Origin of the sequence: Pseudomonas sp. RIT411 (assembly GCF_003057735.2) — a bacterium.
GTDB classification, from domain to species: Bacteria; Pseudomonadota; Gammaproteobacteria; order Pseudomonadales; family Pseudomonadaceae; genus Chryseomonas; species Chryseomonas oryzihabitans.
This window is the reverse complement of record NZ_QBIZ02000017.1, coordinates 55,200-111,005: the sequence shown is the minus strand read 5'-3', so window position 1 is coordinate 111,005 and position 55,806 is coordinate 55,200. Positions and strand designations below refer to the sequence as shown.

The window sequence follows — 55,806 nt, the reverse complement described above, 5'->3', positions numbered from 1 at the left end:
CCACCACCATGGTCATGCCGTCCTCGGCCAGCTCCTTCATCACCTGCAGCACCTCGCCGACGGTTTCCGGGTCGAGGGCGCTGGTGGGTTCGTCGAACAGCATGGCCTGGGGCTTCATGGCCAGGGCGCGGGCGATGGCCACGCGCTGCTGCTGGCCGCCGGAGAGTTGCGCCGGATAGTGGTCGGCCTTGTCGGACAGCCGCACCCGGGCGAGCAGGGCGCGGGCCTGCTCCACGGCGGCGGTGCGCGCCACGCCGAGCACCTGGATCGGGGCCTCGATGATGTTTTCCAGCACCGTCATGTGCGGGAACAGATTGAACCTCTGGAACACCATGCCGATGTCGCGGCGGCGGCGGGCGATGTTGCGCTCGGAGTCCCTGACCCTCGATCCGTCGGGACGCTCGCGAAAGCCCATCAGCTCGCCGTTGACGCGGATGGTGCCGCCCTGGATGTCCTCCAGATGGTTGAGGCAGCGGATGAAGGTGGTCTTGCCGGAGCCGGAGGCGCCGATCAGCACCACCACCTCGCCGCGGCGCACCTCCAGGCTCACGCCCTTGAGAATGTCCAGCTCGCCGAAGGCCTTGTGCACCTCCAGCGCCTGGATCACGGGTTCTTGCGTGGTCGTCATGGCTAGCGTCCCCGTAGCTTGAAGCCCTGCAGGCTGAACAGCCGGCCGGTGGCGGTGGGTCTGTGACCGTCGGCCTTGCCGAAGCGCCGCTCCAGCCAGGCCTGGAAGAAGCCCCAGAGGGTGGTCAGGACCAGGAAGTAGATGGCCACCACCAGGTACAGCTCGAAGACGCGAAAGGTCGCCGAGGTGATCATCTGGGTGCTGAGCAGCAGCTCCTGCACCCCGATGACGCTGACCAGGGTGGTGTTCTTGAGCATCACGTTGAACTCGTTGCCGAGCGGCGGAATGATCACCCGCAGCGCCTGGGGCAGCACGATGCGCCGCATCAGCTTGGCCGGCGTCATGCCCAGGGAGCGCGCCGCCTCGTACTGGCCGCGATCCACCGCACCGATGCCGGCGCGGATGATCTCGGCCATGTAGGCGCCTTCATTGAGACCCAGGGCGATGATGGCCGCCTGGATGTTGCCCGGGATCACCAGGAAACCCAGGTCCAGGTCCTCGAAGCGGAAGATGCCGCCGGCCGCCAGGGCCGTGTAGAGGAAGACGATCTGCACCAGCAGCGGCGTGCCGCGCATCAGCCAGACATAGAAGCGCACCGGGTATTGCAGCGCCCGGTAGCGCGACAGCCGTGCCAGCGCCGCCAGCAGGCCGAGCGCGCAACCCAGCAGCATGGCGCCGACGGCGATGACGCAGGTCAGCCCGAGGCCGTAGAGGTAGACGTCGCTCGGGTGCAGCAGGTACTGCCAGAACACATCCCAGCTGAAGTTCATCTTGACCGTCCCTTAATCGAGCTTGTCGCCTTCCAGGTGCCACTTGGCCATGAGGGCGGCGTAGCTGCCATCGGCCTTCATGTCGGCGAGGATCTGGGTGAGGGCGGCGCTGAGCTGGCTGTCGTCCTTGCGCACGCCGATCCCGGTGAGGATGCGGGCGAAGGCCGGCACGCCGGTCTCGAATTGGCCGGGCGCCACGCCCTGGTAGTAGGCGGCGGTTTCCACGGTCGTGCCGTAGGCGTCGGTCTGGCCCAGGCGCAGGGCCTGGAAGGCGTCGGTGTCGCTGTTGTAGGCCACCAGCTTCATGGGCGCCTTGCCGGCCTTCTTCAGTTCTTCGTTGTGGGCGTCGAGCAGGGTGCGAATGGTGGAGCCGTTGAGCACCGCCACCTTCTTGCCGGTGAGGTCATCCAGGGTATGGATGCCGGCCTTGTTGCCGGCCGGCACCACCACCGCCTGGCTGGAGTACATGTAGTTGACGATGTCGATCACCTGGCGGCGCTCGGGCTTGTCGAACAGCTGGTCGATCAGCAGGTCGCACTGACCGGCCAGCAGCGCCGGGATCAGGCCCGAGAAGGGCACCACGCGCCAGTCGACCTTCTTGTCGCCGAGGCGCTTGGCGATCTCGGCGCCGAGGTCGACGGTGAGGCCCTTAGGCTTCTGGGCTTCGTCGAAGAAGCCGATCGGCGGGGTATCGAGGGCGCCGCAATAGGTGATCTTGGACGCCTTGGCCAGGCGCTCGGGGATCTGGGGGGCGGCCTGGGTGAAGCCGGCAGCGAGGGTCAGGGCGAGCAGACTGCAGGAAAGCCGGTGGCGGGTCATGGTCTTCTCCGGAAGGACGGGGGTGGCAGGGCGGATGGCTCAGCGCGGGGGCGCACTTCGGGTCTGGTCGCCCGATCGTTCGATAAAGGTCAGCAGGTCGGGCACCGTGCCCTCGATGTGCTCGCGCAACACCCGCTCGGCCTCGGCGGCATCGCCGGCGCGCAGGGCGGCGAGGATGGGCGCGTGTTCGTCGCGGGCCGACTGGGGCCGGTCGGCGTGCAGCCAGAGCTGCATGTGCGGCTCGATCAGGGCATAGAGGCCGTTGATCTGGCGCAGCAGCCGCGGCCGGCCGGCCAGGCTGCACAGGTATTCGTGGAAGGCGCGGTGCTGGGCGACCCAGGCGCCGGGTTCCTGCTCGTCGTCCAGGTCTTCCAGCAGCCGCTCCAGGCGCGTCATCTCGCGGGGGCCGACATGGGGCGTGGCCAGGCGGATGGCCAGGCCTTCGAGGGCGCTGCGCATCTCGAACACTTCGCGCATGTCGTCCAGGTCCAGGCCGCTGACCACCGCGCCGCGATGCGGCCGGAGGATCACCAGGCCTTCGGCGGCGAGGCGCTGGAAGGCGCTGCGCACCGGCATGCGACTCATGCCCAGGGTGGTGGCGATGTCCTCGGCGATCAGGCGTTCGCCATTGCGATAGTGCCCGGCGCAGATGGCCTGCAGCAGATGGCGATAGGCCTCTTCTTCGGCGCTCAGGGCGGTGGAGCGGGACAGAGCGGAGAGCGGCATGGGCTGGCTTCCTGGATTTTTGTATCCAATCTGCCAAGGCAAGGCCCATGCCAGGGAACCAAATGCTTGCCAGCGCTGGGCCGCGGGTCAGGGCGGTCCGGCGCCGGCGTTACCTTTTGCACCAGCCTGGGTCGCAGTTGCCGCCGCCTTGCTACCCCAGGACCCGAAACGGGGCGGCGTCAGTCCAGCAACTGGCCATCGGCGGCGAAGAAGGGATAGGGCCCGGGATAGTTGCCCAGCGGCAGATGGTGGGTCACCAGCGCCTCGTCCGCCCAGCGATGCAGCAGCAGGCCCGGCGGCTCCAGGCGGAAGCGCGAGGGCGCCGCCTCGCGCAGGTCCAGGTCGACCTGGTGCGACACGCCGGGGCAGACGCAGGCCAGGGTGCCGCCGAAGCGGCGCTGGATCAGCCGGTGCAGGTGACCGCAGAGCAGGCGTTCCACCTGGGGATGGCGGCGGATCACCGCTTCCAGTTCGGCACCGCCGGCCAGGCCGATGCGATCCATATGGCCGATGCCGACCGGGAACGGCGGGTGATGCAGGAGCACCAGGGTCGGCTGTTCGGGTGCCTGGGCGAGCTGGTCGTCGAGCCAGGCCAGTTGCCTGGCGTCGAGACGCCCCCCGTGCTCGCCCGGGATATGGGTATCCAGGCCGATCAGCCGCAGCGGGCCGCAGTCCTGCTGCCAGTCCAGGGTGCCCTGGGCCGGCAGATAGGGGTGATCGGCGAAGGCGGCGCGCAGGGCGGCGCGGTCGTCGTGATTGCCGGGGATGACGAAGAAGGGCATGGCCAGCTCGGCCAGCACCTCGCGCAGGGTGGCGTATTCCTCGGGGGTGCCGAAGTCCACCAGGTCCCCGGTGATGACCAGGGCATCCGGGCGCGGTTGCAGGGCGTTGAGGCGGTCCACCGCCAGGCGCAGGGCGCCGAGGGTATCGACCACCCCGTAGGACAGCCGGCCGCCGGCCTTGATGTGCAGGTCGCTGAGCTGGGCCAGCAGGAAGGGCGCGTGCATTAGGGTCTCCAGTCAGGAAGCCAGGGTGAAGAGGGCGTCGGGGCGCACGTTCAGGTGCAGCAGGTCGCCCGGTTGCGCCTGCAGGGGCTGGGCGGTGTCCACCAGCAGCGGCTGGCCGGTGCCCACCTCCACCAGCAGCCGCGAATGGGCGCCCTGGAAGAATTGCCCGACCAGGATGCCGGTGAGGTGCGCGGGCGTCGCACTCGGCTCCAGGTGTTCCGGGCGACAGAACAGGGTGCTGGCCGCGCCGGTCCAGGGTAGTCGCCCGCCGGCGACCGCCACCTCGGCGTCGCTCTGGCCGCGCACCTCGAAGCGGTTGAGCTGGCCGACGAAACCGGCGACGAAGCGACTGGCCGGGCGCTGGTAGATCTGCGTCGGGGTGCCGATCTGGGCGATGCGGCCTTCGCCCATCACCACGATGCGATCGCCCAGGGCCAGGGCTTCCTGCTGGTCGTGGGTGACGTAGACGGCGGTAGTGCCGAGTTCGCGCAGCAGCGCGCCGATGTCGGCCCGCAACTGCTCGCGCAGCTGGGCGTCCAGCGCCGCCAGGGGTTCGTCGAACAGCAGCACCCGGGGGCGCGGCGCCAGGGCCCGGGCCAGGGCCACGCGCTGGCGCTGGCCGCCGGACAGCTGCTGGATGCGCCGCTCGGCCAGGGGCTCGAGGTGCATCATGGCCAGCAGCTCGGCGACCCGGGCATCGCGCTCGGCGCGCGGCAGGCCACGGATCTTCAGGCCGTAGGCGATGTTGCCGGCCACGTCCAGGTTGGGAAACAGGGCGTAGTTCTGGAACACCATGCCGACGTCGCGCCGCTCGATGGGTAAGCCGGTGACGTCGCGGTCGTCGAACAGGACCTGGCCACCGGCATCGGGCTGCTCCAGGCCGGCGATCAGGCGCAGGGTGGTGGTCTTGCCACAGCCGGACGGGCCGAGAAACACCAGGGTCTCGCCCGGGTGGATGTCGAGGTCCAGGGGCTGCAGCACCTGGCGGCCTCCGGCAAAGGTCTTGGCGCAGTGGCGCAGGCGGACGGCGGTACCTTGGGTCATCGCAGGGCTCCACGGGACAGGCGGGCGCTGAGGGCCTGGAGGGCGACCAGCAGCGGCACGATCAGCAATAGGAAGATCAGGGTGTAGGCGGAGCCCACCTCCAGCCGCGCCGAGGCGTAGCTGTCGGCCAGGCCCACCGGCAGGGTCTTGGTCAGGGGCGTGTGCAGCATCCAGGTGAGGTTGAATTCACCCAGCGAGAGGGTGATCACCATGAGGCTGCCGGCCAGGATGCCGGCGCGGGCATTGGGCACCACCACGCCGAAGAAGCGCCGCCAGGGACCGGCGCCGAGGCTGGCTGCGGCTTCCTCCAGCAGCGGCAGCTGGCTGCGTCTGAGCACCGCCATCACCGGGCGGATGAGGAAGGGCAGGGTGAACAGCAGGTGGCCCACCAGGATGATCGCCGGGCTGCGGCGAAAGCCGCCCAGGTGACCGTAGGTCAGCAGCAGCGCCAGCGCCGAGGCGAAGCCGGGCATGGCCACCGGCAACACCAGCAATTCCTCGAAGGCGCGGGCGAAGCGGTTGTCCAGACGCACCAGTGCATAGGCCGCCGGGACGCCGAGTACGACTGCGAGCACCGCCGTGCCCAGCGCCAGTTGCAGCGACAGCCAGACGGTGGGGGCATAGGCCTGCCAGACCTGCAGCACCCAGTCGAGGGTGAGGCCGCTGGCGAGGCCCTGGAAGTAGTTGCGGGTGAGGCCGGCCAGTACCGAGAGCAGCACCGGCACCAGCAGGAAGGCCGCCACCAGCAGGGTGAACAGCAATTGCAGCCAGAAGCGCAGGGGTCGATTCATCGCAGGTCTCCCTGGACGCCGCCGAGGCGCCGCGCCAGCAGCAGGACCAGCCAGGTGACGAGGCCGAGCACCACCGAGAGCGCCGCGGCCACGCCGAAGTTGGCGAAGTTGGTGAAGGTGTCGTAGATGGCGATGGGCGTCACCGCCAGCCGCGTGCCGAGGGTGAAGGCGGTGCCGAAGGCGCCCATCGCGGTGGCGAAGCACAGGGCGCCGCTGGACAGCAGCGCCGGGGTCAGGCCCGGGATCAGCACATCGCGCACCATGGCGAAGAGCCCAGCGCCCAGGGAGCGGGCGGCTTCTTCCAGGCTGGTGTCGAGGGTCTCGCAAGCGGCCATCACCGTGAGGATCACGCGCGGGATGGAGAAATAGAGATAGCCGAGAAACAGCCCGAACAGCGAATAGGCGAACACCCAGGGCTCGCCGACCAGGCTGCGGCCGAGACCGGCGAACAGCCCCTGGCGGCCGCCCAGCAGGATGATCAGGAAGCCCACCACCACGCCCGGAAAGGCCAGCGGAAAGGTCAGCAGGGCCACCAGCAGGCTGCGCCCGACGAAGGCATGCCGCGCCAGGAAGCAGCCGGCGATGCCGGCCACCAGCAGGGTGGCCAGGGTGGTGACGGCGGCCAGGGCCACCGTCTGGGCGAGTCCGGACAGATAGCCGGCGCTGGTCAGCACCTGCCAGTAGCCGGAGCGGCCGGCAGCGTCCGGATGGGCGCCGAGTACCAGCAGCTGCGCCAGCGGCAGCAGCCAGAAGGCCAGCAGAAAGGCGCTCGCCGGTGCCAGGGCGACGAGCACCGGCCAGGGCAGCCGGCGCGGCACCCGGCGGCGCCCGAGGGAGACGGCGAGGCCCTGCATCTCAGCGCACCTCGGCCTGATAACGCTTGGCGAAGGCTTCCTGGACCGCTGCCATGTGACCGTAGTCGACGGTGCCGGCGCGGGCATAGTCGGCGTCGGGCAGGAAGCGCGCCTTCACCTCGGCCGGCAACGGCACGTCCCGCACCGGGCGCAGATAGGCCTGGGCCCAGAGCGCCTGGCCCTTGTCCGAGAGCACGTAGTCCAGCACCTTCTCGCCATTGGCGCGATGCGGCGCGCCCTTCACCAGGCTCATGGTGTAGGGCACCGTCAGGCTGCCTTCCTGGGGAATGACGAAGGCCACCGGGGCGTTGTCCTTGTAGCGGGCGCGGTAGGCGTTGAAGTCGTAGTCGACCAGGATCGGGATCTCGCCGGAGAGCAGGCGGGCATAGGCGGTCTGCTTGGGCACGATGGGATCGTTGGCGGCCAGCTTCTTGAAGAAGGCCATGGCCGGGCCGAAGTCGTCGAGGTTGCCGCCCAGGGCCTGGTTGAGCGCCACCGCGGTGACGTAACCGACGAAGGCGCTGGACGGATCCAGGTAGCCCACCAGGCCGCGGTACTCGGGCTTGAGCAGATCGGCCCAGCGCTGCGGCACCGGCTTGCCGCCCAGGGCCTGGGTATTGACCATGAAGCCGAGCGTGCCGGAATGGATGGCGGTCCATTCACCCTTGGGGTCCTTGAGGCCGGCCGGGACCTGGTCCCAGTGCTTGGGCTGGTAGGGCTGCAGCACCCCGGCCTTGTCGGCCTGGATGCCGAAGGTCACCCCGTAGTAGACGACGTCGGCCACCGGGGCTTCGCGTTCGGCCACCAGCTGGGCCAGCGACTGGCCGGAATTCTTGTTGTCCTGGGGGACTTCGATGCCGGTGTCGGCGGCAATGGCCTTGAGCTGGGCACCCCAGTCGGCCCACTCCAGCGGGCAGTTGTAGCAGATGGCGGTTTCGGCGGCCTGGGCGCTGGCCAGACCGCAGGCCAGGACCACGCCGGCCAGGAGGCGACGCACGGGGAAGAGTGATTTCATCGGTAGGGCTCCTTCAAGGGGCCGGCACTGGTGCCGGGACGGACGAGGCAGGGCAGACACTGCTGGTGGGTGGCACTGCCGGCGATCAGCGCCAGCAATTCGGTGACGAGCACGGCGCCCAGGCTCTGCAAGGGCTGCATGACGCTGCACAGGCTGGGTTCGAGGCGGGCGCCCATGGCGATGCCGTCGAAGCCCACCACCGAGAGGTCGGCGGGCACGGGCACCCCGTGGCGCTGCAGTTCGGCGATGACGCTGATGGCCAGCAGATCGTTGGTGCAGAGCAGGGCGGTCGGGGCGTGGCGCTCCAGCAGCGGCGCCAGCTCCGCCCAGTCGGCGTCGGTGTGGCTGGCCAGTTCCAGGCGCGGCAGCGTCGGCAGGCCGGCGGTGGCCATGGCCTGGCAATAGCCGGCGAACCGGCGCTCGCTGCGATCCGATTGCTGGGCCGGCCCCGAGACCAGGGCGATGCGGCTGTGTCCCAGGCCGAGCAGGTGCTCGGTGGCCATGGCCATGCCCTGGCGGTTGTCCACCGCCACCGCCGCATAGGGGCGCTGGGGTTCGTGATAGGCGAGGATGAAGGGCGTCTGCTCCTGGCTCAGCTCGGCCAGCACCCCGCTGCGGTCGGCATCGGCCACCGTCAGCACCAGACCGGCGACGCGCTGGCGCAGCAGTTCCTCCACCACCGCCGCCTCGCGCTCGGGCTGGTAGTCGGTGGTGGCGATCACCAGCGAATAGCCCTGGCTGCGCGCGGTGCGCTCCATGGCCTGCAGCTGTTCGGCGAACACCGGGTTGAGCAGGCTCGGCACCACCACGCCGATCAGCCGGGTGCTCTGCTGGCGCAGCTGGCGGCCCAGCAGGTTGGGGCGGAAATTGAGACTGCGCGCGGCGTCCAGCACCCGCTGCCGGGTGCTCTCGCGCACCTGCTCGGGCGTGGCGAAGGCACGTGCCGCGGTGGCCCGGGAGACTCCCGCCTGTTGCGCTACCTGTTTCAGATCGGTCATGCCGGCCTCGTTTGAGATCGATCTCATTGGGGGCAGACAATGCCGGCGGCAGATGTCGGGACGATGACAGCGAGATGAAGCTTCTGCTCTGGCCCTGCGCGCCGGTAGGTCCTCCGGCGCGCAGGGCAGCAGGCGAGGGCGGGATATACCTTGGTATAGCCAAACGTCCATCGTTTCGATGGCTGGGACGGGATGGCGCGCCTAGATTAGCCCGGTGTCCGAACCCTGCGCGGCAGGGCCGGCCGCTCTCCCAAGGCCCCCATTCAAAGAGGTACGCCATGAAGACCCTTCCTGGCCTCTACACCCCCGCCGTGGCGCCGCGCTCGCTGCGGCAACGTCCCACCTCCCTGTGGGCCGATGCCCTCTGCCTCGTCCTCGGGCTGATCGCCCTGGCGCTGATCTGGCATGGCGTCGCCGAGATGCGCGCGCCCCTGGCCGTGCTCGACGCCGATCCCATGACCCTCGACCTGGCGCGACTGCCCGAGTACGCCCTGCGCACCACCCTGCGCATGTTCATCGCCCTGGGCGCCTCGCTGCTGTTCACCTTTGTCTTCGCCACCCTGGCGGCCAAGAGTCGCAAGGCGGAGCTGCTGATCCTGCCGGCCATCGACATCCTGCAGTCGGTGCCCATCCTCGGCTTCCTGACCTTTACCGTGAGTTTCTTCCTGGGTCTCTTTCCCGGTCGCCAGCTGGGCGCCGAGTGCGCGGCCATCTTCGCCATCTTCACCAGCCAGGCCTGGAACATGGCGTTCGGCTTCTACCAGTCGCTGCGCACCGTGCCCGAGGACCTGCAGCAGGTGAGTCGCCAGTTCGGGCTGTCGCCCTGGCGCCGGTTCTTTCGCCTCGAGCTGCCGTTCGCCATCCCCGGCCTGGTGTGGAACACCATGATGTCCATGTCCGGCGGCTGGTTCTTCGTGGTGGCCTCGGAAGCCATCACCGTGGGCGACAACACCATCAACCTGCCCGGTATCGGCTCCTGGCTGGCGCTGGCCATCGCCCGGCAGGACATCGCCGCCATCGGCTGGGCGGTGCTGGCCATGGGCCTGGTGATCCTGGTCTACGACCAGCTGTTCTTCCGCCCGGTGGTGGCCTGGGCCGATCGCTTCCGCGTCGAGCAGACCGCCAGCCAGCAGGTGCCGCGCTCCTGGGTCTACGACCTGGTCCGGCGTGCGCGCCTGGGGCGCATGCTGGGCGGCTTCGGCAGCTTCTGCACCCAGCTCGCCACCCCGCGGATCCGCCGCGCCTGGCCGCACTGGCACCTGGCGCCGCAGGGCCGCGCCTGGCTGCAGCGCGGGCTGGACGTGCTCTGGTACGGCGCGCTGCTGGTGGTGCTGCCCTATGGCGTCTATGCGCTGTACCGCTTCATCGCCGCCGACGTCTACTGGGTGGAAGCGGTCGCGGTGCTCGGCCTGGGGCTGCTGACCATGGCCCGGGTGCTGCTGCTGATCGCCGTCGCCAGCCTGATCTGGGTGCCCATCGGCGTCTGGATCGGCCTGCGTCCCGGCTGGTCGCAGCGCCTGCAGGCGGTGGCCCAGTTCCTCGCCGCCTTTCCGGCCAACGTGCTGTTCCCGGTGGCGGTGGTGGGCATCGTCAGCTTCCACCTCAATCCGGACATCTGGCTGTCGCCGCTGATGGTGCTGGGCACCCAGTGGTACATCCTGTTCAACGTCATCGCCGGCGCCAGCGTGCTGCCCAACGACCTGCGCGAAGCGGCCCGGCTGTTCGGTCTCAAGCGCTGGCAGTGGTGGCGGCAGCTGGCCCTGCCGGCGATCTTTCCCTACTACGTCACCGGCGCCCTGACCGCCGCGGGCGGCTCCTGGAACGCCAGCATCGTCGCCGAGGTGGTGAGCTGGGGCAATGAACGCCTGCAGGCCCATGGCCTGGGCGCCTACATCGCGCAGATGACCACCGCCGGCGATTTCCCCCGGGTCGCCCTGGGCATCGTGGTGATGTCGATCTTCGTACTCGGATTCAACCGGCTGCTGTGGCGGCCCCTGTATGCCTACGCCGAGCGGCGCCTACGGCTCGACTAAGAGCCTGTTCAAAGGCTGCTGCGCGTCGGCCGAACTGCGTTGGAAATGGCTTCGGAATGCTCATTTACCACTCGTAAACTCCGCTTCCTCAGCCATTTCCGCCTTGTCTGTCTCTAGCTCGCTAGCCTTTAAACAGGCTCCAGAGGAGAAATGCCATGAACCTGACCGCGCTGAATGCCCGTCCCCTGATCGATGTCCAGAACGTCCGCCAGCTCTATGGCAATGCCGGCGGCCCGGCCCGGGTCGTGCTGGACGAAGTCTCCCTGACCCTGCACGAAAACGAGATCGTCGGCCTGCTGGGGCGCTCCGGCTCGGGCAAGTCGACCCTGCTCAGATCCATCGCCGGCCTGCTCACCCCCAGCGGCGGCACCGTCGACTTCCCGCCCAAGGACGACGGCCAGCGTGCCCGGGTCAGCATGGTGTTCCAGAGCTTCGCGCTGTTTCCCTGGCTGACCGTGCTGCAGAACGTCGAGATCGGCCTGGAAGCCCTGCACGTGCCGCTGGACGAGCGCCGTCGTCGCGCCCTGGCCGCCATCGACCTGATCGGCCTGGACGGCTTCGAGAGCGCCTATCCCAAGGAGCTCTCCGGCGGCATGCGCCAGCGCGTCGGCCTGGCCCGTGCCCTGGTGGTGCACCCGGACGTGCTGCTGATGGACGAACCTTTCTCGGCGCTGGACGTGCTCACCGCCGAGACCCTGCGCACCGACCTGCTCGACCTCTGGGTCGAGGGGCGCATGCCGATCCGTTCGATCCTCATGGTCACCCACAACATCGCCGAGGCGGTGCTGCTCTGCGATCGGGTACTGATCTTTTCCAGCAATCCCGGGCGCGTCGCCAGCGAGATCCGCATCGACCTGCCGCAGCCGCGCAATCGCCACGATCCGGCCTTTCGCGAACTGGTGGAGGAGATCTATGTGCGCATGACTGGCGAGGCCACCCCGGCACCCCACGACGCAGGGGTTCCCGGCAATGGCCTGGGCATGCGGCTGCCGACGGTCTCGACGAACGCCCTGGCCGGCCTGCTGGAGGCGGTCCAGGCCGCGCCCTACGACGGTCGCGCCGACCTGCCGGAGCTGGCCGGCGGGTTGGGCTATGCGCTGGACGAACTCTTTCCCCTGGCCGAGGTGCTGCAACTGCTGCGCCTGGCGGTCCTCGAAGGCGGCGATCTGCGCCTGCTGCCGGCCGGGCGCGCCTACGTCGAGGCGGGGGTGGACGTGCGCAAGCAGCTGTTCGCCCGCCAGTTGCTCAACTTCGTGCCGCTGGTGGCCCATATCCGCCGGGTGCTGGACGATCGCCAGGGCCACACGGCGCCGGCGCGGCGCTTCCGCGACGAACTGGAGGACTTCATGGACGAAGCCGACGCCGCCCGCACCCTCGGCAGCGCCATCCAGTGGGGGCGCTATGGTGAGCTCTTCGCCTATGATCAAGCGGCCGATATGTTCAGCCTGGAAAATCCGGGCTAAGAGCGACCACGAACGAGAAACTGGCCATGGATCGACGACCCTTCGCCACCACCACCCACTGGCTGCGGCTAGGGGGCCTCTGCGCCCTGGCGCTGGGCATCGCCCTGCTGGACACCCTCACCGACCGGGAGATCGCCATCGGCGTCTTCCAGGTGGTGGTGGTGCTCCTGGCGGCCGGCTTCCTGTCGGCGCGCGGGGTCACGGTCACCGCCCTGGGCTGCACGCTGCTGGTGCTCTGCAGCTATGTCGCCACCCGTAGCGGCGACCAGGAGGCGGGGCTGGTCAACTGCATCATCAGCCTGCTGGCCATCGTCGCGGTCGCCGCTCTGTCGCTGCGCCTGGAGGCCGCCAAGCGCGCCGCCGATGCGGCCCGGACGCGTCTGGTCCAGGCCGGGCGCCTGAGCCAGCTGGGTGAACTGGCCGCGTCCATCGCCCACGAGGTGAATCAGCCGCTCACCGCCATCGCCGCCAGTGGCAACGCCTGCCAGCGCTGGTTGAGCAATCAGCCGCCGCAGGTGGAGCGCGCCGTGCAGGCCGCGCAACGGGTCATCGACGACGCCCACCGCGCCAGCGCAGTGATCGCCCGGGTGCGCAGTCTGGTGCGCCAGGCGCAGGTGGCCAAGGATTGGCTCAACGTCGCCGATACCGTGGAGAAGGTGCTGGATTTCGTCCGCGCCGAATTGAGCCAGCGCCAGGTCGCCGTGGAGGTGCGCCTGCAGGAGGGCCTGCCGCCGCTGCTGGCCGACGAAAGCCAGCTGCAGCAGGTCATCCTCAATCTGCTGCTCAATGCCCTGGACGCCCTCGAAGGGATACCGCCCGAGCAGCGGCGGGTGGTCATCCAGGTGGGGCAGGACACCGCCGGCGCCATCCGCCTCGGCGTCGAAGACAGCGGTCGTGGCTTGACGCCCGTGGCGCGCGAGCAGATGTTCGAGGCTTTCTACACCACCAAGGCACAGGGCATGGGCCTGGGCCTGGCGCTGAGTCGCTCCATCGTCGAAGCCCACGGCGGGCGGATCTGGGCCACCTCGTTGCCGGAGGGCGGCACCGGGGTCTACTGCAGCCTGCCCAAGGATCCACAACCATGACCTCAGCGAGCATGACCGACCAAACCCAGCCCACCCTGGTCCACCTGGTGGACGACGACGCCTCGGTGCGCGCCGCCGTGGAAGACCTGCTGGCGTCCGTGGGGCTCGATACCCGCAGCTATGTCTCGGCCGCCGACTTTCTCGAGCGGGCCCGGCTGGAGGCGCCGGGCTGCCTGGTGCTGGACGTGCGCATGCCCGGCATGAACGGCCTGGATCTGCAGCAGGAGTTGCAGCGGCGTGGCCTGGCGCTGCCGATCATCTTCATCACCGGCCATGGCGACATCCCCATGTCGGTCCGGGCGATGAAGCAGGGCGCCCTGGAATTCCTCACCAAGCCGTTTCGCGACCAGGACCTGCTCGATGCCATCGACCAGGCACTGCGCAAGGCGCAGGAGGCCCATGCCCAGCGCCGCCAGTTGCAGGACCTGCAGAGCCGCCTCGACACCCTCAACGACGGCGAGCGAGCGGTGCTGGCGCGGGTGGTGACCGGGCTGCTCAACAAGCAGATCGCCGCCCAGCTGGGGGTCAGCGAGATCACCGTCAAGGTGCGTCGCGCCGCCCTGATGCGCAAGCTGCAGGCCGGTTCCCTGGCGGAGCTGGTGAAGATGGTCGAGCGGCTGGAGGCGTCGCGCGGCTAGGCCTTTCCTGTCGGGCGTACAGCCGCTGAACAGACACCGCAGCCTGGTTGTCGCGACAATTGCTTGCGCGCTAAAGAAAGGCAATAGTCAGTCGATACGGGCTTTAGAGGATCGCCTTTCGCCGATCCAAGGAGCTCGTCTTGAACCTACGTCAGCTACGCATCGCCCCCCGCGCCACCCTCTGCTTCGGTGCGGTCACCCTGTTCGTGATGCTGCTCGGGGCCTTCGCCCTGGTCCAGCTCAAGGCCCTGCGCGCCACCGAGCAGGCGATGGAGGCCGAGTGGCTGGCGAGCGTCCAGACCACCGATGACATCCAGATCGCCTTGATGCACACCCGGCTGGAGAGCATTCGGCTGCTGGCCACTGAGGACAGCGCCGCCATGGCCATGGCAGCGCGGAAGATCCAGCAGAATCGCGATCTGCTGAATGCGCGCACGGCCTATTACCGCGACCATCTGATCTCCACCGCTGAAGAGCGCGCCAATTTCGAGCAGGCCGCGCTGCAGATGAAAGGCTACCTGGACGGGCTGGATCGCATCGTCACCCTGGCCGCCAGCGATCGCGCCGAGGCCCTTAGGCTGGCCAATGGCGAGCAGCGCCAGCGGGCCGAAGGCTATCAGGAGCAACTGACCCGCCTGCGCGATTTCAACGGCGAAGGCGCCCGTCACGCGGGGGAGGCGGCCACCGGCATCTATGACCGCAGCGTCAGCATCGTGGTCGGCATCATGCTGCTGGCGGTGCTGGTGACCCTGCTGCTGGCCTGGCGTCTGACCCGTAGCCTGGCCCAGCCGATCGGCGACTCCCTGGCCGTGGCCAATGCCATCGCCCAGGGTGAGCTGACCGGCAGGATAGATCCCACCGGCAAGGACGAAGCCGCCGGCCTGATGCGCGCCCTGGCGCAGATGCAGGACAATCTCAAGGACACCCTGCATGGCATCTCGCGTTCGTCCGACCGCCTGAGCGATACCGCCCGCACCATGCACGCCGTCACCGACCAGGCCAGTCGCGCCCTGGCCAGCCAGAACGCCGAGATCGACCAGGCCGCCACCGCGGTCACCGAAATGAGCGCCGCCGTGGAAGAGGTGGCGCGCAACGCCTCGTCCACCTCCCAGGCCGCGCGGGAATCCAGTGCTGCGGCGGAAAACGGCAACACCAAGGTCGGCCAGGCCCTCGACGCCATGCAGCGTCTCACCCAGCAGGTGCAGTCGACCTCGGTCCAGGTCGAAGGCCTGGCCGGGCAGGCCCAGGACATCAGCCAGGTGCTCAGTGTGATCGGCGCCATCGCCGAGCAGACCAACCTGCTGGCGCTGAACGCCGCCATCGAGGCCGCCCGCGCCGGCGAGCAGGGTCGCGGCTTCGCCGTGGTCGCCGATGAGGTCCGCGCCCTGGCGCACCGCACCCAGACCTCGACCCGCGAGATCGAGCAGATGATCCAGGCGATCCAGAAGGGCTCAGCCGAAGCCGTGGATTCCATGCAGCTCAGCACCACCCAGGCCCAGGCCACCTATGTGATCGCCCAGGAAGCCGGCACGGCCTTGAGCGACATCCTCCAGGCCGTGCGCCTGATCGACGAGCGCAATCTGCAGATCGCCACCGCCTCCGAAGAGCAGGCCCATGTCTCCCGCGAGGTGGACCGCAACCTCATCAGCATCCGCGATCTGTCGGTGCAGACCAGCGATGGCAACCGCGAAACCGTGGGCGCCAGCGAGCAGCTGTCGGAACTGGCCGGTGAACTGCAGACACTGGTGCGCCGCTTCAAGCTGGCGTGAGGGGCAGGGCGCGCTGACGGCGGTCGCGCGCCCGCTCTTCTTACATTCGGTTACCTTTGGCCACCCTGTTTCGCCGGCTCATCGGCCCGAACCCGCCGGGCGCTTTCCCGAGTAGTGGCTTTTTGGTATCAATGGTTATTGTAATACCTATTTAGTTGCGTCCCTCGACGCTCTCGCAGAGAAACCATGGCGCTGCCCCAATACAGTCTCAGAGTACCTGTCTCCCAATTGCAGCTGGGCATGTACGTCTGCGAACTGGATCGACCCTGGGCGGGCACGCCCTTCCTGTTCCAGGGCTTTCCCATCCAGAATGCGCACGACCTGCGCACCCTGCAGGAGACCTGCGAATTCGTCTGGGTGGATCGCCGCCAGAGCCATACGGTGACGCCGCTGTCCGCCAGCCTGTCGGCAGGCGCTCAGGCCAAGACCTATGCCATCGACTACCGCGATGAGGTCAAGACCACCGAGCCGGTGTGGCGTGAAGCCCGCGCCGTGTCGATGCGCATGCTCGACGCCGTCAAGTTCGGCAAGGAACTCGACGTCGGCGAAGTGCGCCGGGCGGTCGGCGAGTGCGTCGAAAGCGTGCTCAAGCACCCCGCGGCCAGCCTCTGGCTGGCGCGCATCAAGCAGCGCGACCACTACACCGCGGAGCACTGCCTGCGCGTCTCGCTCTATGCCATCGCCCTGGGCAAGGCGCTGGGCCTGCTGCCTCTCGAACTGGAAGAACTCGGGGTGTGCGGCATGCTGCACGACGTCGGCAAGATCAAGGTGCCCGACGAAATCCTCAACAAGCCAGGCCGCCTGACCGACGAAGAATTTCGCATCATGCAGGCCCATACCACCTACGGCTATCAGTTGCTGATGGCCAACAGCGAGGTGCCGCCGGCCGCCGTCGACGTCGCCCATGCCCACCACGAGCGCATGGATGGCAAGGGGTATCCCCGCCAGCTGCCGGCGCACCGCATCCCCTTCAAGGCCAGGATCATCGCCGTGGTGGACGCCTACGACGCCATCACCAGCGATCGCCCCTACAGCGAGGGCCGCTCCAGCCTGGAAGCCCTGCGCGTACTGTTCGAAGCCCGGGGCACGCAATTCGACGAAGTCGTCGTGCTGGCCTTCATCCAGCTGATCGGCGTCTATCCGCCGGGCGAGATCGTCGAGCTGAGCACCGGCGAGGTAGGCATCATCATCGGCTTCGACGCCGGCAGCAAATTGAAGCCCCGCGTGCTGATCGTGCTGGACGCCAGCAAGCAGCCGCGCCCGGAGCGGGTGCTCGACCTGGCGCGCAATCCGCTCGATGAGCAGGGCCGCCTGGTCAGCGTTCGCGAGGTGAAGCCCTCGGGTGCCTATGGCATCGACATCGACGCCTACCGCGCCAAGGGACTGGTGGTGCCGGGCTGAACGGATGAGGGGTCGCCGTTTGGGGGCCGACCGTTAGAGGGTCTTCAGACCCGTCGGCGTCTCCAGGTAGGCCAACAAGCCGGGTCTCTCCCCAGGCAGCACCGCGACGGGTCCGGAAAAGCCGATCGCCTCCAGCTGCTGCCCGAGCCCCGCGGCATCGGGATGCCTGAGCTCCAGGCGCTGCAGGCGGCAGCCCTGATCGATCAGCCCAGCCGCCGGGTGCCGGGCGTCGCCCCAGTCGATCAGGCTGGGCAGGACCCCGCCCAGTGGCAGCTGCCCATCGGCATGGATCGAGATCTGCCAGGCCAGCGCGCCGCGACTCATCGACTCGATGCGGCCGAAGGTCCGCGTGAGGTGCGCATCCGCCTGCGCCAAGCCCTGGGTCCCGGCCACCCAGTGGGCCAGGCGGGGCGCAGCGTCCGGTGCCAGCTCATCCAGTTCGAACCAGCGCGGTCTGGTCGGCGGCGGCGCGTCCGGGTCCGGGGCTATGACTTCCAGATAGCCGTCCCCCAGCCCCAGCAGCAGGTTGTGGGTACCCATGCGCGCATGCTGGCCGCCGGGCTGCAGCGCCACGCCGAGGCGCTCCTCGACATACCGGGCGCCCGCGGCCAGGGTCGGGGCCACGATGACCAGGTGATCCAGGCGGGAATGTCTCATGGGGAAGGCTCCTGAGCGGACAAGGTGGAGCACGAGAGAAGCGGCATGATCCGCCCAGGGCTCACTGGTGGGCCCGACTCAGGACACCAGCTGCCGTGGAGCGCGGTCGGTGGTCCTGGCGGTCCCACTCAGGTCCGAGGGTCTTCGCCAGTGGGCTCGTTCGGCATTGGTCTGGGCGATTGCCACGCCGGCTTCTCCGGGCCTCGCTCATCGAAGGCGCGGCGCGCGGCCCGGAAATCTTCCACATTCTCGATAACCCAGGTCCAGATGGGCGTCATCCGGAGCAGCAGGCTCATGCCCAGCGGCGTCAGTTCGTATTCGACCCGGGGCGGGACTTCATCGAAGTCGTGCCGCAGCAGGAGGCCGTCACGTTCGAGGGCGCGCAGGGTCTTGGTCAGCATTCGCTGAGTGATGCCCGACAGTTGCCGCGCCAGTTCGGCGTGCCGCATGACGCCATAGACCCCCAGCGCATGCAGGACCCCCAGGGACCAACGACTGCCCGCATGGGTCAGCACCTCGCGGCGTACGCCGTCTTCGTCCCGCCTGAGTGTCTGGCAGATGGCTTCGGACTGTTGGAGGAGTTCCAGATCGGTCATCTCGTCCCCTGGTATCACGCGTGTGCCTTCTTCTGAGCGCCGCTGGCGTCTGCCAGCATTCGCTCATCTTATACCTGACGTCAGGAGTCATGATGACTAACCCATTCCCTACCGCTACCCAATCCATTCTCGTGCTTGGCGCGGGCGAACTCGGCTTGCCGGTACTGCGCAATCTCGCCCGGCTTGCCAAGGAGAAACCCGGTTCGAAGGTGAGCGTGTTGCTGCGCCAGTCGACCCTCGACAGCCAGGACGCTGGCAAGAAAAGGGAGCTGGGCGAGCTGTGCGCGCTTGGCATCACCCTGGTGGCGGGCGACCTGGTCAAGGATTCCATCGCCGAACTGGCGGCGGTCTTCGCGCGATTCGATACCGTCATCGGCTGCGCCGGCATGGTCGCTGGCCGGGAAACCCCCATGAAGCTGGCGCGTGCGGCACTCGCCTCGGGTGTGAAGCGCTACTTTCCCTGGCAATTCGGGGTGGACTACGACGTCATCGGCCGCGGCAGCCCCCAGGACCTGTTCGATGCGCAACTCGAGGTGCGCGAATTGCTGCGCGCCCAGAGCCAGACCGAGTGGGTGATCATTTCCACCGGGATGTTCACCAGCTTCCTATTCGAACCCGCGTTCGAGGTCGTCGATCTCGTGACGGACACGGTCAGGGCGCTGGGCAGTCTGGATACCCAGGTGACCCTGACGACGCCCGAGGATATCGGCAGGCTGACGGCGGAGATCGTGTTTTTCGAGCCGCGCTTTCGTAACGAGATCGTCTATCTCGCCGGTGACACCCTAGCCTATGGCGAGCTGGCCGGGCTGCTGGAGCGGGTGCTGCAGCGGCCCTTCAGCACCCAGGTGTGGACGCTTCCCCAGCTGCTGGATGAGCTGGAGAAAGAGCCTGACGAGCAGCTCAAGCACATCTGGAAGTATCGCGCCGTCTTCGCCCAGGGCCGCGGCGTCGCCTGGCCGATGGAGACCACCTTCAATGCTCGGCACGGGATCGCGGTGACCAGTGCTGAGCAGTGGGCGCGGGAGCACCTGGTCGAGGCCGGACGGGCCGAGTAAAGCATGCAGGACTTCGGGTCATTCCTTTCCTGCATCGCCAAGATTCACTAAAGACGTAGGGCGGCTTCGGGTATTTCCGATAACGCCTTACCCGTCGCTTCTGCCCGTGCCGACCCTTCCGCATGCCGCCCTGGCCGAACGCGGCACCGAGATCTGCCCCCGGCAGCGGCGACTGGCGGACGAGGGGCGCAGGTTTCTGGACGCATGAGTCGCGCAGAGCACCCTGAACGACGCCACATATCCGAGAGCGTCCCGTGCTTTGACCTTTCGTGCGCGGACACCTAGGGTCAGGCAGGGCGCATTCGTCTGACGATTGTGCTCGATCGGAATACCAATTCAGGCAATGGGAGTGTCAGATGTCTTTTGCTCGTTCGGCCTTGGCCAACCGCTTTTCCGCTCTAGTGCTCACCGCCGCGACCGCTACCCTGGCGCTGCCCCTGGCCGCCGCGCCGGGGGTTGAGGGTTCCCTGTCCGCCGTCCAGGGCGATGCCCGGGTCGCCAAGGCGCTGGAAGCGCTGCGCGCCGACGATGGCCGCACCTTCACGGAACAGAAGCACATCGCCCAGATTCCCGCGCCGCCGTTCAAGGAAAAGGTGCGCGCCGAGTATTACCTCAAGCGCTTCCAGGAGCTGGGTCTCAAGGACGCCAGCATCGCCCCGGAAGGCTATGTGATCGCCACCCGCAAGGGCACTGGCCAGGGGCCGCAGCTGGTGGTGTCGGCGCACCTGGACACGGTGTTTCCCGAGGGCACCGACCTGACCCTCAAGGAAAAGGACGGCAGGACCTACGGCCCCGGCATCGGCGATGACGCCCGGGGCCTGGCGGCGCTGCTGTCGGTGATCGACGCCCTCAACAAGAGCGGCATCGAGACGGTGGGCGACCTGGTCTTCGTCGGCACCGTGGGCGAGGAAGAGCTGGGCAACCTGCGCGGGGTGAAGGCGCTGTTCAAGGATCGCCAGGGCATCGACGGCTTCATCTCGGTGGATGGCATAGACGTGCGCCGCATCGTCAATCGCGGTACCGGCAGCCACAGATACGAGATGACCTTCAAGGGACCGGGTGGCCACAGCTTCGCCGAGTTCGGTCGGCCCAGCGCCATCCACGCCATGGGTCGCGCCATCGCCAAGATTGCCGAGGTCCGTCCGCCCAAGGAACCCAAGACCACCTTCACCGTGGGCACGGTGCAGGGCGGCACCTCGGTCAATGCCATCGCCGGCGAGGCGCGCCTGACCCTGGACATGAGATCCAACGAAGAGGCCGCGCTGCTGGCCGAAGAGAAGGAAATCCTGGCCCTGGTGCAGGACGCGGTGAAGGAAGAGAACCAGCGCTGGGAGACCGACCAGATCTCGGTGGACATCAAGCTGATCGGCGATCGTCCGGCCGGGGGCACTCCGGAGGATTCGCCCATGGTGCAGACGGCGCAGCGCTCCATTGCGGCGGTCACCAAGGGCGCCAAGGTCACCCTCAGCGGTGGCAGCACCGATTCCAACACCGCCATGTCGCTGGGCATTCCGGCCATGACCATCAGCGGTGGCGGGGAGGGTGGCAGTGCCCACTCGCTGGCGGAATGGTACAAGCCGGTGGACGCCTACCAGGGTCCGCAGAACGTGCTGCTGACCAGCCTGACCCTGGTCGGCGTCAAGGGCGTCAGCGAGCCGGTGCTGCAGGCCAAGGGCAAGTAGCCCGCAGCCGGCCCTGGCAGCTGTCCGCAAGGGACAGGTGCCAGGGCCGGCGGCCTCATTCGCTCGCCGGCTTCAGTCGCAGGCAGGCCAGGGAGCTGGCCAGGATCGCCACGCCGGACAGCGGATACAGCAGGGTCGAGGGCACCAGCGGAATGAGCGCCCCGGCCAGCAGCGGACCGACGCTGGCGCCCACGTCGCGCCACATGGCGTTGGAGGCCAGCGCCGGCAGCCGGGCCTGACCCGGATGGCGGGTGGCGACCAGGGTCACCACCAGGGGGATCTGCAGGGCGCGCAGGATCAGCACCCCGCCCGCGCCGAGGATCAGCCAGTGAAAGCCGAAGGCGATCAGGAACAGCGCGGTCAGCGTCGAGCAGACCACCAGCATGGGCGCCGCGCCATAGCGATCCGCCGCCCGGCCGCCGAGCGGGCTGAGCAGCATGTCGGACAGATAACGCAGCGCCATCAGCAAGCCAGCGACCAGCACCGCATTGCCGCCCAGTACCGCCTGGGAAAAGGCCGATAGACCAAAGATGAACAGGCCGTCCAGGGTCACCCCTTCGATAAAGGACCAGGTGACGATGCGATCCGGCCAGCGCAGGCGCCGTCCGGGCGCCGGCAATTCGTGCCCGGCGCGGGGCAGCCCCAGGGCCAGCAGCAGGCCGATCAGGCAGAGTCCGCTGCTCAGCAGCAGCACGGCGCGCGGGCCGTATTGCAGGGTCAGCCAGGCGCCCACCGAGAGCGCCAGCATGGGACCGATGGCGATCAGCGACCGGGACGTACCGGTGCGCCGGGCGGCGCCGGCCGGATCGGCGGTGGCCAGCACCTGGGTGGACAGATTGAAGGTGGCGAAGCTCAGGCCCCAGGCCAGGCGCAACCCCACCAGTGCCCAGAAGCCGGAGAGATGGGCGTTGCCCAGGGCGCAGAGGGCGGCCACTGCGGAAGCCACGACAAGACTGCGGCGATCGCCGAAGCGGGCATAGAGCTGCACCACATAGCGGTAGCCGACGATGCGGATCACCCGGTTGGCGGCCAGCAGGATGCCGGCCTCGATCAGGGTGATGCCGAAGACCGGGGCGTACATGGGGAGGACGAGATAGAGCAGCACGTCGCTGGGCAGGCAGCAGGCGAGGACGATGGCCGCGCGCCGGGAGGCCTGGTCGACGGACCGGGAAGAGGTCATGCGCGAAAGATTCCTGTGGGGGGGAGGTGAGGTCCAGCCCGTCGGTCGCCGGCTGGACAGCGGATTGCAGTGACGGCCCGGCCCTACAGGCGCCAGGCAGAGGCCGTGACTGCAACGAGACTGTCATTATCTCTTCTTTTGCAAGAGGTGTCCGCCAGGCGAAACGGCTGAACTAACCGCGGGCGCGCGCAATCCTTTTCAGTGCGTCTTGCGCCGCGCAGTGGCTGCCCGGCCCTGCCACGTCCCGTCATGAAAAGGAGTCGTCAGTGACCGTAGCTGCCCATCATTACCACCCTGTCCGGCCCGGCCCGCTGCACGCGCTGCTGCTGGCCGGCTCCGTCCCGCTGTTCATCGGCGGCCTGCTCAGCGATATCGCCTACTACCAGACCCAGCAGATCCAGTGGGCCAACTTCGCCGCCTGGCTGATCGCCGGCGCGCTGTTGCTGTCCGGGCTGGCCCTGCTGTTCGCCCTGGGCAATCTGTTCGGCGCGCGCTTCCGTGGTCGCCGGCCGGCGGCCTATTTTCTCCTGCTGCTGCTGGCCTGGGTGCTGGGGCTGGTCAATGCCTTCGAGCACGCCAAGGACGCCTGGGCGGTGATGCCCGCCGGGTTGATCCTCTCGGTGATCGTGTCGGTGCTGAGCCTGGTGGCTGCCTGGATCGGTCTCTCCAACCTGCGTTCGGAGGTGGTCCGATGAGCACTCCACGAGTCTTGAGCGTCCTGGGTCTGGCCGTGCTGCTGGCCGCCTGCGGCAACGAGGGCGGCGCCGACACCCAGGCCCGCGGACCCGATCCCAAGCTGCCCGAACCCCAGCGCGGCCTCCTGCCGAGCATGAAGATCGCCGAGCCTGCACCCTGGGGCGATCGCACCCCGGGTGTTCCCCAGGGCTACACCATCACCGCCATCGCCACCGACCTGCGCATTCCGCGGCAGATGCTGGTGCTGCCCAATGGCGACATCCTCGTGGCCGAAGGCCGTGGCGGCAACGCGCCCAAGCTCAAGCCCAAGGACGTCATCGCCGGCTACATCAAGGCCCAGGGCAACACCCAGGTGAAGGGCGGCAATCGCCTGACCCTGCTGCGCGACGCCGATGGCGACGGCAAGTACGAACTCAAGACGGTGTTCGCCGAGAACCTCAACGCGCCCTATGGCCTGGCCTTCGCCAACGGCCGGATCTACGTGGCCAACCAGGATGCCCTGGTCAGCTTTCCCTACCAGGACGGCCAGACCCAGGCCAGCGGCGCGCCGGACAAGCTGGTCGAGCTGCCGGCGGCGATCAATCACCACTGGACCAAGTCCCTCGCTGCCAGCGCCGATGGTCGCTATCTCTATGTGGGCATCGGCTCCAACAGCAACGTCGGCGAGCGCGGCATGGACGTCGAGGTGGATCGCGCGGTGATCTGGCAGATCGATGCCCAGAGCGGTGCGCACAAGAACTATGCCACCGGGGTGCGCAATCCCACCGCCCTGGCCATACAGCCCGACAGCGGCCAGCTCTGGGCGGTGGCCAACGAGCGCGACGAGATCGGCCCGGACCTGGTGCCGGACTACCTGACCTCCATCCGCGAAGGCGGCTTCTATGGCTGGCCCTACAGCTACTGGGGGCAGAACGTCGACACCCGCGCCCAGCCGCAGGATCCGGCCAAGGTGGCCGCCGCCATCAAGCCCGACTACAGCCTGGGCTCCCACGTCGCCGCCCTGGGCGTGACCTTTTCCACCGCGGCGGTGGGCGGGCAATTCACCGATGGCGTCTTCGTCGGCGAGCATGGCAGCTGGAACCGTGACAAGCCGGTGGGCTACCGCGTGGTCTTCGTGCCCTTCCAGCAGGGCCGTCCGGCCGGCGAGCCCATCGACTTCGCTACCGGGTTCTACGGCGACGACGGCAAGACCCGCGGCCGACCGGTCGGGGTGGCGGTGGATCAGCGCGGTGGCGTCCTCATCGCCGACGACCTGGCCAACACTGTCTGGCGTGTGACGCGTACCCAGTAAGGTGCGAGATGGATCGGCTTGCCGCGCAGTCGGGCGGCAAGCCGATCAATGCATACGGTGCTGCAGATCGCCGAGCACCACCAGGCTGCCCACCACCATCAGCACCAGGATCAGGCTGGTGAACAAGAGCAGATAGAGGTCGTGGCGGTGCGAGCGGCCCAGGCTGATATGCAGGAAGCAGCGCAGGTGCACCAGGATCTGCAGCAGACCCAGGCCGAAGATGACCCCCAGGGTGGTGCCGCGCGGCCAGCTCGGGAAGAGCACCAGGCCGATGGGGATCAGACTCAGCGTCACCGCCAGCAGCAGGCCGACCACGTAGCTCGTCAGCTCCCGACGGTAGTCATCTCTCTTCATGGCAGCAGCCCCTGCAGGTAGACCACCGAGAGGATGGCTACCCAGACGATATCGAGAAAATGCCAGAACAGGCCCAGCCGCATCAGCCGGGTCTTCACCGGCGTATCCAGGCCGAACACCCTGAGTTGCACCAGCATCACCACCAGCCACAGACAGCCACTGGCGACGTGCACCCCGTGCATGCCCACCAGGGCGAAGAAGGCCGAGAGAAAGGCGCTGCGCTGGGGCAGGGCGCCCTTGTCCGCCATGCCGAGGAAGTCGTGCACCTCCAGGCCCAGAAAGACCAGGCCCAGCGCCAGGGTCACCAGCAGCCAGGTCACCAGGGGCCGCAGGCGACCCTCGTGGTACTTCATGGCCAGGGACGCCAGGCCATAGGTGAAGCTGCTGGCCAGCAGCACCAGGGTCTGCAGGGTGACACTGCCGATCTCGAAGACGTCCCGGGCGACCGGGCCCCCGGCGGTGGCGTGCTGCAGCGTCGCGTAGATGGCGAACAGCAGCGCGAACACCAGGGCGTCGCTCATCAGGAAGATCCAGAAGCCGAACAGCGAATACTCGGCCTCGGCGTGGGTAGCGTGATCGGTGGCGCCGACATTGAGGCCGGCGTGATTCATGTCGCGCGGACTCATGGGCCCATCTCCGCCAGGCCACGGTTGCCCGGCCCGGTTTCCTCGTCGCGGTTGACCGCTCGCGTCGCGGCGACGAGATCCAGCCAGGCCTCGTGCTCGCGCCGGATGTCTGCAGCGGAAATCAGCCGCTCGGTATCGCGCTGGAAGCTGCGGGCGATCACCGCGCCCCAGGCCACCCCCAGGCCGAGCACGGCCAGCCAGCCGATGTGCCAGACCAGCCCGAAGGCGCAGGCGAAGCCCGCCGCCCCGACAAGGGCCGGTACGGCGCTGTTCTTTGGCAGGACGAGGTCGGCATAGGTGCGCGGCCGGTCGTAGGCCAGGCCGTGCTCCTTGAGCCAGGTGAAGGGGTCGCGGTCGTTGATCGGCAGCGGCACGGCGAAGTTGTATTCCAGCGGCGGCGCGGCCACGGCCCATTCCAGGGTGCGGCCATTCCAGGGGTCGCCCACCGGCACCCGGGCACTGTCGCGCCGGCGGATGCTCACCACCAACTGGATCACCAGGCTGGCCAGGGCGGCGAGCAGGATCACCGCGCCCAGCTCGGCGACCCACAGCAGCGGGGCGAAGTCGGGATTGTGGATCGCCTGGCTGCGCCGCGGCAGGCCGGAGACGCCCAGCACGTACAGCGGCATGAAGGCGAGCAGGAAGCCCAGGCCGAAATTCAGGGCGGCGATGCGGCCCCAGCGCTCGTCTAGGCGAAAGCCGAAGGCCTTGGGAAACCAGAAGTGATAGCCGGCCAGCATGCCGAACAGCATCCCGGGGATCAGCATGTTGTGGAAGTGGGCGACCAGGTAGACGGTGTTGTGCACCTGATAGTCCACCGGCGGTGTGGCCAGGGTGATGCCGGTAAGGCCGCCGATGACGAACAGCATGATGAACATCACTGCATAGATCAGCGGCGTGGTCAGGCGGATGCGCCCGCGGAACATGGTCGCCATCCAGTCGTAGATCTTCACCCCGGTGGGAATGCCGATGAGCATGGTGGCGATGCCGAAGGCAGCATTGATCCTCGGGCTCTGGCCCATGGTGAAGAAGTGGTGCAGCCAGACGGTAAAGGACAGCACCGCGATCACCAGGGTGGCCCAGACCAGGGAGTGATAGCCATAGAGCCGCTTGGTGGAGAAGGTGGCGAAGACCTCGGAGAACACCCCGAAGGCCGGCAGGATCAGGATGTACACCTCCGGATGGCCGAACAGCCAGAAGAGGTTGATGTAGTTCATCAGGTTGCCGCCCTGGGTGTTGGTGAAGAAATGGAAGTCCAGGTAGCGGTCCAGGGCCAGCAGCAGGGTGGCCACGGTCAACGGCGGCATGGCGAAGATCATCAGGATGCTGGTGCACAGCGCCGTCCAGCTGAACAGCGTCATATGGAACAGGCGCATGCCCGGTGTTCTTTCCTTGTAGAGGGTGACGGCGAAGTTGAGGCCGGTCAGGGTGCTGCCGATGGAGCTGAGGGTCAGCGCCCAGATCCAGTAGTCGGGGCCGACGCCGGGCTGGTATTCGGCGCCGGTATAGGGCGGATAGCCGCTCCAGCCACCGGTCGAGAAGCGACCCAGCACCAGCGAGACCATCACCAGGGCGGCACCGGCCACGGTCAGCCAGAGGCTGATGGCGTTGAGCAGCGGAAAGCGCACGTCGCGGGCACCGATCTGCAGCGGCATGACGAAGTTGATCAGCCCGGTAAGGAAGGGCATGGCCACGAAGAACACCATGATGGTGCCGTGGGTGCTGAACAGCTGACCGAAGTGCTCCGGTGGCAGATAGCCCGGGGCATCGATGGCCAGGGCCTGCTGGGTGCGCATCATCACGCCTTCCACCACGCCGCGGCTGAACATCACCAGGGCCAGCACCACATACATGATGCCGATGCGCTTGTGGTCCAGGCTGGTGAACCACTCCTGCCAGAGATAGCGCCACTTGCCGAGCCAGGTGATCACCCCGGCGGTGGCCAGGGCGCCAAGGATCACCACGCTGGCGCCGCAGGTGGCGACCAGGCTGTAGAAGGGCAGGGCGTCGTAGCCCAGGCGACCGAACAGCAGGTGCCAGAGGGCCGAGGAATCAGTCATGGGTGGCTCCCTGGAAGGTGGCGCAGGCGGGTACCGGATCCTGGCGATAGCGCGCCAGCACCCAGGCGAAGAGGGCAGGTTGGGTCAGGCGCAACGCGGCGGCTTGCTCCAGGGTGCCGGGGCGGGACAGCACCTGGTAATGGGCGCAATCCAGCGCCTCGCGGGTCTGGCTGACGCCCTGGGTCCAGCTGGCGAAGTCCTGCGCATCCAGCACCCGGATCGGGAAATGCTGATCCTGGAAGCCTTCGCCGCTGTACTGGGCGTTGCGGCCCTCGAACTGGCCGGGCGCGGGAATCTGCAGGTAGCGCTGGGTCTGCATGCCGGCCATGGCGTAGATCTGGCCACCGAGGCGCGGCAACAGCAGGGATTGCATCACCGTATCGCTGGTGAGTCTGAGCTGCACCGGGCGTCCGGCTGGCAGGACCAGTTCATTGACCGTGGCGATGCCCTGTTCGGGATAGAGAAACAGCCACTTCCAGTCCAGGCCGATCACCTGGACCTCCAGCGGCGCCAGGCTGGGCGTCGGCGAGCGATAGGGATCGAGGCTGTGGGTGCGGGTCCAGACCAGCACCGCCAGGACCGCGACGATCAGCGCCGGCACGCCCCAGGCGAAGACGTCCAGCAGCCAGGAGAATTCCCAGCGCGGCCGGTAGGCGGCGCGCGTGTTGCCGTGGCGATAGCGCCAGACGATCAGCGGGGTGAGCAGGATCACCGGCAGGACCACCACCAGCGCCAGGCCGACGATCCACAGCAGCAGGTCGCGTTCGCCACTGGCGGCGAGACCGGCCGGGGCGAGAAAGCCGTGCTGTAGCGGCGAACAGCCAGTGAGCGAAGCGGCCAGCAGCAGGCCGGCCAGGGACCCGACCGCCAGACGGCGCCTCGAGGTGCTCCCCGGGCAGGGAGAAGTAGGACGCGACTTTCGCGCAAGGGACATGAGCGGACTCGACCGTAACCAGTTGTTGCAGCCAACAGACCGCCCGAGCAGGCGAGCCGTTCACTGGATACTGGCGCTTGGCCGCCCCGCCTCAGGACGCGCTGGCGTACAGGCCGCGAGCTAGGGCTGTTCGGTCTTCCACTGGCCGAGCAGGATGGCGACGAATTTTTCTGCGGCGGGCGACAGCGAGGCGCCGCGACGCGAGACCAGGCCCAGCGTCCGGGTCACCTCCGGATCGCTGAGGGGCACGCTGACCAGGGTCGGGTGGTCGGCATCCGGCATGGCCAGACTGGGCATGGCCGAGACGCCGAGGCCGGCTTCCACCATGCCCAGGGAGGTGGACAGGTGCTGCACCTCATAGAACCACTTGGGGCGAATGCCGCGGGCGGAGAGGGCATGATCGAGCAGCACCCGGTTGCCGCTCAGGCGCCCCACACCGATCAGCCGGTGTTCGACCAGCTCGGCCCAGCTGATCGACGGGCGCCCGGCCAGTTCGTGGTCGCGCCGGCAGGCCAGCACGAATTGCTCCTGCACCAGGGGCACGAATTCGATGTCCGGGTGCTGACCGCTGAGCATGTTGATGCCGAAGTCGGCTTCGCCGCGCAACACGGCTTCCAGTCCGTCGTTGGCGCTGAGGTCCAGCAGGCGGATGCGGATCTTGGGGTATTGCTCGTTGTACTGGCGGATCACTGAGGGCAGGAAGTAGAAGGCCGCGGTGGGGATGCAGGCCAGGGTGACCTGGCCGGTCTGGCGCTCGGCCAGTTCGCGGATGCTGAGGATGGAGTCCTCGAAGTCGTCCAGCAGCCGCCGCGCCTTGGGCAGGAAATCGCGGCCGACGCTGGTGAGGCCGACGCGACGAGTGGTGCGTTCGAGCAGGGGCGTCCCCAGGCCGTCTTCCAGCTTCTTGATGCGCCGGCTCAGGGCCGGCTGCGACAGGTGCAGGGCATCGGCGGCCTCGTGGAAGCTGCCCAGTTCGGCGATTTTCACGAAAGATCGAATGTCTTGCAGCTCGTAGTCCATGAACGCCCCGTTTCGGAAAGCCGGCTTTATTGATTATCCAAGTGGAATAATAGCGCTGATATTTGCATTGGATAGATTTATATCCGGCTGCCAATCTTGTTCCTAGAACATCAATAACCGCTATTGATCAACAAGAGTCAGCAGTCATGCAACGTATTCCCTGCGTTCTCATGCGAGGCGGCACCTCCAAGGGCCCCTTCTTCCACGCCAGCGACCTGCCCAGCGATTCCGCCGCGCGCGACGAGATGCTGATCGACCTCATGGGTGCCGGCCACGAGCTGGAAATCGACGGCATCGGCGGCGGCAGTCCCCAGACCAGCAAGGTCGCCATCATCAGCCCGTCCAGTCATCCCGATGCCGACGTGGATTACCTCTTCGTCCAGGTGATGGTCGCCGAGCGGCGCGTCGATACCGCACCCAACTGCGGCAACATGCTCTGCGCCGTGGGGCCCTTCGCCGTGGAGCAGGGGCTGGTTGCTGCGAGAGACGGCAAGACCCTGGTGCGTATCCGCAACCTCAACACCAACAGTTTCGTCGATTCCCTGGTGCATACGCCCGGCGGCCTGGTGCGCTATGAAGGCGACACCGCCATCGACGGCGTGCCCGGCACCGCCGCCCCGGTGCAGCTGACCTTTCTCGACGCCGTGGGCAGCAAGACCGGCCAGCTGTTTCCCACCGGCCAGGCCACCGATGTCTTCGACGGCGTGCCGGTGACCTGCATCGACATGGCCATGCCGATGATGATCGTCGAGGCCCGCCACCTGGGCGTGACCGGCAGCGAGCGGCCGGCCGAACTGGACGCCAACGCGGCGCTGCTGGCGCGGCTGGAAGCCCTGCGGCTGCAGGCGGGTCGGGCCATGGGCCTGGGCGATGTCAGCGGCAAGGTGATCCCCAAGCCGGTGCTGATTTCCGCGCCCCAGCAGGGCGGCACCCTGCAGGTGCGCTATTTCATGCCGCACAGCTGCCACCGGGCGCTGGCCATCACCGGCTCCATCGGCCTGGCCACCGCCTGCGTCACCCCGGAGACCGTGGTGATGGCGCTGCTCGGCGAGTCGGCGCGTGACCTGACCCATGTCCGCCTGGAGCATCCCAGCGGCGGGATCGACGTGGTGCTGTCGCGCGGCGGCGCGGACGGCACTACCATCCAGGCCTCGGTCGTCCGGACCGCGCGCCGTCTGTTTTCCGGTCATGTCTATGCGCCTACCGCGCGGAGGCTCGCCGGCTAACGCGACACCCCCAACCACCAGCGCATCCGCACAACTTCAATAAACGGTGATGCCCCATGAAACTTGCCAAATCGCTGTACTTCCAGATCCTCTGCGCCGTGGTCCTCGGGGTGCTGGTCGGTCACTTCTGGGCGCAACAGGCCGTCGCGCTCAAGCCCCTGGGTGACGCCTTCATCAAACTGATCAAGATGATGATCGCCCCCGTGGTGTTCTGCACCATCGTCACCGGCATCGCCGGCATGACCGACAAGAGCACCCTGGGCCGGTTGATGGGCAAGACGCTGCTGCTGTTCCTGGTGCTCACCGTCATCAGCCTGTTCATCGGCCTCGGCGCGGTCTATCTGTTCCAGCCCGGCGTTGGCATGAACATCGATCCCGCGACCCTGAGCACCGCCAGCATCGCCCAGTACACGGCGTCGGCGGCCAAGCTCAGCGTGGTGGACTTCTTCATGCACATCATCCCGGACACCTTCATGGGGGCGTTCAACAAGGGTGAGGTGCTGCCGGTGCTGTTCATCGCCGTGCTCTGCGGCTTCGCCCTGTCCGCCATGGGCGAGCGCGGCCGGCCGGTGCTGGACGTGCTGGAGTCGGCGTCGCAGATGGTCTTCCGCATCTTCGGCTACCTGATGCGCTTCGCCCCGGTGGGTGCCTTCGGCGCCCTGGCCTTTACCGTGGGCCAGTACGGCATCACCTCGCTGGGCTCCCTGGCCAAGCTGATCGCCACCCTCTACATCGCCTGCGCCTTCTTCGTCTTCGTGGTGCTGGGCGCGCTGTGCCGCTCGCGCGGCTTCAGCCTGTGGAAGCTGTTGCGCTACTTCCGCGAGGAATTCCTGGTGGTGCTGGGCACCTCGTCCACCGAGCCGGTGCTGCCGCGCATGCTGCAGAAGCTCGAAGGCCTGGGCTGCAAGAAGGGCGTGGTCGGTCTGGTGCTGCCCACCGGCTACTCCTTCAACCTGGACGGCACCGCCATCTACCTGTCGCTGGCCGCGGTCTTCATCGCCCAGGCCTGCAACATCGACCTCACCGTCGGCCAGACCCTGACCATGCTGGCGATCATGCTGCTGTCCTCCAAGGGCGCGGCAGGGGTGACCGGCAGCGGCTTCGTCGCCCTGGCCTCGACCCTCACCGTGATCCACGACATCCCCCTGGCCGGGCTGGCGCTGCTCATCGGCATCGATCGCTTCATGTCCGAGGCCCGCGCCCTCACCAGCCTGGCCAGCAACGCCGTGGCCACCGTGGTGATCGCGCTGGGCGAGGGCGCCTGCGATCGCGACAAGCTGATGCGCGCCCTGGCCAGTGGCAAGGCCGAACCCGTGGCGCTGCCCGAGGCCGCCGAGTGGACGGCACCGGACGTTCGTCCCCACGCCTGATCGTTCCAACCCCGCTACCGCTGCAATCCCACCTCCGCGCCGTCAGCTGGCCGGAGGCGGGGATCGGCTGGCCCGCGTCCGGCCAGACCCACAACAAGAACAAGGGATATGCCTATGCTCGCGCTTCTCGGTCTGATCATGGTGGTGACCTTCACCTACCTGATCATGAGCAAACGTCTGTCGCCCATCGTGGCGCTCACCGTGGTGCCCATCGTCTTCGCCCTCATCGGTGGCTTCGCCCCCACCACCGGCAAGATGATGCTCGACGGCCTGAAGATGGTGGCGCCCTCGGCGGCGCTGCTGCTGTTCGCCATCCTCTTCTTCGGCCTGATGATCGACGCCGGGCTGTTCGATCCGCTGATCCGCAAGATCCTCAAGCGCGTCAACGGCGACCCGGTCAAGATCGCCATCGGCACCGCGCTGCTCTCGCTGCTGGTGGCCCTGGACGGCGACGGCACCACCACCTACATGATCACCTGCGCGGCCATGCTGCCGCTGTACAAGCGCATCGGCATGAATCCCATGGTGCTGGCGACCGTCTCCATGCTCTCGCTGAGCATCATGAGCGGCATGAGTCCCTGGGGCGGCCCGGCCACCCGCGCCATCGCCGCGCTGGGGCTGGATGCCACCGCCTACTTCATTCCCATGCTGCCCACGGTGATCGGCGGAGCGGCCTGGGTGGTCTTCACCGCCTACCTGCTGGGTCGCCGCGAGCGCGCGCGCATCGGCAACGTCGCCCTGGAGAGCGGCGGGGCGGCCGGCGGCAAGTGCTACATCGAGGAGATCCTCGGTGATTCGCCGACCAAGCGGCCGCGCCTGGCCTATGTCAACCTGGTGCTGGTGATCGCGGTGATGACCGCTCTGGTCATGGGCGTGATGCACGCCGCCATCCTGTTCATGATCGGCTTCGTGCTGGCGCTGATGATCAACTATCCGCAACTGGATTTGCAGAAGGAGCGCATCCTGGCCCACTCCGGCAATGCCATGACCGTGGTGCTGCTGGTGTTCGCCGCAGGCATCTTCGCCGGCATCTTTTCCGGCACCAAGATGGTCGACGCCCTGGCCCAGACCCTGGTCGACTGGATTCCGCCGGCCTGGGGCCACTGGTTCCCGCTGGTGGTGGCCATCACCAGCATGCCGCTGACCTTCGTGCTGTCCAACGATGCCTACTACTTCGGCGTGGTGCCCATCCTGGCCAACGCCGCCGCGGCCTACGGCATCGATCCGGTGGAAATCGCCCGCGCCTCGGTGTTGGGCCAGCCGGTGCACCTGATGAGTCCGCTGGTGGCCTCGACGCTGCTGCTGGTGGGCATGGTCGACCGCGACATCGGCGACTTCCAGAAGGCCACCGTCAAATGGGCGGTGCTGACCTCCCTGGTCATCACCGCCATCGCCCTGCTCACCGGTGCCATCTCCTTCTTCGTCTGACGCCGGCGGAGCAACTGTCTTTATCGCGGCCATGCCGGTGCGCCGTAGCGGCCGCTCCTACGGTGGCGTCCGTGCCTGTAGGAGCGGCCCATGGCCGCGATATGCGATCAAGACAGTTGCTCCTACAAAAGCATCAACCGCTGTGGGAGCGGCCTTATTACTGCTGCGTCGGAATGGGCTTGAGACCGCTGTCCTCGATGGCCTTGGCGGCGTCTTTCGAGGCCAGGTACTGCAGCAGGGCGCGCGCGGCATCCGGGTGCGTGCTCTTGCTGACCACGGCGCCGGAATAGAGGGTCATCTTTTGCGCCTGGTCAGGGATCAGGCCGACGATGTCGATGCCCTGCACCGGCTTCAATTCGCTCAGCTGCTGGAAGCCCAGCTGCGCCTCGCCACGGGCGACGACTTCGCCCACCGGCTCGGCGGGGATCATGCGCGCCTTGGCCTTGAAGGCATCGCTCAGCTGCATGCGCGGGAACAGGATGTGCGCCAGATAGACACCGCTGGCGCTGTCGGAATAGGCCACCGACTGGGCACTTTCCAGACTCTGCTTGAAGGCCTCCATGGTGGAGATGTCCGGCTTGATCGCGCCCTTGCGCACCGCCATGGCGATGAAGGATTGCCCCAGGTCGACCCGGCTGTCCTTGAGCGCCTGGCCGCTGGCGACCAGCTTGTCCAGCGCCGAACCCACCATCAGCACCACGTCGGCCGGCTCGTTGCGGGCCAGGCGCTGGGGGATGGCCTGGGGCGTGTCGCCCATGGACGGCGCGGCGGCGATGTCCAGTTTCACGCCAGTGGCCTTTTCATAGGCCGGGGCGACTTCGCGGATGGCGCCCATGATGCCGCCCGAGCTCAGCACCGTGAGGGTGGTGACGGGTTGCGCGGCCAGCAGTGGCGTGGAGGCCAGCAGCAGGGCGCCAAGGGCGAGGGTGGGCAGACGTCGAAACATGGTGAAGACTCCAGGGTGAAAAGACCGACGATAGACCGCGGGCGAGGCGGAAGCGCGTTAGTCCGAATGAAGAAAAATTTAATTTACCGACCTGGTCGTTTTCCCTAGGGTGTCCGGTCCGCCAGACCGGGCGCCAGATCCAGAGGCCATCATGACCCAGGCTTTGGTCATCGAAGACGACGAGGTGACCGCCCACGCCATCGCCAGCGAATTGCGGGCGCAAGACTATCAGGTACGTTGGGAAAGCACCGGCCGCGAGGGCCTGGCCGCGGCCATCGCCGGCGGCCACGACATCATCACCCTCGACCGCATGCTGCCGGACTTCGATGGCCTGACCATCGTCAGCACCCTGCGTGGCCTCGGCATCGCCACCCCGGTGCTGATGCTCAGCGCCCTGTCCGATGTCGACGAGCGCGTGCGCGGCCTGAGATGCGGCGGTGACGACTACCTGACCAAGCCCTTTTCCCTGGTGGAGATGATGGCCCGCCTGGAGGCGCTGCTCAGACGGCCGGGCGCGCAGTCCGCCAGTCACCAGTTGCGGGTCGGCGAGCTGACCCTGGACCTGATCGAGAACACCCTGACCCGTGCCGGCGAGGCCATCGCCCTGCTGCCCACCGAATTCAAGATCCTCACCTACCTGATGCGCAACGCCGGGCAACTGGTGACCCGCACCATGCTCTTCGAGCAGGTCTGGGGCTATCACTTCGATCCGGGCACCAACATCATCGACGTGCACATGGGGCGGCTCAGACGCAAGATCGAGCGGTCGGGGCGGCCGCTGGTGCATACCGTTCGCGGAGCCGGCTATGTCCTCGTCGTCCCGGACTAGGCGCTGGCGCTCGGGCAGCAGCCGCCTGCTGGCGCTCTATGCGCTGCTCTTCGTGGCCTGGGGCGCGGTCTTCACCGGGGTGCTCTACTGGCAGATCTCCGGTTACCTGGGCGCCGTGGCGGAGCGCACCCTGCTGCAGCGGGCGCACTACTACGGCAAGGTGGCCGATGCCGACCTGCTGGGCGAGCTGCAGGCCAGCGAGGTCTATTCCATGCCCGGTATCGACGCCTACGGCCTGTTCGAGGCCGATGGGCGCTATGTGGCCGGCAACCTGGTCAAGCTCCTGCGCAACCTGCCGGACGACGGCCGGGTGCACTACCTGCAGCGCGGCCTCAGGACCACCGACGCCCTGGACGAGACCCGCAGCAGCCATGCCTTTCTGCAGCGCCGCGCCGACGGCCGCATCCTGGTGCTGGCCCGCGACGGCGGCTCCATCTCGGCGGTGGGCGGCATCATCGGCCAGGCGCTGTTCTGGGGCCTGTCGCTGACCCTGATCCCCGGCCTGGTCGGCTGGCACCTGTTGCGGCGACGACCGCTGCGGCGCGTCGAGCGACTGCAACGCAGCCTGGAGCGGATCGTCGCCGGTCACCTGGAGGAACGCCTGCCACTGTCGCCGCGCCACGACGAGCTGGACATGCTGGCCGATGCGGTCAATACCACCCTGGTGCAGCTGGAGCGCTCGATGCACGAGGTGAAGGGCGTCTGCGACGGCATCGCCCATGACCTGCGCACCCCGCTGACGCGGCTGCGGGCGCGCCTGCACCAGCTGCAGCAACTGCCGCTGGCCGAACCCCAGGCCGACAGCCTCGGCGAGGCGCTGGCCGAGACCGAGGCCATCATGTCGCGCTTCCAGGGCCTGCTGCGCATCTCCGAGCTGGAGGACACCCGGCGGCGCATGGCCTTCGCGCCCCTGGACCTGGCCGCGCTGCTGCGCCAGGCCCATGACTTCTACGAACCCCTGGCCCAGGAAAAGGCCCAGACCCTGAGCCTGGAATTGGGCGAGGGGTTACCAGAGGTGCAGGGCGACGCCGAGTTGCTGTTCGAGGCGCTGGTCAATCTGCTCGACAACGCCCTCAAGTTCGCTCCCGAGGGGGGCAGGGTGCGGCTGGTGGCGCGTGGCGTCGGCCTGGCGGTGCGCATCGAGGTGATCGACGACGGCCCTGGCATTCCCGAGGCCGAGCGCGAGAGCGTGCTGCGCCGGCTCTATCGCGGCGATGCCAGTCGCCAGCAACCGGGCTATGGCCTGGGCCTGTCGCTGGTGGCGGCCATCGTGCGGTTGCATGGCTTCAGCCTGAGCATCGAGGCGGCCGAACCGGTGGGCGCGCGGGTGATCATCACCAGCGCCGGGTGAGGTACGCCTTCCTAAATTTTTCTTCATTTTGCTTCATTTGAGACCGGGGCAGGGCTCTCCCAGGATGGCGGGCCCCTCCTGCCACACCGGATCTGCCGCTCGTGAAACACCCCTTGCTACTGGGCCTCGCCGCCCTGGGTCTCGCCTGGCTCGGCCAGGTCGAGGCCGCGCCCGCCGCTGCACCCGCCGCTGCGCCCGCCGCCACCGTGCTGATTCCTTCGCCGCCCCAGCTCTCGGCCAAGGCCTGGGTGCTGATGGATGCCACCACCGGCCAGGTGATCGCCGAAGAGAATGCCCACGAGCACCTGCCGCCGGCCAGCCTGACCAAGCTGATGACCGTCTATGTGGCGACCCGCGACATCCAGGCCGGCCAGCTCAAGGCCGACGACCCGGTCACCGTCAGCGAGCACGCCTGGCGCACCGAAGGCTCGCGGATGTTTCTCGATCCGCGCAGCCAGGTGTCGGTCCACGATCTCCTGCAGGGTATCGTCATCGACTCGGGTAACGACGCCAGCGTGGCCCTGGCCGAGCACATCGCCGGCAGCAACGAGAGCTTCGCCAGCCTGATGAACGCCACCGCGCAGCGCCTGGGCCTGCACGACAGTCACTTCATGAATCCCACCGGGCTGCCCGACCCCGAGCACTTTTCCTCGCCCTACGACATGGCGCTGCTGGCCCGCGCCATCATCCAGGACGAGTCGGCCTACTATGAGCTCTATGCCAGGAAGTACTTTACCTGGAACGGCATCCGCCAACCCAATCGCAACCTGCTGCTGTGGCGCGACCACACCGTGGACGGCCTCAAGACCGGGCATACCGAGGCGGCTGGCTACTGCATGGTCACCTCGGCGCTGCGCGACGGACGCCGGCTGATCACCGCGGTGTTCGGTTCCAACTCGATCAACAACCGCGCGGCGGACACCCAGAAGCTGCTGACCTACGGCTATCGCTTCTTCGACAACCTGAGCCTCGACAAGGCCGGCGTCGCCCTGGGCACCCCGGCGATCTGGGAGGGCGAGCAGGCGACCCTGCCGGTGGGCGTGACCGAGGACGTGGTGCTGACCCGTCCCAAGGGCCAGCAACCACCCGAGCGCCGCCTGGTGCTGAACGAGCCGCTGGTGGCGCCCATCGCCCAGGGCGCGGTGGTCGGCCGCCTGGAGCTGGTGGAGGGCGACCGCGTCCTGCAGACCCGCCCGCTGGTGGCCCTGGAGGCGGCGGCGCAGGGCGGCTGGTGGTCGCGCTGGCCGGAGCACCTCTACCGGCTGGTGCTGCACTGGTTCGGCCGGGTCTGACCCGCGCGGGCGGCCTCAGGTCGCCTGCTGCAGGTGCTCGCGCAGAAAGGCATTCATCCTTTCCAGGGTCCAGCGCACGCCTGGCAGCACCCCGAGCATCTCGATGAAGCCATGGATCATGCCCGGCAACTCGTGGTACTCCACGGCGTTGCCGGCGCCGATCAGCGCCTGGGCGTAGAGGCGGGCGTCATCGCGCAGGGCGTCGCATTCGGCGCCGAAGATCAGCGCCGGCGGCAGGTTGGCGTGGGAGGGGGCATAGAGCGGCGAGACGCGCGGATCGCGGGAGTCCACGTCCTGGAGATACATCCCGGAGAAGTAGTCCATCATCGGCCGGGTCAGCGGCGGGACCTCCGCATTCTCGATCCGCGAGGGGTGGTTCCAGGCGTCGGGCGTGTTATCGACGCCAGGGTAGATCAGCACCTGGGCCTTGAGCCGGAGCGGTCCTTCGCGCAGGTGCAGGGCAGCCATGGCCGCCAGGCCGCCGCCGGCGCTGTCGCCGGCTACGGCGACGCGGTCGAGATCGAGATTCAGGGCGCTGCCGGCCTGGGCCAGCCAGTGCAGGGCGGCCAGCACATCGTCGGGGCTCGCCGGTGCCGGATGCTCGGGGGCGAGGGCATAGTGCACCGCCAGCACCGCAAAGCCGGTGCCCAGGGCGATCTGGCGGCAGAGCGAATCATGGCTGTCCAGGTCGCCGATCACCCAGCCGCCGCCGTGCAGATAGACCACCAGCGGGCGCGGTCGATCGTCTTCCGCATAGGGGCGGTAGAGGCGCAGCGGGATGGGACCGAGCGGACCGGGGGCGCTGAGTTCGTCCACCCGCGTTACCGGCGCCGGCGGCAGGCCAAGGGCGCGATTCAGCTGCACATAGGCGGCGCGCGCCTGCGCCGGGGTGAGGCTGTCCAGCGGCGGCTGCGGGTGGGCGGCCAGCTGCGCCAGCAGGCCGCCCACCTCGGGAGTGAGGCGCGCGAAGACGTCGGGCATGGGGCTTCTCCTGTGGTCCCGGGCGCCAGGATGGACGCCGGGTCGCCGCCAGCCTCGCCGCAGGCTTGGGGCGGGTCTATCGATCAGATGAACGATGGCGGCGGCTGTTGGACCTCGGCTAGCCCGCGGCCGTTGCGCGGTCGCGCCCGTGGCTGAGGGCGGCCTATCCTGCATCTGAACGATAGGCGCGCCGCCGCGGTACGGTAGACTCGGACCCAAGCCAGGCCCCGTCAGGGGGCCGGCATCCTACCCAGACAATCAAAACAATGGGGGTAGCATGGATCAGTCAGCCGTCGTTTCCTGCAGTGTGCCCAGCGACGTGGTCGCCCGCTTCAGCCAGGTCGTCCTGGCGCTGCAAGCCCGCCTGCGGGGCGGGGCCATCACCGAATTCCATGCCCAGGCCCTGGCGCAGCTGCAACGCCTGGTCGCCTTCGACAAGGCCTGGTGGGGCAACTCCGCCTGGCGCGACGGCGTCCCCGTGGCGCACAGCACCTTTCTGCTGGGGCTGCCCGGCAGCTATACCCGCGAATGGGATGCCCTCAAGGCCGACGACCGCACCCTCGGCGACCTGCACCTGGTGCAGGGACGCTGCCAGGTGTTCGACTGCCGCGACCTGACGGCCTCGCCGAGTCTGGCCGCCCTGGGGCAGCGGTATGGCCTGGCCCATGGCCTGCGCATCGTGCTCACCGACGACCAGACCCGCCTGGGCGTGCACCTCACGCTGTTCCGCGAACATCCCGCCACCCCCTTCACCGCCATGGAATGCCAGCTGGTGGAATGGCTGATGCCGCACCTGCTGCATGCCGAGCGCGAGAGTTGCCTGCGCACCCTGGCGACCCTGAGAGACAGTCAGGGCAGCTTCGACGAACTGGCCCTGGCGGTGTGCGATCGCTATGGCGTGCTGCTGTCCATGGAGCCCGGCTTCGCCGCCCTGCTGGCGGGAGAGTGGGAGGGCTGGCAAGGCAATCGCCTGCCGCCCGCCTGCGATCCCCAGGGCACCTACCAGGGCCGTACCCTGCAGCTCGATGCCCAGCCACTGGGCGATCTGCTGCTGCTCAAGGCGCGCCGGCGCAGTTCGGCGGAACGCCTCAGTGCCCGCGAGCTGGAAGTGGCCCAGTGCTTCGCCCTCGGCCAGACCTACAAGGAAGTCGCCCGCAACCTGGGCATGGCGCCGGCCACGGTCCGCCATCACCTGAGGCGCATCTACGAGAAGCTCGGCGTCAACCGCAAGGCGCAGATCGCGCAACAGGTCGCCGCCGCGCCGGACTGATCTCCCCCTGATCCCTATGCCAAGACCGGGCGCCTCGCGTGCCCGGTGAGGCCTCGCTCGCCCGCTCGAAAGCCCTGAGGAATCCCGCCATGCCGTCTTTGCCCGGAATGCTGACCCGCGCCGCCGTCCTGTCACTCGCGGCGCTGGCCGCCACCACCCACGCCACCGAAAAGGGCATGCCGACCACCGCCGCAGGGGTGCAGGACTTCGGCGCCGGCTTCATGCCGCCGTCGACGCCCGTCGGTACGATCGGCATGCGCTTCAGCGACTACCAGGCGCGGGTGATCAAGGACAGCCATGGCCGGGACGATGGCAACGATTTCAACATCAACGTCCTGGCCATCGGCCTGGCCTATCTGCGCATGACCGATCAGCAGCTGTTCGGGGCGCGCTACGGCTTCGGCGCGGTCTCGGTGTTCTTTCGCATGGATGCGGACCTCGGTATCAACGCCGGCGGGCAGCGGGTGTTCAGCGACAGCGCCGAGCTGTTCCGCCCGGCCGACCTGCAGCTGATTCCGCTGATCCTCGCCTGGGAGCCGGCGCCCGGCGTCGGCATCAACACCCAGCTGTCGATCCAGGCGCCCACCGGCGACTACGACAAGAATCGCCTGGTCAGTCCCGGGACCAACCACTGGACGGTCTCGCCGATCTTCAACGCCAGCTACATCAGCCCCAGCGGACTGGAGCTGTCGTCCAGCTTCCAGGTCGACATCAATGCGCGCAACTCGGCCACCGACTACCGCAGCGGGGTGGAGTATCGCCACGAATTCGCCGTCGGCCAGCACGTCGGTCCCTGGACGGCGGGGCTGGGCGGCTACTATTACCGCCAGCTCAGCGACGACGACGCCCCCGGCCTGACCCATGGCAACCGCGCCCGCACCCTGGCGCTGGGGCCGGCGCTCAGCTACTTCGACCCCGCCTCTGGGCTGCCGGCCATCTGGCTGCACGCCTACAAGGAATTCGAGACGCGCAACCGGGCGGAAGGCTATACGGTGGCGCTGAAGATCGGCGCCAGCTTCTAGCAAGGTGGACTAGCCGCCCATCATCTCGCGCACCCGCGCCGCCAGGGTGTCCACGGCGAAGGGCTTGGTCAGGATCTCCATGCCGGGGTCCAGGTGGCCGTTGCCGATGGCGGCGTTCTCGGCATAGCCGGTGATGAACAGGGTCTTGAGACCCGGGCGTGACTGGCGTCCCGCATCGGCCATCTGCCGGCCGTTCATGCCACCGGGCAGACCGACGTCGGTGATCAGCAGATCCAGGTGCACATCGGACTGCAGGATCTTCAGGCCGGTGAGGCTGTCGGCGGCTTCGATCACCGCGTAGCCGAGGTCTTCGAGGATATCCACCACCAGCATCCGCACCGTTGGCTCGTCGTCGACGATGAGCACCGTCTCGCCCTGGGCGCTGCCGGCCATGTCCAGGTGCGTGGCCAGGTCTTCGTCGGCCGGCGCCTCGCCCAGGTAACGCGGCAGATAGATGCACAGGGTGGTGCCCTGGCCGACTTCGGAGTAGAGCCGCACCTGGCCGCCCGACTGGCGCGCGAAGCCATAGATCATCGACAGGCCCAGACCGGTGCCCTGGCCGATGGGCTTGGTGGTGAAGAAGGGCTCGAACACCCGGGCCGCCACCTCGGGCGGGATGCCGACCCCGGTATCGGTCACGCACAGCGACAGGTACTGGCCTTCCGGCAGCTCCTGGGCGCGGGCGGTCTCGCGATCCATCCAGCGATTGGCGGTCTCGATGGTGATGCGGCCGCCGTCGGGCATGGCGTCGCGGGCATTGATGCACAGGTTGAGCAGGGAGTTTTCCAGCTGGCTGGGATCCACCAGGGCGGGCCAGAGGCCGGCGGCACCGACCGTCTCGACCTGGATGCTCGGACCCACGGTGCGCTGGATGAGGTCGGTGAGGCCATCGATCAGCTGGTTGACGTCCACCGGTCGTGGCGCCAGGGTCTGACGCCGGGAAAAGGCCAGCAGCCGGTGGGTGAGGGCGGCGGCGCGCTTGGCCGCGCCCTGGGCGGCCACCAGGTAGCGATCGAGTTCGCGCAGCCGACCCTGGGCGATGCGCGTCTCCATCAGTTCCAGCGCGCCGGAGATACCGGCCAGCAGGTTGTTGAAGTCGTGGGCGAGGCCGCCGGTGAGCTGGCCGACGGCTTCCATCTTCTGCGCCTGGCGCAGCTTTTCCTCGGCCTGCATCAACTCGGCCGAGCGTTCGGCCACGCGCACCTCCAGGGTGTCGTTGAGGGTGCGCAGGGCGGCCAGGGCCTTGTCGCGCTCGGCCTCGATGGCGCGCCGCTCCTCGACGTCGATGAGCACGCCGGGAAAGCGCAGCGGCGTGCCGTCGGCGGCATGGTCGACCCGGCCGTTGGCCTCGATCCAGTAGTAGTGGCCGTCGGCGCGGCGCACCCGGTACTGATGGGCGAAGGATCCGGCCTGGGCGATCACCACCTCGATGGCCCGGGCGAGGCCCTCCTTGTCATCGGGATGGACGTTGGTGACCACCTGCGCCAGGCTCAGGCCCTCGCGGCCCAGCTGCGGATCGAGGCCGAAGACCGTGGCGAAGGCTTCGTCCACGGTGAATCTGTCGGTCGGCAGGTCCCAGTGCCAGGTGCCGATGATGGCGCCCGCGGAAAGCGCCAGCTGCACGCGCTCGATGTTCTCCCGGGCCAGGGCCTCGCTGACGCGCAGCCGTTCCTCGGCGTTGCGCCGCTCGGTCACGTCGCTGAAGAGGATGGCGATCTGGCGCTCGTCCGGGTCGCCGACCCGCACGGCGCGCACATCGAACCAGCGTTCGAAGGTGTTGGCGTAGTTCTCGAAGGTGGCCGGTTCGCCGGTCTTGGCCACATGGCCATAGGTGTCGAACCAGAACTGCTCCAGGTTGGGGGCGAACTCGGTCACCCACTTGCCGCGCAGATTGACCCCGGCCTGGCGTTCGAAGGCCGGATTGGCCTCCAGGAAGCGGTAGTCGATGGGCTTGTCGTCGGCATCGAACTTGACCTGGACGATGGCGAAGGCCGAGCCGATGGTCTCGATGATGGCGCGAAAGCGCTCTTCGCTCTTGCGCAGGGCGGTTTCCGCCGTCTGCAGCTGACTCATGTCCAGCATGGCGCCGATCATCCGCGTGGGGCGGCCGTAGACATCACGGATCACCCGGCCGCGGTCGAACACCAGCGCATAGGAGCCGTCCGCACGCAGAAAGCGGTATTCGTCGGTCCAGACCAGGCCGTCGCCATCGATCACCCCATGGATGGAGGCGTCGATCCGCGTGCGGTCGTCCGGATGGATCTGGGCGAGCCACCAGCTGCCGGTAGAGTCCACCGCTTCCGGGGCGTGGCCATAGGCCGTGGTCAGGGCTTCGTTCCAGCGCACCTGGCCGGTGCTGAAGTCCCAGTCCCAGATGGCGTCGTTGGTGGCTTCGGCCACCAGCCGGTAGCGTTCCTGGGTTTCCTTGAGCGCCAGGCCCGCCAGGTGTTCGACGGTACGATCGCGCAGGATCTTGACGAACCCCAGGGGCTCGCCGTCGTCGTCGGTCAGGGCCATCATCTCGCCCGAGGCCCAGAAGCGCTGGCCGTCCTTGCGCAGGTGCCAGCGCTCATCCATGGCGCTGCCATCCCGCAACGCCTTGGCCATCTCGTACGCGGCACGACGGTTGGCCCGGTCTTCAGGGGTGAAGAAGCGCGAGGCATCCTGGCCGATCATCTCCTGGGCGGTCCAGCCCATGACCTGCTCGGCGCCCGGATTCCAGTCCGTGATGAGCCCCTCGCGGTCGCAGACCACGATGGCGAACTGGGTGGTGCTTTCCAGTACGGCGCGGCTGCGTGCCTTGCTGGGGCGGCGGGGGGCGTCTTTGTCCGGCAGGGCCTCCTGCAAGGCGGCGCGCAGGCGCAGCACCTCGGCTTCGAGTTCGGCGCGCGTCAGCGTGGCCAGGGGTCCCTCACTCATCTTGCTGGGCATCCTCGGGGGAAGGGATCTTCAGGGTCGTTCGACCGCAAAAAGTCGGAGAGTGTGGCAAGGGCCCGCGAGGGCGAAAAGGCCCTGCCGCTGATCGGCAAACCCGGCGGATCGGTGGCTTGCCGGTGGCCGGGCAAAACCGCTGCATGCCAGCGAAACGGTGCGCTCGCGCGGGCTCCCGGGCTAGACGAGGGCAAGCGCAGCGGCGGCTGGCCGGCAGCCGGGGCCCAGGATCGCGCTATGCCCGCGCGCCTGACCGTCCGGCCCGGGGGACGAACGGTCAGGGGCTGGAACCCGGTCGGCGCGTGGGCTCTCTACGGTTGCACGCGACGGGTTCGGCAAGGGCCCGCGTCCGTCTCTTCGACCGCTCCAGGAGCACCACGCCATGGCCACGGAATCTTCCCCTACAACCACCACGCTCAAACGCGCCGTCACCCTGCCCATGCTGCTGTTCTTCATTCTCGGCGACGTGCTGGGCGCGGGTGTCTATGCCCTGGCGGGGACCATCGCCGGGCGGGTCGGCGGCGCCATCTGGGCCCCGCTGCTGATCGCCTTGCTGTTCGCCCTGCTGACCGCCGCCTCCTATGCCGAGCTGGTCACCAAGTACCCGAGGGCGGGCGGCGCGGCGGTCTTTGCCGAACGCGCCTTCGGCCGGCCCTGGCTGTCCTTTCTGGTGGGTTTCTCGATGCTGGCCGCTGGCGTCACCAGTGCCGCGGGGCTGGCGGTGGCCTTTGCCGGTGGCTATCTGCAGGCCCTGGTGCCCTGGCCGGCCGGCTGGGTCTGCCTGGCCTTCCTGGTGCTCATCGGCCTGCTCAATGCCCGGGGCATCAAGGAATCGCTGTCGGTCAACCTGGTGATGACCCTGGTCGAGTTGTCGGGCCTGGTGATCGTCATCGTGGCGGCGGCCTGGTTCGTCGCCCAGGGGCAGGGTGAGCCCGCGCGGCTGCTGGAGGTGGATGCGCCCTCGGCCACGGTGGCCATTCTCAGCGCCTCGCTGCTGGCCTTCTACTCCTTCGTCGGCTTCGAGACCTCGGCCAACCTGGCCGAGGAGGTGCGCGATGTCAGCCGCGTCTATCCGCGGGCGCTGTTTGGCGCCCTGGTCATCGCCGGCATCGTCTACATGCTGGTGGGGGCGGGCGCCGCGCTGGTGCTGCCGGTGGCGCAGCTCAAGGCCTCGGGCGCGCCGCTGATGGACGTCCTCGGCGCCTCGGGGCTGGGCGTGCCGACCCGGCTATTCGCCGTCATCGCCCTGATCGCGGTGGCCAATGGCGCGCTGCTGACCATGATCATGGCCAGCCGCCTGGCCTACGGCATGGCCCGCCAGGGGCTGCTGCCGGCGGTGCTCGGTCGGGTGCTGCCGCGGCGACAGACCCCGGGGGTCGCCATCCTCGCCACCACCGCGGTGGCCATCGCCCTGACCTATACCAGCACCCTGGATGTACTGGCCGAGACCGTGGTGCTCTTGCTCCTGGTGGTGTTCATCAGCACCAACCTGGCGGTGCTGGTGCTCAAGCGCGACCGGGTCGAACACGCGCATTTCCGCGTCCACTGGCTCTTTCCGGTGCTGGCCCTGGCCTCCTGTGCGGTGCTCCTGGCCCAGCAGGGCGCGGCGACCTGGTGGCGCGCTGCGCTGATGCTGCTGGTCGGCGCCGCGCTCTATGGCCTGACGCGGCTGGCCGGCGCGCGCCGGGTCACAGCCTAGCCGCCCACCAGCGCATAGAGGATCTGCATGTCGGCCGGCTTGGTCAGGTGATGATCGAAGCCCGCCGCCAAGGCCTCGGCCTTGTCCTGGGCCTGACCCCAGCCGGTCATGGCGATCAGCTTGACGGCCTGCCCGGCCGGGATCTCGCGGATCGCCCGGGCCAGTTGGTGACCGGTCAGCCCCGGCATGCCGATGTCGGAGATGACGATGTCGGGGCCATAGCTCTGGAACAGCGTGAGCGCCGCCTGGCCGTCGTAGACGACCCGTACCTCGTGGCCATCCAGCTCCAGCAATTCGGCGATGGTGTCGGCGATGTCGGGGTTGTCGTCCGCCACCAGGATCCGCCGGGTGGCCGGCAGCGCTGGCTCCGCTGCGACGGGCTCGGCAATTGCCGCCGGAGGCGCCACGGTCAGCGGCAGGCTCACGATGAAGCGGCTGCCCTGACCCAGGCCGGCGCTGGTCGCGGTGATGTCGCCACCCTGCAGCCGCGCCAGTTCGCGGGACAGCGCCAGGCCGATACCCAGGCCCGGCGAGCGTTCCGCCAGGCGCGGATCGATCTGGCCGAACATCTGGAAAAGATCGGTCAGGCGTTCGGGCGCGATGCCGATGCCGTTGTCGGCGATCTCCACCCGCACCTCTTTGGCGCCCGCCTGTACGGAGAGGATGATCCGACCGCCCGCCGGGGTGTAGCGGGCGGCGTTGCCCAGCAGGTTGATGAAGATCTGCTCCAGGCGCAGCGTATCGGCGTAAAGCCAGAGCGGCGCCTCGGGCAGTTGCAGCATGAAGCTCTGACCCTTGTCCTGCATCGGCGCCTGGGCCGCGTCGGCCGCCGCCTGGAGCACCGTCTGCAGGGTAACGAAGGCATTGTGCAGGGTGATGCGCCCAAAGGTGATGCGTGAGATGTCCAGCAGGTCATTGAGCAGGGCGCCCATGCGTTCCACCTGCCGCTCGATGGTCTGGCAACTGCGCTGTTGCTGTTCGAGCGAGGCCTGGGGCGCGGCGATCAGCGCCGCCGCATGGCGGATGGGCGCGAGGGGATTGCGCAGCTCATGGGCCAGCACGGCGAGGAATTCATCCTTTTGCCGATCGTTGTCGCGCAGCTGCTGTTCCTGGCGCTTGCGCTCGGTGATGTCGAGAAACCAGACCGCCACGTTGCCGTCGAAGGGCGTGGCGCTGATCTGCAGCCAGCGGCTGGTGCCACTGGCATCGGCGCCCTGTAGTTCGACGGACCAGGCCGCCTCGTCGGCCTGGTGCTCACCACAGGCCTGCAGGATGCGCGGACCGGCCCAGGGCAGGCTGGGATGCGCGGCGCTGCCGTCGTGGCCCAGGGTGGCGGCGCCGATGGGGTTGAGATAGTCCCAGACGAAGCCGCCTTCGGCAGCGGGCACGGCGATGCCAAAGGACACCTGCGAGCTCTCCAGCGCCACCCGCAGGCGGCGTTGCGAGTGCAGCGCGGCCTCCTGGATCCGGGCGCGATCGATCACCAGCGCCGCCTTGGAGGCGCACAGATCGGCCAGGCGCTGCTGGCGCGGCGTGGGTTCCCCGGCCTCCGGCAGGTGCACGGTGAGCGCGCCGAGGGTGCCGTGCAGGGTACTGCGCAAGGGCACGGCATGCAGGGCGGCAAAGCCCAGGCGGCGGCCAAGCGTGGCCAGGGCGGCGAACTCCGGCGCGGTCGCCAGCTCCGGTATCACCACGCGGGTACCGCTGCGCAGGGCGGCGGCACAGGCGCTGTCCGCGGGCTGCAGGGCGGCCAACTGGTCCTGCTCCTCGGCCGCGAAGCCCGGCGCGAAATACAGCTGCGGCGGCTTGCCGTCTTCCAGCAGCGAGACGCAGCCCAGGGACGTCTGATGAAAGTGGCAGAGGACCTCGAGGATCTCCCGCAACTGTTGCGACAGCGAGGGCAATTGCAGCAGGCGATGATTGAGCCGTTGCAGGACCTCCAGATCGGCGACCTGCAGCTGCAGCTGTTCCTGACTCAGCTGCAGGCCCCGCAGGTAGTCGTCACGCTCCTCTTCCAGCAGCCGGCGGGCGTCGGCTGCGGCCAGCAGGGCTTCGCCGACCTGGCGGATCTCCAGGACGTCACTGTCCGGCAGCACGGGTGGCTGGCGCTGGCCCAGCGCCTGGGCGGCGGCCTGCAGCGCCTGTACCGGCTGGCTGATGCGCCGCGACAGCAGCAGGGCCATCGCCCAGGCGAAAGCCACCGACAGCACCAGGCCACCGCCATAGAGGGCGAAGGAGCGATTGGCGGCCGCGGTCACCTCTTCGGTGGGGATGGCGGTGGTCACGGTCCAGCCGGAATCGGGCAGGCGCACGAAGGCGGTATAGACCTGGCGGCCTTCGCGGGTACGGGCGGTGCCGACGCCTTCCTCGCCCGGTTGCATCAGGATCGCCGCCAGGCCTGGCAGGGCGGGCTCGCCCAGGCTTTCCTCATGCAGACTGGTACGGGCAATGCGCAGGCCATGGCGATCGAATACCGAGCCCACCCAGTCCTTGGGCAGGGCGCGGGCCAGACGCGCCGCGCGGATGCTTTCCGGTGTCATCACCGCGGTCAACACGAAGCTCAGCCTACCCTCGCGCTGCACCGGCACCCTTACCGGGAAGGCCAGCTGGCCGGAGGGCCCCTTGCCCAGCTGACCGATGACCGGGCGACGTCGGGCGACCACCTCGGCGAAGCTTTCCGGCTCGGCCAGCGAGCCCGCGGGTTGACGCTGTTGCGTCGAGATGCGCCGGACCACCTGGCCATCCGGTGTGGCGAGCAGCACCGAGCGCCATCCCGGCGCCAGCGGCAGGACCCGCTCGACCAGGGTGGCGAAGCCCTCCAGGTCGCCCGCCGCCAGCAGGGGCGACTCGGCCAGGGCCTGGAGGATGGTTACCGAACGGCGCAGTTCGCTCTCGATGGTGGTGGCGGCCTGGCGGCTGGATTCCAGCGCCCGCTGTTCAGCTTCATGCTGCTGGTGATGGACGAGCAGCCACAGCCCCAGCCCGGCAATCAGCGCCAGGGGCACGATCCCGGCGAAGGCGATGGCCAGCAGGCGGTTGCGCAGCGGGACCAGGTGCGCAGGGCGGGACTTGATAGGCGACATGGGCATTTCGATGGTGGAGAAGGCTCATTCTAGCCTGAGTTAGAGTGGTCCTTTGCCAGGCTTGAGCTCCCGTCGTCGGGCCGGTGCATATCGCTGCAGGCCGCGCCAGCTCTAGCCTGCAGCTTATCGAGGGGGTGCCGCTGATCGGCGATGGGTGGCTATTCAGTCAAGGGACGGTGACGCCGAACAGAAGGAGGTGAATCTGCCCTGTCTGCCCGGAGTCATTCCATGCGTACCCTGAGATTGTCGGCCCGTTCGGCCGTGTGTTTTGCCGCCGTCACCCTGTTGCTGCTGGTCCTGGCGGTCACCTCGGCCGTCGGCCTTAATTCGCTCTATAAAGCGGAGCAGGACGTCGAGACCAATTGGATGGCCAGCATCGCCCAGACCGCCAAGATGGATACCCTGGTGCTCCGTCTGCGCCTGGAGACCTTGCGCATGGTGGCCTCGGAGGACGACCAGATGAAGCAGACCGCCGCGGCGACCATCGCCCAGACGCGCGGCCAGCTGCAGAAGGAGGTGGCGGCCTATCAGGCCCTGGTCGCTTCGCCTGAGGAGCAGCGGTTGGCCGATGCCGTGTCCGCCGGCGTCAAGGCCTACGACGCCCGGCTCGACGAGATCGTTGCCATCGCCCGGACGCGTCCGGCCAGCGAAGGGACCGCCTACGTCAACGCCAACATCCGTCCGCTGACCAACGACCTGCAGGAGAAGATCGTCGCCCTGGGTGACTTCAACCAACGCGGCGCCAAGCAGGCGGGCGAGCTGGCCAACCAGACCTATAGCCGTAACCTCTGGCTGCTCGGGGTCATCTCCGCCGTGGCCGTGGTCCTTACCGTGGTGCTGGCCGTGCTCTATACCCGCAGCATCCTGCAGCCGCTGCGCCAGGTGCTGGACATCAACAAGCGCATTGCCGAAGGCGATCTGCGGGTGTCGGTTGTGGCAGAGGGTCGCGACGAGATGGCCGACCTGATGCGGGCCACGGTGCAGATGCAGCAGACCCTGCGCGACACCGTCAGCCACATCGGCGAAGCCTCGACCCAGCTGGCGTCCGCCGCCGAAGAGATGAATGCCGTGACCGAAGAAGCCAGCCGTGGCCTGCAACGCCAGAACGGCGAGGTGGAACAGGCTGCCGCGGCGGTCAACGAGATGACCGCCGCCGTGGAGGAGGTGGCGCGTAACGCCGCCTCGGCCTCGACCTCGGCGCAGCAATCCGAGCGCTCCACCGGCCTGGGCGCGGCCCGCGTCACCGAGACCGTCAATGCCATCAACTCCCTGACCAGCACCGTGTCCCACACCAGCGAGCAGATCGTCGCTCTGGCCGGACAGGCGCAAGGCATCGCCACCGTGGTCGATGTCATCCGTGGCATCGCCGAGCAGACCAACCTGCTGGCGCTGAACGCCGCCATCGAAGCCGCCCGGGCCGGTGAACAGGGTCGCGGCTTCGCCGTGGTCGCCGACGAGGTGCGCGCCCTGGCCCACCGAACCCAGGAATCCACCCGCGAGATCGAGCAGATGATCGGCGGCATCCAGAGCGGTTCGGAAGGCGCCGTGCAGGCCATGCAACGCAGCCGCGACGAGGCCACCGCCACCCTGAAGATCGCCCACGAAGCCGGTGCCGCCCTGGAGGAGATCGCCCGCTCCATCACCGAGATCAACGAGCGCAATTTCCTCATCGCCACGGCTTCGGAAGAGCAGGCCCAGGTCGCCCGGTCGGTGGACCAGAATCTGGTCAGCATCCGCGATCTGTCGATCCAGACCTCGGCCGGTGCCCACCAGACCGCCGCGGCCGCCCATGAGGTCTCGCGCCTGGCGGTGGACATGAATCGCCTGGTCGGTCGCTTCTCGGTCTGATCCAGCTGAACGCCTGGAAAGGCCCTGCCGAGAGCCCCTCGGCAGGGCCTTTTCGTTTCCAGTCTCCCGGCAGGCCGGTATGGCGGGACCAGCGGCGGGAACCGGTCCGGGGTGCCAGGGGGTCTGCAGCGAAAGATCCCAGGAGAGACGGCCATGTACCTCATCCAGTTGCTGCTACCCCTGAACGACAACGACGGCCAGCGCCTGCCCGGGGCGCTGTTCCAGGAGGTCCGTGAGGAACTGGTGGCGCGCTTCGGCGGGCTGACCGCCTTCAGCCGGGCGCCGGTGGAGGGCCTGTGCCAGGACGAGGCGGAGCGCGTCGAGGACGACGAGTTGCTGGTCTACGAGGTCATGACCGAAGCCCTGGACAGGGCCTGGTGGGCGGACTATCGGCGCCGGCTGGAAGCGGCCTTTCGCCAGCGCGAGATCCTGATCCGCGCTCAGCCGACCGAACGCCTCTAGGCCTCGGCCAGCACCACCCGCGCCCGGCCGGCGCGCTTGACCTGGTACAGGGCGCCGTCGGCGCGGCGGATCAGTTCATGGACATTGAGGCTGCCATCGGTGCAATGGGCGATGCCGATGGAGGAGGTGGTCTCGAGGCTGATGCCCTGCAGCTGCCAGGGTCGCTGCAGGGCACTGCACAGGCGCTCGGCCAGGGCCAGGGCCGCATCGGCGGAGGTCTCGCGCAGGAAGACGATGAATTCGTCGCCGCCGATCCGGCCGAGCAGATCCCCGGCCCGCAGGCAGGCGCTGACCCGGGCGACGAAGGCCACCAGCAGCAGATCGCCGAATTCGTGGCCGAATTCGTCATTGATGGCCTTGAAGCGGTCGAGGTCCAGATAGAACAGGGCGCAGGGCAGGTGGCCAGCAGCGCCAGCCCGGTAATGGGCGATCTGGTCGAGGATGCTGCGGCGGTTGGCGATGCCGGTCAGGGCGTCCAGGTAGGCCAGTGACCGGAAGCGCCTTTCGCTTTCCTGCAAGGCGGTCTCGGCCAGTTTGCGTTCGGTGACGTTGCGACTGACGATGGTCAGCAGCCGCCGTCCACCCTGGGCATCGAAGTGCGGGGTCTTGACCACTTCCCAGGTGTTGATGCGGCCGTCCGGGCCCAGGAAGGACTTTTCGATCTGGGTGGGCGCGCCGTTCTGCCAGGCCTGCTCGTCGGTGTCGATGTTGTAGCGGAAGGCTTCGGCATGGGTCGGAAACAGCTCGATCAACTCGACATCGGTGATGCCCACATAGTCGAAGCCGACCATGGCATAGGCTTCGAGCACGATGCGATTGACGAATAGCCAGCGCCCCTGGCCGTCCTTGGCGACGATGAACTCCTGGATCGAATCGAGGAGGGTGCGCAGATCGACGTCGGAATCGGCGGGGGACATGGGCAGGGCCTGGCGGTCGCATGGGTTTCCAGGCTATCGGCCTGTCAGGGTGGGAAATGAGGTCCCTCGTCGGGTCACCCGTCGCCTGGCCAGGAAGGTGGCAACAGGCGAAGCGGCGGGGACCGGCCGCCGACGAACGGCAGTGTTCCCGAGCCTGCGCCTTTGACGGCCACAAGCGAGGCGGCACGCTACAGCGCGGGTTCGGTCAGGAACCTAGGTCTGTCCCATGGGCCGAATGAGTTATTCATCAGCTGCCAGATGTGCCCCTCATGCAGACCACGACAAGAGCCGTTACCGGCCAGCACGCCGCCTCGAACCCGGTCACTCTCGAACCCGCCAAGGCGCTCTACCAGGCGTTGCTGGTAGACCACCCGGGTGCCCAGGCGCAGGAGCGGGCGCGTCTCTTTCTCGACGACCAGCTGCAGGCGGTAGCCGGTATGACCGCCGACCTGCCGGAAGACTCCGACGGCCTGGAGGCCTGGGTGCTGGAGAACAACGCCCGGGTCGGCGCCCAGTACCGCGACTACCTGGCCGCACGCAAGGCCGGGGCGCCGCGCCGCTATTTCGGCAGCAAGGCCCATGCGCTGTATTTCCTGCGCGGCGTGGCGCCGACCAAACTGGTGGATGGCGCCTGGCTCTATGGCACCCTGGCCCACTGGGACGACCTGCGCTATCGCGCCGCCATCCAGATCTACCTCGAAGAACTGGGCGACGGCCAACCGGACAAGAATCACGTGGTGCTCTATCGCAAGCTGCTGGCCAGCCACAGCTGCGAGGACTTCGCCGACCTGAGCGACGACCACTATGTGCAGGGCGCCATCCAGCTGGCCCTGGCCCATAACGCCGATCACTACCTGCCCGAGGTGCTGGGTTTCAACCTGGGCTACGAGCAACTGCCGCTGCACCTGTTGATCACCTCTTACGAGCTCAACGAACTGGGCATCGACCCCTATTACTTCACCCTGCACGTGACCGTCGACAACGCCGGCACCGGCCATGCGCGCAAGGCCCTGCAGGCGGTGCACGACGCCATGCCCGCCGAAGGCCGCGCGGCCTTCTACCAGCGCGTGGTGCAGGGTTATCTGCTCAACGAACTGGGCGCCAGCACCACCTCGGTGATCGCCGGCTTCGAACTGGAGCAGGCGGTGATCGAGGTGCTGGCGGAAAAGAGCAGCGTCGGCCGCTATGTGCATTCCGACTATTGCCGCATCGGCGGACGCAGCGTCAGCGACTGGCTATACGATCCGTCGCAGATTCCGGACTTCCTCCAGGTGATGCAGGAACAGGGCTGGATCAAACGCCACGAGGACCCCACCAACAGCCGCTTCTGGCGGCTGATCCAGGGCGAACGCGCGGAGATGTTCGGCGTCTTCACCGCCTACGAGCAGCAACTGATCCACGACTGGATCGCCGGCGATTTCGTGCACAACGGCGCCCGCAAGCAGGCCACTGGCGAGCGGGTGGCGGTGCTGCCGCGCCGCGAGGTGAGCTTTCGCGCCCGCCAGCGCCAGCAGGAACGCCTGTGCCCGGCGCTGGAAGCGGAGCAGGGCGGGGCGGCCAATGCGAGCAGGGCCCAGAGCAGCGATTTCGACAGCGAGGAGGCTGCACTGGAGCAACGGCTGGCGAGCCAGCCCAGTCGCGCCGCCGCCATGGCGCTGCTGGTCGAGCAGCTGTCGCCGGCGCGCCATCACAGCCGCGCCGGCCTGCTGGCGACGCGGCTGTTCGTCTCGCTGTTGGGCTGACGCCCAGGCCAGGACCCGCGAGGGTCCTTTTTTCATTTCGATTGCCACCTAAGGACCTGCCCGTGACGGCCATGGAACACCCCGAACACCCCGCGACGACCCCGGACCCGACCAAGGCGCTGGAGCTGCTAGTCGAGACGCTGCGTGCAGCCGACTATCACTTCATCACCCCGACCCCGGCCTCTCACGCCCGGGTCAATGCCCGACCCGGCAATGCCTGGGCGCGGGATCTGCAAGGCGTCTTCGGCTGGAGCCGGCCGTTTTCCCGCGAGGTGCTGCCGGAGTCCCTCATCGACGCCCTGGCCGCGGCCGAGCTGCTGACCCCGGTGCCCGGCGGCTGGCGCAGTCGGGTGCGGGTATCGAGCCTGGGCGATCAGCTGTTCGTGCATTCCGCCTATCCCACCGAAGAAGCCGATGCGGTGTTCTTCGGCCCCGACACCTATCGCTATGCCAATGCCCTGGAAGCCCAGTTGCGCTTCGAGACCGGAACCATCCGCCGGGCGGTGGACATCGGCAGTGGCGCCGGTCCCGGTGCCATCCTGGTCGCCCTGGCGCGGCCTGATGCCGAGGTGCTGGCGGTGGACATCAACCAGCGCGCCCTGGCACTGACCCGGGTCAATGCCGCGCTGGCCGGAGCCGACAATCTGCAAGCGCGCTACAGCAACCTGCTCAAGGACGTGGACGGAGACTTCGACTTCATCCTGTCCAATCCGCCCTATCTGGTCGATCCGGGCGAGCGCGCCTATCGTCATGGCGGCGGCGCGCTGGGCGCTGGCCTGTCGATGGCCATCCTCGACACGGCGCTGGAGCGCCTGGCCCCGGGTGGCACCCTGCTGCTCTATACCGGCGTGGCCATGGTCGAGGGGCGCGATCCCTTCCTGGAAGAGGTCCGCACGCGCCTGGCCGACCAGGACGTGGCCTGGCGCTATCGCGAGCTGGACCCAGATGTCTTCGGTGAAGAGCTGGAGACGGGGGTCTATGCCCATACCGATCGCATCGCCGCCGTGGTTCTTACCGTGACCCGACCGCGCTGAGGCCCCCCGCCAGCGGCTACACTGGCGGGCGCCCTCATCACCCGCCGTATCCCGGAGTCCGCCATGCAACTGCTGCTGAACCAGACCTCGCCCTATGCCCGCGCTGCGCGCGTCACCGCCCTCGAAGCCGGCTTCGGCGAGCGACTGACACTGGTGTGGAGCGATCCCTGGAACGACGATCCGACCTTGCTGGCAGCCAACCCGGGCAACAAGGTCCCGGTCCTGATCACCGACGATGGCATTGCCCTCAGCGAGACCCTGCTGATCTGTGCCCATCTGCACCAGTTGGGTGGCGGCAGTCCGCTCGCGGCCGAACGCCTGCAACTGGCCGGCCTGGGCCAGGGCCTGATCGACGCCGCCTTCGGCACGGTGATCGCCCGCAAGCATGGCGGGTCGGCCCAGGATGACTCGGTGCTGGGTGCCCGCCGACTGGCGGCCATCGACCGGCTGCTGGCGCGCTTGGCGGAGACGTCCACGCTGGATGCACAGGACCTCGATTTCAGCCACTACCTGGTGGCCGTCGGCCTGGACTACCTGAGCTTTCGCCTGCCGGAGATCGACTGGTCCGCGCACGGACGGCTGGTGGCCTTCCACCAGCGCCTCACCGCACGCCCGAGCTTTAGCGCGACGACCTTCCAGTAGGGCGAGAAGAAGCCCACGCGGCCGGCCGCGTGGGAAAGCCCTACAACTCGATCAGGATCTTCAACTGGGTCCCGGCCTTGTCCAGCAAGGCCTCGAAGCCCTGTTCCACCACGTCGTCCAGGGCGATATGGCGGGTCACCACCTTTTCCGCCGGCAGCTGGCCACTGGCGATCAGGGCCGCCACCTGGGGCCACATCAGTGTCGAGTAGCACCAGGAGCCGCGCAGGTCGACGTCCTTGTAGGTCAGGGTGAAGCCATCCAGCGCTGGCGGCTTGCCCTGCATTCCCACCTGCACCACCACGCCCTGGCGGCGCACCGCTTCCAGGCACAGCCCCAGCGGGGCCTCGGCGCCGACGCATTCGAAGGCCACGTCCACTCCGACGCCACCGGCGGTGTGGGCGCGCACCTCGCGTAGCACATCGGTGCTGCCGGGATTGAGGGTGATGAGGCCGTCCACCAGGCGCCGGGCCATTTCCAGGCGGTTGTCATTGAGGTCCACCAGGAAGATGCGGGTCGCTCCGGCGGCGCGGGCGGCCAGCAC

48 protein-coding genes (2 of these 48 running past the window's edge) are annotated in these 55,806 nt (G+C 68.1%); 24 read left to right on the top strand and 24 right to left on the bottom strand.

Features of this window, described 5'->3' with window-relative positions; all coding sequences use genetic code 11:
• The 10 genes from DBY63_RS20075 to DBY63_RS20030 form a co-directional block, all read right to left on the bottom strand.
• Positions 1 to 628, bottom strand: the 5' portion of a protein-coding gene (locus tag DBY63_RS20075; protein ID WP_042133785.1) for an amino acid ABC transporter ATP-binding protein. It extends 149 nt beyond the left edge of the window; only the first 628 of its 777 coding nucleotides appear in the window; its start codon is at positions 626 to 628; its stop codon lies beyond the left edge, outside the window.
• Between the two features lie 2 nt (positions 629 to 630).
• Positions 631 to 1,398: an amino acid ABC transporter permease gene (locus DBY63_RS20070; protein WP_007158607.1), complete on the bottom strand. Its 768-nt coding sequence runs from the start codon at positions 1,396 to 1,398 to the stop codon at positions 631 to 633.
• A 12-nt stretch (positions 1,399 to 1,410) separates the two neighbouring features.
• On the bottom strand, positions 1,411 to 2,217 hold the full coding sequence (locus DBY63_RS20065) for an ABC transporter substrate-binding protein (RefSeq protein WP_044342000.1): 807 nt from the start codon (positions 2,215 to 2,217) through the stop codon (positions 1,411 to 1,413).
• 39 nt (positions 2,218 to 2,256) lie between these two features.
• Positions 2,257 to 2,943: a GntR family transcriptional regulator gene (locus DBY63_RS20060; protein ID WP_027599608.1), complete on the bottom strand. Its 687-nt coding sequence runs from the start codon at positions 2,941 to 2,943 to the stop codon at positions 2,257 to 2,259.
• A gap of 179 nt (positions 2,944 to 3,122) precedes the next feature.
• Positions 3,123 to 3,950 carry a phosphodiesterase gene (locus DBY63_RS20055; protein WP_108582674.1) on the bottom strand — a complete coding sequence of 276 codons (828 nt, stop codon included), beginning with the start codon at positions 3,948 to 3,950 and terminating at the stop codon, positions 3,123 to 3,125.
• Between the two features lie 12 nt (positions 3,951 to 3,962).
• Entirely contained in the window at positions 3,963 to 4,994 is a 1,032-nt protein-coding gene (locus tag DBY63_RS20050; protein ID WP_108582673.1) for an ABC transporter ATP-binding protein, read from the bottom strand.
• Positions 4,991 to 5,785: an ABC transporter permease subunit gene (locus DBY63_RS20045; protein ID WP_108582672.1), complete on the bottom strand. Its 795-nt coding sequence runs from the start codon at positions 5,783 to 5,785 to the stop codon at positions 4,991 to 4,993. Before DBY63_RS20045 ends, DBY63_RS20050 begins: the two co-directional genes overlap by 4 nt.
• Positions 5,782 to 6,639, bottom strand: coding sequence for an ABC transporter permease (locus tag DBY63_RS20040; protein ID WP_108582671.1), 858 nt, complete (start codon positions 6,637 to 6,639; stop codon positions 5,782 to 5,784). Before DBY63_RS20040 ends, DBY63_RS20045 begins: the two co-directional genes overlap by 4 nt.
• 1 nt (position 6,640) lies before the next feature.
• The gene (locus DBY63_RS20035) at positions 6,641 to 7,654 is read right to left on the bottom strand and encodes an ABC transporter substrate-binding protein (RefSeq protein WP_058791338.1); all 1,014 of its coding nucleotides are present in this window, start codon (positions 7,652 to 7,654) and stop codon (positions 6,641 to 6,643) included.
• Positions 7,651 to 8,652, bottom strand: coding sequence for a substrate-binding domain-containing protein (locus tag DBY63_RS20030; RefSeq protein WP_108582670.1), 1,002 nt, complete (start codon positions 8,650 to 8,652; stop codon positions 7,651 to 7,653). The genes DBY63_RS20035 and DBY63_RS20030 overlap by 4 nt, the downstream gene beginning before the upstream one ends.
• Positions 8,653 to 8,930: 278 nt before the next feature.
• Here DBY63_RS20030 and DBY63_RS20025 point away from each other — a divergent pair, with 278 nt between their 5' ends.
• From DBY63_RS20025 to DBY63_RS20000, 6 genes are all read left to right on the top strand, one after another.
• Positions 8,931 to 10,685: an ABC transporter permease subunit gene (locus DBY63_RS20025; protein ID WP_108582669.1), complete on the top strand. Its 1,755-nt coding sequence runs from the start codon at positions 8,931 to 8,933 to the stop codon at positions 10,683 to 10,685.
• A gap of 155 nt (positions 10,686 to 10,840) precedes the next feature.
• A complete protein-coding gene (locus DBY63_RS20020; RefSeq protein WP_108582668.1) occupies positions 10,841 to 12,148 on the top strand; it encodes a nitrate/sulfonate/bicarbonate ABC transporter ATP-binding protein in 1,308 nt (435 codons plus the stop codon).
• 26 nt (positions 12,149 to 12,174) lie between these two features.
• Positions 12,175 to 13,233, top strand: a complete 1,059-nt coding sequence (locus tag DBY63_RS20015; RefSeq protein WP_037007009.1) for an ATP-binding protein — start codon at positions 12,175 to 12,177, stop codon at positions 13,231 to 13,233.
• Positions 13,230 to 13,871: a response regulator transcription factor gene (locus tag DBY63_RS20010; RefSeq protein ID WP_108582667.1), complete on the top strand. Its 642-nt coding sequence runs from the start codon at positions 13,230 to 13,232 to the stop codon at positions 13,869 to 13,871. The genes DBY63_RS20015 and DBY63_RS20010 overlap by 4 nt, the downstream gene beginning before the upstream one ends.
• 140 nt (positions 13,872 to 14,011) lie before the next feature.
• Entirely contained in the window at positions 14,012 to 15,640 is a 1,629-nt protein-coding gene (locus tag DBY63_RS20005; protein ID WP_108582666.1) for a methyl-accepting chemotaxis protein, read from the top strand.
• Between the two features lie 186 nt (positions 15,641 to 15,826).
• Complete coding sequence (locus tag DBY63_RS20000) at positions 15,827 to 17,041, top strand: HD-GYP domain-containing protein (protein ID WP_108582665.1); 1,215 nt, start codon at positions 15,827 to 15,829, stop codon at positions 17,039 to 17,041.
• A gap of 33 nt (positions 17,042 to 17,074) precedes the next feature.
• Here DBY63_RS20000 and DBY63_RS19995 read toward each other — a convergent pair whose 3' ends face one another.
• Together DBY63_RS19995 and DBY63_RS19990 are read right to left on the bottom strand one after the other, a co-directional pair.
• A complete protein-coding gene (locus DBY63_RS19995; protein WP_042133809.1) occupies positions 17,075 to 17,698 on the bottom strand; it encodes a VOC family protein in 624 nt (207 codons plus the stop codon).
• Between the two features lie 128 nt (positions 17,699 to 17,826).
• The gene (locus tag DBY63_RS19990) at positions 17,827 to 18,294 is read right to left on the bottom strand and encodes a helix-turn-helix domain-containing protein (RefSeq protein WP_042133811.1); all 468 of its coding nucleotides are present in this window, start codon (positions 18,292 to 18,294) and stop codon (positions 17,827 to 17,829) included.
• Positions 18,295 to 18,386: 92 nt separating this feature from the next.
• On the opposite strand from DBY63_RS19990, the gene DBY63_RS19985 reads away from it, so the two are divergent.
• Together DBY63_RS19985 and DBY63_RS19980 are read left to right on the top strand one after the other, a co-directional pair.
• On the top strand, positions 18,387 to 19,349 hold the full coding sequence (locus DBY63_RS19985) for an aromatic alcohol reductase (RefSeq protein WP_108582664.1): 963 nt from the start codon (positions 18,387 to 18,389) through the stop codon (positions 19,347 to 19,349).
• 356 nt (positions 19,350 to 19,705) lie between these two features.
• Positions 19,706 to 21,031 (top strand): M20/M25/M40 family metallo-hydrolase, encoded by a 1,326-nt coding sequence (locus tag DBY63_RS19980; RefSeq protein WP_108582663.1) that lies wholly within the window; start codon positions 19,706 to 19,708, stop codon positions 21,029 to 21,031.
• A gap of 55 nt (positions 21,032 to 21,086) precedes the next feature.
• Here DBY63_RS19980 and DBY63_RS19975 read toward each other — a convergent pair whose 3' ends face one another.
• On the bottom strand, positions 21,087 to 22,211 hold the full coding sequence (locus DBY63_RS19975; RefSeq protein ID WP_108582662.1) for an MFS transporter: 1,125 nt from the start codon (positions 22,209 to 22,211) through the stop codon (positions 21,087 to 21,089).
• Between the two features lie 266 nt (positions 22,212 to 22,477).
• Between DBY63_RS19975 and DBY63_RS19970 the strand changes: the two genes are divergently transcribed.
• The gene (locus DBY63_RS19970; RefSeq protein ID WP_027602114.1) at positions 22,478 to 22,906 is read left to right on the top strand and encodes a DUF2231 domain-containing protein; all 429 of its coding nucleotides are present in this window, start codon (positions 22,478 to 22,480) and stop codon (positions 22,904 to 22,906) included.
• A complete protein-coding gene (locus tag DBY63_RS19965; RefSeq protein ID WP_108582661.1) occupies positions 22,903 to 24,198 on the top strand; it encodes a sorbosone dehydrogenase family protein in 1,296 nt (431 codons plus the stop codon). The genes DBY63_RS19970 and DBY63_RS19965 overlap by 4 nt, the downstream gene beginning before the upstream one ends.
• Positions 24,199 to 24,243: 45 nt before the next feature.
• Here DBY63_RS19965 and DBY63_RS19960 read toward each other — a convergent pair whose 3' ends face one another.
• The 5 genes from DBY63_RS19960 to DBY63_RS19940 form a co-directional block, all read right to left on the bottom strand.
• Positions 24,244 to 24,552, bottom strand: coding sequence for a cytochrome C oxidase subunit IV family protein (locus DBY63_RS19960; RefSeq protein ID WP_007158587.1), 309 nt, complete (start codon positions 24,550 to 24,552; stop codon positions 24,244 to 24,246).
• Positions 24,549 to 25,178 carry a cytochrome (ubi)quinol oxidase subunit III gene (locus DBY63_RS19955; RefSeq protein WP_027602117.1) on the bottom strand — a complete coding sequence of 210 codons (630 nt, stop codon included), beginning with the start codon at positions 25,176 to 25,178 and terminating at the stop codon, positions 24,549 to 24,551. Before DBY63_RS19955 ends, DBY63_RS19960 begins: the two co-directional genes overlap by 4 nt.
• Positions 25,175 to 27,238 (bottom strand): cbb3-type cytochrome c oxidase subunit I, encoded by a 2,064-nt coding sequence (locus DBY63_RS19950; protein WP_108582660.1) that lies wholly within the window; start codon positions 27,236 to 27,238, stop codon positions 25,175 to 25,177. The genes DBY63_RS19955 and DBY63_RS19950 overlap by 4 nt, the downstream gene beginning before the upstream one ends.
• On the bottom strand, positions 27,231 to 28,172 hold the full coding sequence (locus DBY63_RS19945; RefSeq protein ID WP_108582659.1) for a cytochrome ubiquinol oxidase subunit II: 942 nt from the start codon (positions 28,170 to 28,172) through the stop codon (positions 27,231 to 27,233). The genes DBY63_RS19950 and DBY63_RS19945 overlap by 8 nt, the downstream gene beginning before the upstream one ends.
• A 120-nt stretch (positions 28,173 to 28,292) precedes the next feature.
• Entirely contained in the window at positions 28,293 to 29,192 is a 900-nt protein-coding gene (locus tag DBY63_RS19940) for a LysR family transcriptional regulator (RefSeq protein ID WP_007158583.1), read from the bottom strand.
• Positions 29,193 to 29,338: 146 nt separating this feature from the next.
• Here DBY63_RS19940 and DBY63_RS19935 point away from each other — a divergent pair, with 146 nt between their 5' ends.
• From DBY63_RS19935 to DBY63_RS19925, 3 genes are all read left to right on the top strand, one after another.
• On the top strand, positions 29,339 to 30,418 hold the full coding sequence (locus DBY63_RS19935) for a 4-oxalomesaconate tautomerase (protein WP_108582658.1): 1,080 nt from the start codon (positions 29,339 to 29,341) through the stop codon (positions 30,416 to 30,418).
• A gap of 56 nt (positions 30,419 to 30,474) precedes the next feature.
• The gene (gene dctA / locus DBY63_RS19930) at positions 30,475 to 31,788 is read left to right on the top strand and encodes a C4-dicarboxylate transporter DctA (protein WP_007158581.1); all 1,314 of its coding nucleotides are present in this window, start codon (positions 30,475 to 30,477) and stop codon (positions 31,786 to 31,788) included.
• A 114-nt stretch (positions 31,789 to 31,902) separates the two neighbouring features.
• Entirely contained in the window at positions 31,903 to 33,216 is a 1,314-nt protein-coding gene (locus DBY63_RS19925) for a citrate:proton symporter (protein WP_027602121.1), read from the top strand.
• A gap of 157 nt (positions 33,217 to 33,373) precedes the next feature.
• On the opposite strand, the gene DBY63_RS19920 is transcribed toward DBY63_RS19925, so the two are convergent.
• Positions 33,374 to 34,162, bottom strand: coding sequence for a substrate-binding domain-containing protein (locus tag DBY63_RS19920; RefSeq protein WP_108582657.1), 789 nt, complete (start codon positions 34,160 to 34,162; stop codon positions 33,374 to 33,376).
• A gap of 151 nt (positions 34,163 to 34,313) precedes the next feature.
• On the opposite strand from DBY63_RS19920, the gene DBY63_RS19915 reads away from it, so the two are divergent.
• From DBY63_RS19915 to DBY63_RS19905, 3 genes are all read left to right on the top strand, one after another.
• On the top strand, positions 34,314 to 34,991 hold the full coding sequence (locus DBY63_RS19915) for a response regulator transcription factor (RefSeq protein WP_027599584.1): 678 nt from the start codon (positions 34,314 to 34,316) through the stop codon (positions 34,989 to 34,991).
• Positions 34,969 to 36,342: a HAMP domain-containing sensor histidine kinase gene (locus tag DBY63_RS19910; RefSeq protein WP_108582656.1), complete on the top strand. Its 1,374-nt coding sequence runs from the start codon at positions 34,969 to 34,971 to the stop codon at positions 36,340 to 36,342. Before DBY63_RS19915 ends, DBY63_RS19910 begins: the two co-directional genes overlap by 23 nt.
• A 134-nt stretch (positions 36,343 to 36,476) precedes the next feature.
• Positions 36,477 to 37,634, top strand: a complete 1,158-nt coding sequence (locus DBY63_RS19905; RefSeq protein WP_232104545.1) for a D-alanyl-D-alanine carboxypeptidase family protein — start codon at positions 36,477 to 36,479, stop codon at positions 37,632 to 37,634.
• 15 nt (positions 37,635 to 37,649) lie between these two features.
• Here DBY63_RS19905 and DBY63_RS19900 read toward each other — a convergent pair whose 3' ends face one another.
• Positions 37,650 to 38,615, bottom strand: a complete 966-nt coding sequence (locus DBY63_RS19900) for an alpha/beta hydrolase (protein ID WP_108582654.1) — start codon at positions 38,613 to 38,615, stop codon at positions 37,650 to 37,652.
• Between the two features lie 277 nt (positions 38,616 to 38,892).
• Here DBY63_RS19900 and DBY63_RS19895 point away from each other — a divergent pair, with 277 nt between their 5' ends.
• Complete coding sequence (locus DBY63_RS19895) at positions 38,893 to 39,885, top strand: helix-turn-helix transcriptional regulator (RefSeq protein ID WP_108582653.1); 993 nt, start codon at positions 38,893 to 38,895, stop codon at positions 39,883 to 39,885.
• A gap of 89 nt (positions 39,886 to 39,974) precedes the next feature.
• A complete protein-coding gene (locus DBY63_RS19890; RefSeq protein WP_042133836.1) occupies positions 39,975 to 40,907 on the top strand; it encodes a transporter in 933 nt (310 codons plus the stop codon).
• A gap of 9 nt (positions 40,908 to 40,916) precedes the next feature.
• On the opposite strand, the gene DBY63_RS19885 is transcribed toward DBY63_RS19890, so the two are convergent.
• Positions 40,917 to 43,826 carry a PAS domain-containing protein gene (locus DBY63_RS19885; RefSeq protein WP_108582652.1) on the bottom strand — a complete coding sequence of 970 codons (2,910 nt, stop codon included), beginning with the start codon at positions 43,824 to 43,826 and terminating at the stop codon, positions 40,917 to 40,919.
• Positions 43,827 to 44,220: 394 nt separating this feature from the next.
• On the opposite strand from DBY63_RS19885, the gene DBY63_RS19880 reads away from it, so the two are divergent.
• Positions 44,221 to 45,537 carry an APC family permease gene (locus DBY63_RS19880; protein ID WP_108582651.1) on the top strand — a complete coding sequence of 439 codons (1,317 nt, stop codon included), beginning with the start codon at positions 44,221 to 44,223 and terminating at the stop codon, positions 45,535 to 45,537.
• Here the strand turns inward: DBY63_RS19880 and DBY63_RS19875 are convergent.
• Positions 45,534 to 48,620 carry a response regulator gene (locus DBY63_RS19875; RefSeq protein WP_108582650.1) on the bottom strand — a complete coding sequence of 1,029 codons (3,087 nt, stop codon included), beginning with the start codon at positions 48,618 to 48,620 and terminating at the stop codon, positions 45,534 to 45,536. The two genes, DBY63_RS19880 and DBY63_RS19875, sit on opposite strands and share 4 nt — an antisense overlap.
• 228 nt (positions 48,621 to 48,848) lie before the next feature.
• Here DBY63_RS19875 and DBY63_RS19870 point away from each other — a divergent pair, with 228 nt between their 5' ends.
• Both DBY63_RS19870 and DBY63_RS19865 read left to right on the top strand, forming a co-directional pair.
• A complete protein-coding gene (locus tag DBY63_RS19870) occupies positions 48,849 to 50,468 on the top strand; it encodes a methyl-accepting chemotaxis protein (RefSeq protein WP_108582649.1) in 1,620 nt (539 codons plus the stop codon).
• A gap of 153 nt (positions 50,469 to 50,621) precedes the next feature.
• Complete coding sequence (locus tag DBY63_RS19865; RefSeq protein ID WP_044342024.1) at positions 50,622 to 50,930, top strand: hypothetical protein; 309 nt, start codon at positions 50,622 to 50,624, stop codon at positions 50,928 to 50,930.
• Here DBY63_RS19865 and DBY63_RS19860 read toward each other — a convergent pair.
• Positions 50,927 to 51,847 carry a GGDEF domain-containing protein gene (locus tag DBY63_RS19860; RefSeq protein ID WP_108582648.1) on the bottom strand — a complete coding sequence of 307 codons (921 nt, stop codon included), beginning with the start codon at positions 51,845 to 51,847 and terminating at the stop codon, positions 50,927 to 50,929. The genes DBY63_RS19865 and DBY63_RS19860 overlap by 4 nt on opposite strands.
• Before the next feature lie 269 nt (positions 51,848 to 52,116).
• Between DBY63_RS19860 and DBY63_RS19855 the strand changes: the two genes are divergently transcribed.
• From DBY63_RS19855 to DBY63_RS19845, 3 genes are all read left to right on the top strand, one after another.
• On the top strand, positions 52,117 to 53,589 hold the full coding sequence (locus tag DBY63_RS19855) for an iron-containing redox enzyme family protein (protein ID WP_108582647.1): 1,473 nt from the start codon (positions 52,117 to 52,119) through the stop codon (positions 53,587 to 53,589).
• Between the two features lie 71 nt (positions 53,590 to 53,660).
• Positions 53,661 to 54,623, top strand: coding sequence for a class I SAM-dependent methyltransferase (locus DBY63_RS19850; RefSeq protein WP_108582646.1), 963 nt, complete (start codon positions 53,661 to 53,663; stop codon positions 54,621 to 54,623).
• A gap of 63 nt (positions 54,624 to 54,686) precedes the next feature.
• Positions 54,687 to 55,265: a glutathione S-transferase family protein gene (locus tag DBY63_RS19845; RefSeq protein ID WP_108582645.1), complete on the top strand. Its 579-nt coding sequence runs from the start codon at positions 54,687 to 54,689 to the stop codon at positions 55,263 to 55,265.
• Between the two features lie 40 nt (positions 55,266 to 55,305).
• Here DBY63_RS19845 and DBY63_RS19840 read toward each other — a convergent pair whose 3' ends face one another.
• Positions 55,306 to 55,806, bottom strand: partial view of a 2,3-butanediol dehydrogenase gene (locus DBY63_RS19840; protein WP_108582644.1) — the final stretch only. Its footprint extends 564 nt past the window's final position; the window shows 501 of its 1,065 coding nt (coding positions 565-1,065); its start codon lies beyond the right edge, outside the window — the gene reads right to left on this strand; it ends in the stop codon at positions 55,306 to 55,308.

What these genes read in the sequence shown, in the direction of transcription:
- DBY63_RS19910 (WP_108582656.1), top strand. Translation starts at nt 34,969, where the DNA reads ATGTCCTCGTCGTCCCGGACTAGGCGCTGGCGCTCGGGCAGCAGCCGC.
- DBY63_RS19875 (WP_108582650.1), bottom strand. Translation starts at nt 48,620, where the DNA reads ATGTCGCCTATCAAGTCCCGCCCTGCGCACCTGGTCCCGCTGCGCAAC.
- DBY63_RS20040 (WP_108582671.1), bottom strand. Translation starts at nt 6,639, where the DNA reads ATGCAGGGCCTCGCCGTCTCCCTCGGGCGCCGCCGGGTGCCGCGCCGG.
- DBY63_RS19945 (WP_108582659.1), bottom strand. Translation starts at nt 28,172, where the DNA reads ATGTCCCTTGCGCGAAAGTCGCGTCCTACTTCTCCCTGCCCGGGGAGC.
- DBY63_RS19925 (WP_027602121.1), top strand. Translation starts at nt 31,903, where the DNA reads ATGCTCGCGCTTCTCGGTCTGATCATGGTGGTGACCTTCACCTACCTG.
- DBY63_RS19885 (WP_108582652.1), bottom strand. Translation starts at nt 43,826, where the DNA reads ATGAGTGAGGGACCCCTGGCCACGCTGACGCGCGCCGAACTCGAAGCC.
- DBY63_RS20055 (WP_108582674.1), bottom strand. Translation starts at nt 3,950, where the DNA reads ATGCACGCGCCCTTCCTGCTGGCCCAGCTCAGCGACCTGCACATCAAG.
- DBY63_RS19865 (WP_044342024.1), top strand. Translation starts at nt 50,622, where the DNA reads ATGTACCTCATCCAGTTGCTGCTACCCCTGAACGACAACGACGGCCAG.
- DBY63_RS19975 (WP_108582662.1), bottom strand. Translation starts at nt 22,211, where the DNA reads ATGACCTCTTCCCGGTCCGTCGACCAGGCCTCCCGGCGCGCGGCCATC.
- DBY63_RS20065 (WP_044342000.1), bottom strand. Translation starts at nt 2,217, where the DNA reads ATGACCCGCCACCGGCTTTCCTGCAGTCTGCTCGCCCTGACCCTCGCT.
- DBY63_RS19960 (WP_007158587.1), bottom strand. Translation starts at nt 24,552, where the DNA reads ATGAAGAGAGATGACTACCGTCGGGAGCTGACGAGCTACGTGGTCGGC.
- DBY63_RS19895 (WP_108582653.1), top strand. Translation starts at nt 38,893, where the DNA reads ATGGATCAGTCAGCCGTCGTTTCCTGCAGTGTGCCCAGCGACGTGGTC.
- DBY63_RS19890 (WP_042133836.1), top strand. Translation starts at nt 39,975, where the DNA reads ATGCCGTCTTTGCCCGGAATGCTGACCCGCGCCGCCGTCCTGTCACTC.
- DBY63_RS20020 (WP_108582668.1), top strand. Translation starts at nt 10,841, where the DNA reads ATGAACCTGACCGCGCTGAATGCCCGTCCCCTGATCGATGTCCAGAAC.
- DBY63_RS20010 (WP_108582667.1), top strand. Translation starts at nt 13,230, where the DNA reads ATGACCTCAGCGAGCATGACCGACCAAACCCAGCCCACCCTGGTCCAC.
- DBY63_RS19990 (WP_042133811.1), bottom strand. Translation starts at nt 18,294, where the DNA reads ATGACCGATCTGGAACTCCTCCAACAGTCCGAAGCCATCTGCCAGACA.
- DBY63_RS19980 (WP_108582663.1), top strand. Translation starts at nt 19,706, where the DNA reads ATGTCTTTTGCTCGTTCGGCCTTGGCCAACCGCTTTTCCGCTCTAGTG.
- DBY63_RS20050 (WP_108582673.1), bottom strand. Translation starts at nt 4,994, where the DNA reads ATGACCCAAGGTACCGCCGTCCGCCTGCGCCACTGCGCCAAGACCTTT.
- DBY63_RS20030 (WP_108582670.1), bottom strand. Translation starts at nt 8,652, where the DNA reads ATGACCGATCTGAAACAGGTAGCGCAACAGGCGGGAGTCTCCCGGGCC.
- DBY63_RS19860 (WP_108582648.1), bottom strand. Translation starts at nt 51,847, where the DNA reads ATGTCCCCCGCCGATTCCGACGTCGATCTGCGCACCCTCCTCGATTCG.
- DBY63_RS19850 (WP_108582646.1), top strand. Translation starts at nt 53,661, where the DNA reads ATGGAACACCCCGAACACCCCGCGACGACCCCGGACCCGACCAAGGCG.
- DBY63_RS20015 (WP_037007009.1), top strand. Translation starts at nt 12,175, where the DNA reads ATGGATCGACGACCCTTCGCCACCACCACCCACTGGCTGCGGCTAGGG.
- DBY63_RS19950 (WP_108582660.1), bottom strand. Translation starts at nt 27,238, where the DNA reads ATGACTGATTCCTCGGCCCTCTGGCACCTGCTGTTCGGTCGCCTGGGC.
- DBY63_RS19955 (WP_027602117.1), bottom strand. Translation starts at nt 25,178, where the DNA reads ATGAGTCCGCGCGACATGAATCACGCCGGCCTCAATGTCGGCGCCACC.
- DBY63_RS19920 (WP_108582657.1), bottom strand. Translation starts at nt 34,162, where the DNA reads ATGTTTCGACGTCTGCCCACCCTCGCCCTTGGCGCCCTGCTGCTGGCC.
- DBY63_RS20070 (WP_007158607.1), bottom strand. Translation starts at nt 1,398, where the DNA reads ATGAACTTCAGCTGGGATGTGTTCTGGCAGTACCTGCTGCACCCGAGC.
- DBY63_RS19965 (WP_108582661.1), top strand. Translation starts at nt 22,903, where the DNA reads ATGAGCACTCCACGAGTCTTGAGCGTCCTGGGTCTGGCCGTGCTGCTG.
- DBY63_RS19995 (WP_042133809.1), bottom strand. Translation starts at nt 17,698, where the DNA reads ATGAGACATTCCCGCCTGGATCACCTGGTCATCGTGGCCCCGACCCTG.
- DBY63_RS20045 (WP_108582672.1), bottom strand. Translation starts at nt 5,785, where the DNA reads ATGAATCGACCCCTGCGCTTCTGGCTGCAATTGCTGTTCACCCTGCTG.
- dctA (WP_007158581.1), top strand. Translation starts at nt 30,475, where the DNA reads ATGAAACTTGCCAAATCGCTGTACTTCCAGATCCTCTGCGCCGTGGTC.
- DBY63_RS19900 (WP_108582654.1), bottom strand. Translation starts at nt 38,615, where the DNA reads ATGCCCGACGTCTTCGCGCGCCTCACTCCCGAGGTGGGCGGCCTGCTG.
- DBY63_RS19870 (WP_108582649.1), top strand. Translation starts at nt 48,849, where the DNA reads ATGCGTACCCTGAGATTGTCGGCCCGTTCGGCCGTGTGTTTTGCCGCC.
- DBY63_RS20035 (WP_058791338.1), bottom strand. Translation starts at nt 7,654, where the DNA reads ATGAAATCACTCTTCCCCGTGCGTCGCCTCCTGGCCGGCGTGGTCCTG.
- DBY63_RS19915 (WP_027599584.1), top strand. Translation starts at nt 34,314, where the DNA reads ATGACCCAGGCTTTGGTCATCGAAGACGACGAGGTGACCGCCCACGCC.
- DBY63_RS20060 (WP_027599608.1), bottom strand. Translation starts at nt 2,943, where the DNA reads ATGCCGCTCTCCGCTCTGTCCCGCTCCACCGCCCTGAGCGCCGAAGAA.
- DBY63_RS20000 (WP_108582665.1), top strand. Translation starts at nt 15,827, where the DNA reads ATGGCGCTGCCCCAATACAGTCTCAGAGTACCTGTCTCCCAATTGCAG.
- DBY63_RS19940 (WP_007158583.1), bottom strand. Translation starts at nt 29,192, where the DNA reads ATGGACTACGAGCTGCAAGACATTCGATCTTTCGTGAAAATCGCCGAA.
- DBY63_RS19880 (WP_108582651.1), top strand. Translation starts at nt 44,221, where the DNA reads ATGGCCACGGAATCTTCCCCTACAACCACCACGCTCAAACGCGCCGTC.
- DBY63_RS20025 (WP_108582669.1), top strand. Translation starts at nt 8,931, where the DNA reads ATGAAGACCCTTCCTGGCCTCTACACCCCCGCCGTGGCGCCGCGCTCG.
- DBY63_RS19845 (WP_108582645.1), top strand. Translation starts at nt 54,687, where the DNA reads ATGCAACTGCTGCTGAACCAGACCTCGCCCTATGCCCGCGCTGCGCGC.
- DBY63_RS19855 (WP_108582647.1), top strand. Translation starts at nt 52,117, where the DNA reads ATGCAGACCACGACAAGAGCCGTTACCGGCCAGCACGCCGCCTCGAAC.
- DBY63_RS19985 (WP_108582664.1), top strand. Translation starts at nt 18,387, where the DNA reads ATGACTAACCCATTCCCTACCGCTACCCAATCCATTCTCGTGCTTGGC.
- DBY63_RS19935 (WP_108582658.1), top strand. Translation starts at nt 29,339, where the DNA reads ATGCAACGTATTCCCTGCGTTCTCATGCGAGGCGGCACCTCCAAGGGC.